At 50.1% G+C, this 57,671-nt stretch carries 39 protein-coding genes (2 of these 39 running past the window's edge); 26 read left to right on the top strand and 13 right to left on the bottom strand.

The window, feature by feature from the left end:
* From A0W33_RS12850 to A0W33_RS12885, 8 genes are all read left to right on the top strand, one after another.
* Positions 1-959 carry the 3' portion of an anhydro-N-acetylmuramic acid kinase gene (locus A0W33_RS12850; RefSeq protein WP_068838537.1) on the top strand. Its footprint begins 241 nt before the window's first position, so the window shows 959 of its 1,200 coding nt (coding positions 242-1,200); its start codon lies beyond the left edge, outside the window; the stop codon is at positions 957-959.
* Between the two features lie 64 nt (positions 960-1,023).
* Positions 1,024-4,035 (top strand): SusC/RagA family TonB-linked outer membrane protein, encoded by a 3,012-nt coding sequence (locus tag A0W33_RS12855; protein WP_068838539.1) that lies wholly within the window; start codon positions 1,024-1,026, stop codon positions 4,033-4,035.
* Positions 4,036-4,062: 27 nt separating this feature from the next.
* Positions 4,063-5,379 (top strand): RagB/SusD family nutrient uptake outer membrane protein, encoded by a 1,317-nt coding sequence (locus A0W33_RS12860; protein ID WP_068838540.1) that lies wholly within the window; start codon positions 4,063-4,065, stop codon positions 5,377-5,379.
* Between the two features lie 104 nt (positions 5,380-5,483).
* Entirely contained in the window at positions 5,484-6,080 is a 597-nt protein-coding gene (locus tag A0W33_RS12865; RefSeq protein ID WP_068838542.1) for an LURP-one-related/scramblase family protein, read from the top strand.
* A 107-nt stretch (positions 6,081-6,187) separates the two neighbouring features.
* Positions 6,188-6,760 (top strand): pentapeptide repeat-containing protein, encoded by a 573-nt coding sequence (locus A0W33_RS12870; protein WP_068838543.1) that lies wholly within the window; start codon positions 6,188-6,190, stop codon positions 6,758-6,760.
* A gap of 741 nt (positions 6,761-7,501) precedes the next feature.
* Positions 7,502-8,533, top strand: a complete 1,032-nt coding sequence (locus tag A0W33_RS12875) for a quinone-dependent dihydroorotate dehydrogenase (protein ID WP_068838545.1) — start codon at positions 7,502-7,504, stop codon at positions 8,531-8,533.
* Positions 8,534-8,607: 74 nt separating this feature from the next.
* On the top strand, positions 8,608-11,226 hold the full coding sequence (locus A0W33_RS12880; protein WP_068838547.1) for an FtsK/SpoIIIE family DNA translocase: 2,619 nt from the start codon (positions 8,608-8,610) through the stop codon (positions 11,224-11,226).
* Positions 11,227-11,252: 26 nt separating this feature from the next.
* Entirely contained in the window at positions 11,253-11,897 is a 645-nt protein-coding gene (locus tag A0W33_RS12885) for a LolA family protein (RefSeq protein WP_068838549.1), read from the top strand.
* 84 nt (positions 11,898-11,981) lie between these two features.
* Here A0W33_RS12885 and A0W33_RS12890 read toward each other — a convergent pair whose 3' ends face one another.
* Both A0W33_RS12890 and A0W33_RS12895 read right to left on the bottom strand, forming a co-directional pair.
* Positions 11,982-12,386 carry a hypothetical protein gene (locus A0W33_RS12890; RefSeq protein WP_068838550.1) on the bottom strand — a complete coding sequence of 135 codons (405 nt, stop codon included), beginning with the start codon at positions 12,384-12,386 and terminating at the stop codon, positions 11,982-11,984.
* A 71-nt stretch (positions 12,387-12,457) separates the two neighbouring features.
* A complete protein-coding gene (locus A0W33_RS12895) occupies positions 12,458-12,973 on the bottom strand; it encodes a hypothetical protein (RefSeq protein WP_082815229.1) in 516 nt (171 codons plus the stop codon).
* A 125-nt stretch (positions 12,974-13,098) separates the two neighbouring features.
* Here A0W33_RS12895 and pyrF point away from each other — a divergent pair, with 125 nt between their 5' ends.
* The 7 genes from pyrF to trhO all read left to right on the top strand — a co-directional run bounded on the left by pyrF (position 13,099) and on the right by trhO (position 19,968).
* Positions 13,099-13,926 carry an orotidine-5'-phosphate decarboxylase gene (gene pyrF / locus A0W33_RS12900; RefSeq protein WP_068838552.1) on the top strand — a complete coding sequence of 276 codons (828 nt, stop codon included), beginning with the start codon at positions 13,099-13,101 and terminating at the stop codon, positions 13,924-13,926.
* Between the two features lie 115 nt (positions 13,927-14,041).
* A complete protein-coding gene (locus A0W33_RS12905; RefSeq protein ID WP_068838554.1) occupies positions 14,042-14,929 on the top strand; it encodes a DUF6414 family protein in 888 nt (295 codons plus the stop codon).
* Between the two features lie 75 nt (positions 14,930-15,004).
* Entirely contained in the window at positions 15,005-15,472 is a 468-nt protein-coding gene (locus tag A0W33_RS12910) for a YehS family protein (RefSeq protein WP_068838556.1), read from the top strand.
* A gap of 43 nt (positions 15,473-15,515) precedes the next feature.
* Positions 15,516-16,805, top strand: a complete 1,290-nt coding sequence (locus A0W33_RS12915) for a DUF2851 family protein (protein ID WP_068838558.1) — start codon at positions 15,516-15,518, stop codon at positions 16,803-16,805.
* Between the two features lie 2 nt (positions 16,806-16,807).
* Positions 16,808-18,100: a hypothetical protein gene (locus A0W33_RS12920; protein ID WP_068838560.1), complete on the top strand. Its 1,293-nt coding sequence runs from the start codon at positions 16,808-16,810 to the stop codon at positions 18,098-18,100.
* A 57-nt stretch (positions 18,101-18,157) separates the two neighbouring features.
* A complete protein-coding gene (locus tag A0W33_RS12925) occupies positions 18,158-18,793 on the top strand; it encodes a NeuD/PglB/VioB family sugar acetyltransferase (protein ID WP_068838562.1) in 636 nt (211 codons plus the stop codon).
* A gap of 206 nt (positions 18,794-18,999) precedes the next feature.
* The gene (trhO, locus tag A0W33_RS12930; protein WP_068838564.1) at positions 19,000-19,968 is read left to right on the top strand and encodes an oxygen-dependent tRNA uridine(34) hydroxylase TrhO; all 969 of its coding nucleotides are present in this window, start codon (positions 19,000-19,002) and stop codon (positions 19,966-19,968) included.
* Positions 19,969-20,032: 64 nt separating this feature from the next.
* Here the strand turns inward: trhO and A0W33_RS12935 are convergent, their stop codons facing one another.
* Positions 20,033-20,884 (bottom strand): aminotransferase class IV, encoded by an 852-nt coding sequence (locus A0W33_RS12935; protein WP_068838565.1) that lies wholly within the window; start codon positions 20,882-20,884, stop codon positions 20,033-20,035.
* On the bottom strand, positions 20,868-22,004 hold the full coding sequence (locus A0W33_RS12940) for a DmpA family aminopeptidase (protein ID WP_068840117.1): 1,137 nt from the start codon (positions 22,002-22,004) through the stop codon (positions 20,868-20,870). The genes A0W33_RS12935 and A0W33_RS12940 overlap by 17 nt, the downstream gene beginning before the upstream one ends.
* A 290-nt stretch (positions 22,005-22,294) precedes the next feature.
* On the opposite strand from A0W33_RS12940, the gene A0W33_RS12945 reads away from it, so the two are divergent.
* Positions 22,295-23,149 (top strand): nucleoside phosphorylase, encoded by an 855-nt coding sequence (locus A0W33_RS12945; protein WP_068838567.1) that lies wholly within the window; start codon positions 22,295-22,297, stop codon positions 23,147-23,149.
* Positions 23,150-23,273: 124 nt separating this feature from the next.
* Here the strand turns inward: A0W33_RS12945 and A0W33_RS12950 are convergent, their stop codons facing one another.
* Positions 23,274-24,284: an acyl-CoA reductase gene (locus tag A0W33_RS12950; protein WP_068838569.1), complete on the bottom strand. Its 1,011-nt coding sequence runs from the start codon at positions 24,282-24,284 to the stop codon at positions 23,274-23,276.
* Between the two features lie 114 nt (positions 24,285-24,398).
* On the opposite strand from A0W33_RS12950, the gene A0W33_RS12955 reads away from it, so the two are divergent.
* A complete protein-coding gene (locus A0W33_RS12955; protein WP_068838571.1) occupies positions 24,399-24,749 on the top strand; it encodes a 4Fe-4S dicluster domain-containing protein in 351 nt (116 codons plus the stop codon).
* A 55-nt stretch (positions 24,750-24,804) separates the two neighbouring features.
* Here the strand turns inward: A0W33_RS12955 and A0W33_RS12960 are convergent, their stop codons facing one another.
* Positions 24,805-25,428: a hypothetical protein gene (locus A0W33_RS12960; protein WP_068838573.1), complete on the bottom strand. Its 624-nt coding sequence runs from the start codon at positions 25,426-25,428 to the stop codon at positions 24,805-24,807.
* Positions 25,429-25,654: 226 nt separating this feature from the next.
* On the opposite strand from A0W33_RS12960, the gene A0W33_RS12965 reads away from it, so the two are divergent.
* Positions 25,655-28,288 carry a valine--tRNA ligase gene (locus A0W33_RS12965; protein WP_068838575.1) on the top strand — a complete coding sequence of 878 codons (2,634 nt, stop codon included), beginning with the start codon at positions 25,655-25,657 and terminating at the stop codon, positions 28,286-28,288.
* A 91-nt stretch (positions 28,289-28,379) separates the two neighbouring features.
* Here A0W33_RS12965 and A0W33_RS12970 read toward each other — a convergent pair whose 3' ends face one another.
* On the bottom strand, positions 28,380-31,112 hold the full coding sequence (locus A0W33_RS12970; RefSeq protein WP_068838577.1) for a S8/S53 family peptidase: 2,733 nt from the start codon (positions 31,110-31,112) through the stop codon (positions 28,380-28,382).
* 470 nt (positions 31,113-31,582) lie between these two features.
* Positions 31,583-34,510, bottom strand: coding sequence for a WD40/YVTN/BNR-like repeat-containing protein (locus A0W33_RS12975; RefSeq protein WP_068838579.1), 2,928 nt, complete (start codon positions 34,508-34,510; stop codon positions 31,583-31,585).
* Positions 34,511-34,938: 428 nt separating this feature from the next.
* Between A0W33_RS12975 and A0W33_RS12980 the strand changes: the two genes are divergently transcribed.
* The 3 genes from A0W33_RS12980 to A0W33_RS12990 all read left to right on the top strand — a co-directional run bounded on the left by A0W33_RS12980 (position 34,939) and on the right by A0W33_RS12990 (position 41,223).
* Positions 34,939-38,043: a SusC/RagA family TonB-linked outer membrane protein gene (locus A0W33_RS12980; RefSeq protein WP_068838581.1), complete on the top strand. Its 3,105-nt coding sequence runs from the start codon at positions 34,939-34,941 to the stop codon at positions 38,041-38,043.
* 26 nt (positions 38,044-38,069) lie between these two features.
* Positions 38,070-39,587 carry a SusD/RagB family nutrient-binding outer membrane lipoprotein gene (locus tag A0W33_RS12985; protein WP_068838583.1) on the top strand — a complete coding sequence of 506 codons (1,518 nt, stop codon included), beginning with the start codon at positions 38,070-38,072 and terminating at the stop codon, positions 39,585-39,587.
* Between the two features lie 106 nt (positions 39,588-39,693).
* On the top strand, positions 39,694-41,223 hold the full coding sequence (locus tag A0W33_RS12990) for a S10 family peptidase (protein WP_068838585.1): 1,530 nt from the start codon (positions 39,694-39,696) through the stop codon (positions 41,221-41,223).
* A 75-nt stretch (positions 41,224-41,298) separates the two neighbouring features.
* On the opposite strand, the gene A0W33_RS12995 is transcribed toward A0W33_RS12990, so the two are convergent.
* The gene (locus A0W33_RS12995; RefSeq protein WP_068838587.1) at positions 41,299-42,294 is read right to left on the bottom strand and encodes an AraC family transcriptional regulator; all 996 of its coding nucleotides are present in this window, start codon (positions 42,292-42,294) and stop codon (positions 41,299-41,301) included.
* 311 nt (positions 42,295-42,605) lie between these two features.
* Here A0W33_RS12995 and A0W33_RS13000 point away from each other — a divergent pair, with 311 nt between their 5' ends.
* Positions 42,606-43,301 (top strand): SGNH/GDSL hydrolase family protein, encoded by a 696-nt coding sequence (locus tag A0W33_RS13000; protein ID WP_068838589.1) that lies wholly within the window; start codon positions 42,606-42,608, stop codon positions 43,299-43,301.
* 77 nt (positions 43,302-43,378) lie between these two features.
* Positions 43,379-44,134 (top strand): ThuA domain-containing protein, encoded by a 756-nt coding sequence (locus A0W33_RS13005; protein WP_071890051.1) that lies wholly within the window; start codon positions 43,379-43,381, stop codon positions 44,132-44,134.
* Between the two features lie 67 nt (positions 44,135-44,201).
* Here A0W33_RS13005 and A0W33_RS13010 read toward each other — a convergent pair whose 3' ends face one another.
* From A0W33_RS13010 to A0W33_RS13025, 4 genes are all read right to left on the bottom strand, one after another.
* Positions 44,202-46,607, bottom strand: coding sequence for a TonB-dependent receptor (locus A0W33_RS13010; protein WP_068838591.1), 2,406 nt, complete (start codon positions 46,605-46,607; stop codon positions 44,202-44,204).
* Positions 46,608-46,841: 234 nt separating this feature from the next.
* Positions 46,842-49,217: a LamG-like jellyroll fold domain-containing protein gene (locus A0W33_RS13015; RefSeq protein ID WP_068838593.1), complete on the bottom strand. Its 2,376-nt coding sequence runs from the start codon at positions 49,215-49,217 to the stop codon at positions 46,842-46,844.
* A 532-nt stretch (positions 49,218-49,749) separates the two neighbouring features.
* Positions 49,750-50,541 (bottom strand): hypothetical protein, encoded by a 792-nt coding sequence (locus A0W33_RS13020; protein WP_068838595.1) that lies wholly within the window; start codon positions 50,539-50,541, stop codon positions 49,750-49,752.
* A gap of 72 nt (positions 50,542-50,613) precedes the next feature.
* Entirely contained in the window at positions 50,614-52,041 is a 1,428-nt protein-coding gene (locus A0W33_RS13025; RefSeq protein ID WP_068838597.1) for a T9SS type A sorting domain-containing protein, read from the bottom strand.
* A 1,347-nt stretch (positions 52,042-53,388) separates the two neighbouring features.
* On the opposite strand from A0W33_RS13025, the gene A0W33_RS13030 reads away from it, so the two are divergent.
* The 3 genes from A0W33_RS13030 to A0W33_RS13040 form a co-directional block, all read left to right on the top strand.
* Positions 53,389-54,672, top strand: coding sequence for a polysaccharide lyase (locus A0W33_RS13030; RefSeq protein ID WP_068838599.1), 1,284 nt, complete (start codon positions 53,389-53,391; stop codon positions 54,670-54,672).
* A gap of 784 nt (positions 54,673-55,456) precedes the next feature.
* Positions 55,457-56,830: an exopolysaccharide biosynthesis polyprenyl glycosylphosphotransferase gene (locus A0W33_RS13035; RefSeq protein ID WP_068838602.1), complete on the top strand. Its 1,374-nt coding sequence runs from the start codon at positions 55,457-55,459 to the stop codon at positions 56,828-56,830.
* Between the two features lie 20 nt (positions 56,831-56,850).
* Positions 56,851-57,671: the 5' portion of a hypothetical protein gene (locus A0W33_RS13040; protein ID WP_068838604.1), read on the top strand. It continues 811 nt past the right edge of the window; 821 of the gene's 1,632 nt are visible here — the first part of the coding sequence; it begins with the start codon at positions 56,851-56,853; the stop codon falls past the right edge of the window.

Below are 57,671 nucleotides of genomic sequence, written 5' to 3' on the forward strand. Positions count from 1 at the left end.
TTCTGAATGCTTTCATCGGAAGTTATCATGCCGACCTTATCCTGAATTGTTTACAAAAGTGGGGAATAGCCCCAAGCGAGGTAGATGCTATTGCGAGCCATGGGCAAACCATTTACCATGCCCCGCTTTCGTTGCACCAGCAGCATAACATGCCTAACGCTACGCTGCAAATAGGAGATGGCGATCGTATAGCAGTAAAAACTGGCATACTTACTTTAAGCGATTTCAGACAAAAGCATGTTGCTGCCGGAGGCGAAGGCGCTCCTTTGGCCGTGTATGGGGATTACCTGTTATTTTCAGAAAAAGGGCAGGACCGAATCATGCTAAACATAGGCGGAATTGCCAATTTTACCTTTCTGCCCGGCGACCTTAACACAGACAGAATTTTTTCTACGGATGTTGGGCCCGGCAATACCTTGATGGATGCTTATGTGCAGGCGAATTTACCTGGAAAATATTATGACGCTAACTCAGAGATTGCCCTAGCCGGCACTTGTAGCAAACCTTTGTTAGCCGCACTGCTGGACCATTCTTTTTTTGCACAAGGGTTCCCTAAGACCACGGGCCCAGAACTGTTCAACCTGTCATACTTAGCGAATGCGCAAAAGACTTCTAATACAAAGGGTATCTCGGTACAGGATGTTTTAGCTACCCTTAACCGATTTTCTGCCATTGGCATTTGTGATGCCATCGAGAGAACCGTGCAGAAAGACAGCTATAAAATATTTGTGAGTGGAGGCGGTATGCACAACCCCCTATTGCTTTCGAGTATAAAAGAAATTCTAGGACAAGATACCATAAGCGACACAGCAGAACTAGGCGTTTTACCCGATGCCAAAGAAGCCGTGCTGTTTGCCACACTCGCTAATGAAACGCTAGTAGGCAATGGTCTCAGCTTTGGTCAGAACCAAACCCGCTTACCTTCTGTGCACATGGGTAAAATAAGCTTTCCTGAATAAATTAAATAGCCTGGATATCTTTAATTTTTAATACATTAGGTGTTGGTTTTAAAGCAATTGTACTATGAAGAAAACTTACTTCAAAAGGGCTGCCAGCTTAAGGGCAGCGTTGCTATGGACGTTCCTGCTAGCCTTGGTTCAGCAGGTTGTGTTTGCACAGGCAACAAACAACTATACCCTTACCGGTACAGTGGTAGATGAGCGAACAAAAGCGCCGCTTATTGGCGTGATTGTAAAGCTGGGAAATAGTAACACGGCCACTGCCACAAACGTGGATGGCAACTATAGTCTGGTCCTGAATGTACCTGCCGGCACATACCCTGTAACATATTCCTATTTGGGCTATCAACCTACCACGAGGTCAGTAGTGCTTGGTACTTCACCGGCTGTAACGCAGGATGTAACGCTAAAAGAGGACATTGTGGGTTTGGATGAAGTAATCGTAACGGGTACCTCAGTGGCAACGAGTAAAAAGCAACTGGGGAATTCCATTTCAACGGTATCCGGAGAGGTTCTTGAGAATAGTATAGCCACTTCCGTAGATCAGGCCCTGGCCGGTAAAGTGGCCGGTGCCCAAATTACCCAGAACTCTGGCAACCCTGCCGGAGGTATAAGTGTGCGCCTCAGGGGAACTAGTACGGTAGTAGGATCCGGAGATCCGCTTTACATTGTAGATGGCGTTATCATCAACAACTCCTCTGCTGAATTGATTGACTTAGGAGGGTACGCCCAAAACCGTTTGGTAGATATTAATCCGAACGATATTGAGCGTATGGAAATCATTAAAGGAGCTGCAGCGGCGGCCATTTATGGCTCAAGAGCCAGCAATGGGGTGGTGCAGATCTTCACCAAGCGCGGTAAAGAGGGGAAACCCAAAATAAATGTTTCCTCCCAATTTAGGGTGAACGAGGTGCGGAAAACACTGGATTATAATGATCATCCGTTCCGTTTTGTTAATAACCTCGCCTCTGATCTAACGCAGGAGCCAGTACAACGCTACGATTTTCAGGATAAGATTTTCCGTACGGCCTATGGTTCTGAGAATAACGTATCCGTATCGGGTGGCAGTCAGAATACGCAGTATTTCATGAGTGGAAATTACCTGATCAACCAAGGGATTATCGACAATACAGATTTTGAAAGAGCTGGAGTCCGTCTTCGCGTTGATCAGACCCTGAATAGTTGGATTTCGATTTCAGTGGGTGCCAACTATGTACTAAGCACTAGTTCTGAGATTCCGAATGGCGGTTTAAGTGAGGCTTATGGTGCGTTAACCGGTTTTATCTTCAGTAATAATTTTATTAATCCTGATCCGGTAAATGGTGTTTTTCCATCAACGGCCCCATCCTTTATTAGAAGGACCAATCCGCTGGAGGCAATCGAGCGATTTGATTTCAGACAAAGAACAAACCGTTTTATTGGTGATTTTCAGGTGAACATGACACCGCTCAAGGGCATGAACATCAATTATACTTTGGGATATGATAATGCTACCCAAATAGCTACTGGTTTTATTCCTGTTCGCAATACCACGCCTTCTTACGATGCCGGCTACTCACGCCGGGCCGACAGAACTTCGTATTTCCTGAACAACGATTTAAACATCTCCTATCAGACAAAACTGGCAGACTGGTTAGAGTCGACTACGGGAGTTGGTGCAACTGCCCAAGTAGAGAAAGCCTTTACTACTGGTATTACGGGAACACAGCTAGGCCCGATTGCACAGGTTTCTACTAGCGGCGCGACGATTGTTTCCGGGGAAAGTAGGAGTGACATTAGCATACTTGGCTTTTTTGCGCAACAAACCTTTGGCTTTGGCGATCGCCTGTTCCTAACCGGTGCTGGTAGGTACGATGTGTCTTCTGTTTTCGGGGTAGAAAACAGGTGGCAATTTTACCCGAAAGTGAGTGGCTCTTACCTCATCTCTAATGAAAGGTTCTGGAAAAGTCTAGAAGACGTTGTCCCTATCTTAAAGCTTAGGGCCTCTTATGGTCAGGCAGGTAATTTAACGGCTATTGGCGCTTTTGACCGATATACCAACTATACACCAGTTGCTTTGCCAGGTTTACCGGGAGTAATCTCATCTACCCTGCTGGGCAATGCCGGCATCAAACCAGAGCGACAGGTTGAAACAGAGATTGGGGCAGACGCCAGCTTCTTTAATGGCAGGCTGGGCTTTGAATTCACAGTCTATCAAAAAGATGTAGAGGACTTGCTTCTGTTTGTGGGTTTAGCGCCTTCCAGTGGCTTCGTTAACCAATATGCCAATATCGGAACAATGACAAATAAAGGCTTTGAATTGTTGTTGACGGGAGCGCCAGTTCAGAGTGAAAATTTCAAGTGGACTTCCACTGTCATTTATTCCCGAAACGAAAACGAGGTGAACAATATTCCGGGCGGTGTGCTCACTTTCCCGGGTGGTTTCGGGCAGGTGGCTGCTGTAAACGGGTACCCGATCGGGGCGTTTTACAGTACTTATTTCGCCCGCAATGAAGATGGTTCGCTACTGTTAAACGCGGCTGGTTTGCCTCAGGCAGAACGCGTAGGCCGCAATCCGGAGACGGGACAGCCAGCAGGTGCTACCAAGCCGAAAGTAATTGGCGACCCCAACCCGGATTGGACAGGTTCTTGGATAAATGAATTGTCAGTAGGAAAAGGGTTGTCGTTCAGAACACAGTTTGATGCTTCCTATGGCTTTGATGTTTTCAATTTTACCCGCCGTGTGGGGGAGCGTGATTTGTATGGTGGCTTAGCTGGTTATGAGCCAGAGTTAAGAGGAGAAGTGCCCAAAGGTACCTCTGCTGCTTTGTTTGGTATATTTGAAAACTACATAGAAGACGGATCTTTCATCAAGCTAAGAGAAGTTTCTGTTGCTTACGAGTTTAGGCCAGCGTTCTTAGGAAGCTCTGTTGTGCGGTTAAACTTAGCAGGTCGTAACCTCTTTTCGATAGATGATTACAGTGGCTACGACCCGGAAGTAAATGCTGCTGGTCAAACTAATGCCGTGCGCGGGTTCGACTTTGTGGAGGTGCCGATACCAAGAACTTATGCCTTAGGCGTAGCAGTATCCTTCTAATCTATTTTATTTAAAACGACTAATCGTATGAAAAATATAAGTTCTTTATTTAAGGTGGGTGTCCTCTCGGCCGGGCTGCTGCTTACCAGTGGTTGCGAACTGGATATCACTAATCCCAATGCCGCCAGCGACAAGGAAGTGCTTTCATCCAGAGACGGTATTATTGCCCTGAGTGTAGGGGTAAGGCAGTTTTATTCTACCTCAGGGTTAGAGGCTGCTTATCTGTACACCGCCGTTACTGGCAGAGAACTAAAAGGCGTGGCTACGTTCACCAACATCCTGGAATTAGAAGCTGGAGGTGCTGCCTTGCCTACATTTAATGGCAACATCCTAAACCTGTGGTCCAGGATGCAGCGCACAATGAGCATGAGCGAGCAGATTCTGGAAAACGCACCTAACATTCCTACTTTAACGGGAGGCACCCTTAGTGGTGTTCTGGCGCAAGCTCACTTTTTTAAGGCGGTGGCGTTAGGTACGTTGGCCTCTTCTTTTGAACAGGCAAATACCGAAACAAGCGCTACCGGAAACGTAACCTTCAAGCCTAGAGCAGCAGTACTGGCGGAGGCTATCTCTCACTTGGAACAGGGAATAGCCTTACTCGATGCAAATCCAGTTTCTCCCGAGTTTACTGCGCTGGTGTCAGGCCCGGCCTTTAACTTAAAGAACTCCCTGTACGCCATGAACGCCAGGTATAATTTATATGCAGGTAACTATGCCGCAGCCATCACAAATGCAAACCTGGTTGATCTGTCCGTAAGGTCTGAATATGTGTATAGTACCTTAAGCGTAAACCCTATCTATAATACCATTTTTGTGCTGGCTTATTACAGCCCACGCGATAAGTTTGGCCTGCCGGCAGAATTGTTTGAGGCAGGGGATGAACGCTATAACTTTTACTTCTCTGAGCCAAATGCCGTTGTGAACGGAGACCCTGTAAAAACATTGAAGGGGTTCTTCAATACCCAGACGTCAAGCATACCTGTTTACTTACCAGACGAAATTAAATTAGTGAAGGCAGAGGCCATTTTACGTAGTAATGGTTCTTTAACAGAAGCGCTTGGTTTAATAAACGAGGTGAGAACTCAGGCATCCGGGGATATTTTTAGCGTAAATGCTGCTTTGCCAGCTTACAGTGGGCCGGTTACGGTCGAAGCACTGTTGTTGGAGGTATACAAGCAGCGGTCTGCAGAGCTCTACCTATCCGGGCAGCGGTGGGAAGACAACCGCAGGTTCAACCGACCAGGCCCCCTGGACCCCATGCCGGAGCGAAACAGGAATTTTTACCCCTATCCGGATCAGGAACGTATAAATAATCCAAATACGCCAGCAGATCCAGCTATTTAACAGTAGGAAAGGCAACCTGTATAGGTTGCCTTTCCTACTGTTACCGGACTCAAGCAGTACAACAGGACAACAGCAACTCACACTTTTTGACATACACGCGCTACATGCAAAACATTCAGTTCCCGCTCACCTTTACCTTTAAAATTTCCACCTTTTCCAACGACTTTGTCATACAGGATGCCAGCGGCGACACGATCAGTTTTGTGCGGCAGAAGCTTTTCAAATTTATTGAGGAAGTGAACGTGTACAGCGATGAATCCAAGTCGGAGGAACTGTACAGCATCCGGGCAAACAAGTGGCTGGACTTCTCAGCGGCCTATGCCTTTACCGACTCCTCGGGCAGGGAAGTGGGCAGCGTAGCCCGAAAAGGGTGGGCGTCGCTGTGGAAAGCCCGCTATGAAATTTACGACGCGCACAAGAACCAGGACCTGCTCATTCAGGAAGAAAATGGATGGATAAAAGTAGCTGACGGTATATTGGGGGAGATTCCTATACTTGGGTTTTTCACCGGCTACCTGTTCAACCCGTCTTACCTGATTACCCGCCCCAATGGCGATGCGGTGGCAAGGCTGGAGAAGAAGCCTTCCCTCTTTGGGCGCCGCTTTACCGTTACCAAGATCGGCGAGTTTGAGGAGGGCGAGGAGGAGCGCGCCATACTTAGTTTGATGATGATGATTTTGCTGGAGAGACGCAGGGGCTAAGTATAAACTCCCTATACTCGGCCTGGCAAAGTATAGTCAGCCAGAAGGCATAAGCACGGTAGAATGGAGGTTAATTAAAGTATAAAAAGGAGTAAAGTATAAAAATTATGGAGGCACTCCTGCACGAGGGGAAGACGTTCGAAAAGATCAGCTATTCGGGAAAGGAGGTAAAGGGCCGGGAGTTTGAAGGCTGTACCTTCAGGCAGTGTGACTTCTCGAACAGCAATTTCTCGCATAACCGTTTTGTGGATTGCCAGTTTATTGGTTGCAACCTCGCCATGATGAAGCTGAACGGTACTTCGCTGCGGGATGCAATTTTTGAAGACTGTAAACTGACAGGAATCAACTTCCATGAGTGCGAGGATTTCCTGTTTTCCGTTCAGTTTGAGGGCTGCATTCTGGACTATGCTTCTTTTATGAAGAAGAAAATGCCGAAAACGAAGTTCAGCCATACTTCCCTGAAAAACGTGGACTTCTCAAACGCTAACCTCGCCGGAGCGATGTTCGACAACACGAACCTGGAGGGCGCTGTTTTCAGCCGGACAGAATTGAAAGAAGCCAACTTTCTCACCGCTTACAATTTCAACATCGATCCGGAGATCAACAGCCTCACCAAAGCCAGGTTCTCGCTGCACGGTATCCCCGGCTTGTTGACAAAGTATAAAATCAGAGTGGAGTAAGTATAGGTTGGTAGCAGGCTTAGTGTACGATTAATTGCCTTCAATGGAATTTGCCACCCCTAGCCCCTCCTAGGAGGGGAATTTCTGAAACTGCTGTTTCTCAAGTATGAGTTTAATAGCTGACGGTATGGCGCGGACAGGTCGCGACCTGTCCCTACAAGTTCTATAATGGAAGGGAGCGTAAGCAGTAGCTACCTGAACCGATTCCAGTCGTTGGGTTGAGCGCCTTGTAATTGATGCGGTGCCCGCTAGGGCAGCCCGCAGCGGAGCGAGGAGCAGCTTCAATTGCGCAGCGCGATGCCCGAGGACGAGGCCTCGCGGCCGTGAGCGCTCCAAAGTATAAAGCGAAGCGTTTGGTGTTTGGGAGCTGGAGGATGAACAGCGGCTAGATAAGATAGCTTGAATGAAGTTACAAGGAGCAGCGGCTATGGAAGTATAAACTGCAGTAAGCAAAGGCAGCTAAAGGCACAAGCGGACGCTTGCGCCAGGTAAGTAATCCAAGAGGATCAGCATAAGAAAAGTACTTTTAAGTATAAATGCTACAGCTTCTCAGGTCCCCTCTCCCTAACCCTCTCCCCAAGGGGCGAGGGGATTCTTTAAGATAACCTTCGTCGAATAATCTATGAGTGAGGTCGTTGTATCAAGATAAAGTTGTTCTGAGCAAAACTTTATCCTTCATCACCTTCTATCCTAACCCCGGCATCTTATCTTTGCAGGCAAGTATAACTAACCGCCAACGCCGTGTATAAAAGCCTGCTGCGCCCGCTGCTCTTCCAACTCGATCCCGAGAAAGTCCATTACCTCACCACCGATGCCCTGCGTGCTTCCATGAAGCTGCCGCTGGCCCGTAACATCAGCCAAAAAATGTTCAAGGTGGAGAATGCACGGCTGGAGCGGGAACTGTTTGGGCTGAAGTTTCCGAACCCGGTTGGCCTGGCCGCGGGCTTCGATAAAGACGCCAAACTGGTGGATGAATTGGCAGAGTTGGGGTTTGGCTTTGTCGAGATCGGAACATTGACTCCGAAGCCACAGTCAGGCAACGACAGGCCGCGCCTGTTCCGCTTGCCACAGGACCAGGCCATCATCAACCGCATGGGCTTCAACAACGAGGGAGTGGATGCGGCTGTGAGGCGCTTGGAGAAGCGCAAAAGCAATGTGATTGTGGGCGGCAACATCGGTAAAAACAAAGTAACGCCAAACGAGGAGGCCCTTAGCGACTACATGTACTGCTTTAAGGCGCTGTTTGATGTGGTGGACTATTTTGTGGTGAATGTCAGTTCGCCTAACACGCCTGACCTCCGAGCCCTGCAGGACAAGGAGCCGTTGCAGCGGCTGCTGGTAGCGCTGCAGGAGCAGAACCAGAAAATGCGTAAGCCAAAGCCGCTGCTGCTCAAAATAGCCCCCGACCTGAACCTCGAGCAGCTCAACGACATCATCGAGATCGCCACGGAGGCCAGGCTGAGCGGCATCATCGGCACCAACACCACCGTCAGCCGTAAGGGCCTGCTGACACCGGAAGCGCGGGTGCAGGAAATTGGCATGGGTGGCCTGAGCGGGAAACCACTGACCATACACTCCACGCAGATCATCCGCCACCTGCGCACGTTTCTGCCGCCGGAAATTCGCCTGATCGGCGTAGGCGGCATTATGACGGGAGCGGACGGCGTAGAGAAAATCCATGCCGGTGCCGACCTGGTGCAGCTTTATACAGGCTTTATCTATGAAGGGCCATCTCTGATCAGCCAGATCAATAAAAAATTACTTTCCAGATAAGCCAGATTAAGACACTTTGGGCAAGGCAATGCCACTAAAAAGTGTAAATTTGAGATTCTAAAGTAGCAGATAGTATGGCTAAGAACACTTACAGAAACGACACAGTGCAGGCAGGGCGGAGAAACGAGGCGCGTAGTAAGAACGAGCCACGCATGACCAACGTGCCCAAGGGGGAGAAGCCGAAAAAGGCGAAGAAAAAATGGTCTTTCCGTATTCCCACGCCCAAACTGAACCTGACACCCGCCTTTTTCAAGGACCGCCGCTTCAGATTATCGATTGGGTTCACGTTTCTGCTGTTATCCCTTTTCCTGACCATCGCCTTCGTATCGTACCTGTTCACCGGCCATGCCGATCAGAGTGTGGTGGAGACCGTGAGCGGAACCGGGCTGAAAGAGTCGGGCAAAGAGGCGGAGAACTGGCTAGGGCTTTTTGGAGCCTGGCTGTCGCACATCTTTATAAACGACCTGGTGGGCATTGGCGCCTTTTTCTGTATCCCGGTTTTCTTCTTTACAGGGGCTAAAATCGTTTTTAAGCGCGTAAACGTGTCGTTGAGTTATGTGCTGGGGCTGTGCAGCTTCTGTATGCTGTGGTTAAGCCTGGCCCTGGGCTACGCGGTGTTTGCCTCACAGGCCATCGACAAGTATGGCTTTCTGGGCGGCTCCATCGGGATCGAAACGGCCATCTGGCTTAACAGCCTGATTGGCTGGGGCTCCTGGTTGCTGTTGGGCTTTTTGCTGCTGGTTTTTGTAGTAAGCTACTTCAACGTGACAAGTATAAGCTGGGGATCATCTGCTGCGCCAGCCACTCTGGCTATGGAGGGTGCCGGTGCCGATAAAAACTACGCCGATAACCTGGGCGACGTGCTGGGTGGCCGGGCAAACAGTGTAAACCACAATGCTGACCCAACTGCTTCTCTGGAGTATGAGGAGGAAGAATACGAAGATGAGCTGTTTGATGAGGAGGAGGACGAGGAGATAAACCGTGCCCTGGAGATGGAACTCAGTACGCTTGCCGCAAAGGAAGAAACTCCTGTTGCGCCTGTGAAGCCTGCTGCACCTGCCCTGGAATTAGATATAGAGCTGCCGGAAGACCTGGAACTGGAAGAGGAGTACTACGAGGAAGAACCAGAAATGGAACTGGAGGTAGAGGCGGTAGAGGAAGAGGAGAGTGGCTCCGGCGCAATGGAGAACTACGACCCCACACTTGACCTGGCCAGCTACAAATACCCTACCCTCGACTTGCTGACCGACTACGGCGCCAGCAAAATACAGGTAACCAAAGAGGAACTGGAGGCAAACAAGAATAAGATTGTGGATACGCTGGGCCACTACAACATCAGTATTGCCAGCATCAAAGCCACCATCGGCCCAACCGTTACGCTGTACGAAATTGTGCCGGACGCCGGGGTGCGTATATCCAAGATCAAGAACCTGGAGGACGATATCGCGCTTAGCCTGGCAGCGCTCGGTATTCGTATCATCGCTCCGATTCCGGGCAAAGGAACGATCGGTATTGAGGTGCCGAACACCAAGAAAGAGATGGTTTCCATTAAGTCAATCCTTTCTACCGAGAAGTTCATGAAGAGCGATATGGACCTGCCGATCGCTTTCGGTAAGACCATCACCAACGAAGTGTTCATCACGGACCTGGCCAAAATGCCGCACTTGCTCATGGCGGGTGCCACGGGACAGGGTAAGTCCGTTGGATTAAATGCTATACTTACTTCGCTGCTGTACAAGCGCCACCCATCGCAGCTTAAGTTTGTGCTTGTCGATCCGAAGAAGGTGGAATTGTCACTGTTCAACAAGATTGAGCGCCACTTCCTGGCCAAGCTGCCGGATACAGACGAGGCCATCATCACCGACACGAAGAAAGTGGTGAACACGCTCAACTCGCTGTGTATGGAGATGGACATGCGCTACGATTTGCTGAAGGATGCCGGTTGCCGTAACCTGAAGGAGTATAACCGCAAGTTTGTGGAGCGCAAGCTGAACCCGAAAAAGGGCCACCGCTTTATGCCCTTCATCGTGCTGGTAATTGACGAGTTGGCTGACTTGATGATGACCGCCGGCAAAGAAGTGGAAACGCCGATTGCGCGTTTGGCACAGCTGGCACGTGCCATTGGAATTCACCTGGTGGTGGCTACGCAGCGTCCTTCTGTGAACGTGATCACGGGTATTATCAAGGCCAACTTCCCGGCGCGTATCTCCTTTAAAGTAACTTCAAAGATTGACTCCCGCACGATTCTGGATGCCGGTGGTGCCGACCAGTTGATTGGCCAGGGGGATATGCTCTTCTCCATTGGCTCAGACATGATTCGTATCCAGTGTGCGTTTGTGGATACGCCGGAAGTAGACCGCATCTGTGAGCATATCGGCAACCAGCAGGGTTACAGTGATGCCTACCTGCTGCCTGAGTTTGTGGGCGACGAAAGCGGCAACGAGAAAGCCGACTTCGATCCAAGCAACCGCGATCCGTTGTTTGAGGAGGCAGCCCGCATTATTGTGCAGCACCAGCAGGGCAGTACCTCGCTGCTGCAGCGCCGCCTGAAGTTGGGCTACAACCGCGCCGGCCGCCTGATCGACCAGTTGGAGTCTGCCGGTGTGGTGGGCGCCTTTGAGGGCAGCAAGGCGCGCGAAGTTTTAATTCCGGACGAATACAGTTTGGAACAGTTATTGAATACCCTTGGGTAGAACTATAACAGGTACCTAAAAACGATATGAAAAAGTTATTCTCTCTATTGCTGGTTGTGCTTTTATTCGCTTCGGTGGCAAGTGCACAACAGGACCCTCAGGCAACAAAAGTACTGAATGCCATGAGCCAGAAGTATAAGTCGATGAAGGCTTTCAAGGCCGACTTCGCTCAGACGCTGGAAAATACTTCGGCCAATGTAAAGGAAACTATGAAGGGCAGCGTTACGGTTAGCGGCGACAAGTACCGTTTGGGCGTGAGTGGCCAGGAGATTATCAGCGATGGCAAGACCATGTACACGTACCTGAAGGATGCCAACGAAGTGACGATTACCGAATCTGATCCTGAGGCAGAGGCCATGGCGCCGAGCCGCATTTTCGACATGTACAAGAAGGGCTACAAGTATAGCTATGTTGGCCCGGAGACGAAGGATGGCGTGAAGTATGATGTAATTGAGTTGGCGCCGGAAGACCGTAAAAACCCGATTTACAAGGTGCGTCTCTACATCAGCCAGAAAGACAAGACCTTGAAGAGCTGGCAGATGTTCCGTAGCAACGGCAACCGCTATACTTATACTATCAGCAACTTCCAACCCAACCCAACCCTTGCCTCGGATGCTTTCTCCTTTAACAAGGCCAAGTATAAAGGCGTAACGGTGGTTGATTTAAGATAATCAGGTATAAAAATACCTAAAACAGAAAAGGCTGCTCCGGTTGGGGCAGCCTTTTCTGTTTTAGGTTGGGGTGTGAAGCGCGTTTTAAGCGCCTGCACCAGATACAACAATGGTTTTGGTGATAAACTTGTCTTCCCCAGCCCAGAATTTTAAGGTATAGGTGCCGGGCTTTTCAGGCGTGAAGCGGTAGGAAACCTCGCGGGTGGGCAGGTACATGGCGCAGGCCTCGCCCACATAAACAGGGTATACCTTGATAGTGTAAACCAGTTGATCCATACTTACCGCAAACTCACCGAACTGCCCACAGCTGTTGTTCACTACAAAGTATACCGTGGCGGTCACGGGCTCTCCGACCACCGCCGTTTCAGGTACGTCTACTTTAGAAACCATTGCCGGATATTCGTTTCGTGGCTTTACCTCCTCATTATCGTTGGAGCAGCTAAAGCCGCAGAGCAGGAATAAGGCGAAGAGTGACAGGATGCGTATCATGAGTTTATACTTTAAGAGTATGCCTTTAAGTGAGTTGATGAAATATAGGTTCGTTCAGAGAAATTTAAGCACTAATAAGCAGCATAATTTAGAATGAGATTCATACGGCTCACCTGGCTCTGCTGCACCTGAACTGGATTAATGCCGCCCTGCCCATCAAAACCGTTGGCATACAGCTTTCCTTCTTCTACGATGAAAACAGAGTACTTACCCGGTGCCAGTTTTGCCTGGTAAAATCCTTCTTCGTCTGCTTCCACGGAAAGTATAGGCGAGCCCTGCGGATTGAAATAAGTCGGCTCCTGTGTTTTTGCCTCCTGCAGCGTGGTGTAGGAATAAATCCTGATTGTTCGTTTTACGGGATACTCTTTGCATGTGGTACTGGCGGGGACCATAGGCATACAATTGCCTTCGATTAAAGTAAGTGTTCCGGCAATTCCCTCCTCAATGGTTATTTTGTCGCTGTTTAATTCATAAAGAGCCTCGGAATCGTTGAGCCACTCATCCGCGACAGCAGCCTCCTCTTTGCTGCACGAAGAAGCAAAGAGTGCCATGCATATTCCTACAAGTATAAAGTATGCTGCTTTCATAGTATCCTGTTTATCTATACGACCCCGCTGCCGGGCAAAAGGTTGCAAGTACGGAAAGGCGGATTTAAGTTTCTCCCTTGGCTTCAAATTTATACTTTTGTACAAACCATACAGCCGGCACACCCATGACAAGAGCGCAGCTTTTTGAGCAAATCCTGAAAAAGAAATCTTACCTGTGCGTCGGCCTCGACACGGATCCGCTGAAACTGCCGGAGCACCTGATGGACACCGAAGATCCCGTTTTCGAGTTTAACCGCCAGATTGTAGAGGCCACTGCCGATCTGTGTGTGGCATACAAGCCCAACATCGCTTTTTATGAGGCACAGGGGCCACAGGGCTGGGTAAGCCTGCAGAAAACACTGGAGGTAATTCCGCCTGATATTTTCACCATTGCCGATGCCAAGCGCGGTGATATCGGCAACACCTCGGAGCTCTACGCCCGCGCCTTTTTCCAGCAGATGGCTTTTGACTCCATCACAGTTGCCCCTTACATGGGAGCCGATTCCGTGAAACCGTTCCTGAAGCAGGAGGGGAAATGGGTGATACTGCTGGCCCTTACCTCCAACGCCGGCAGCCAGGATTTCCAGATGCTGCGCCTGCACGACGGCCACGAAGAATACCTGTTTGAGCAGGTTCTCAGAACCAGCTCCGACTGGGCCACCGCCGACCAGATGATGTATGTGGTAGGAGCCACCCGGGCAGACTATGTGCAGCGCGTACGCCAGCTAATTCCGAATCATTTCCTGCTGGTGCCCGGCGTAGGCGCACAAGGCGGCAGCCTGGCAGAAATCTCCCGGTTAGGCATGAACCAACAATGCGGGTTGCTGGTAAACTCCACCCGCGCCATCATCTACGCCTCCTCAGGCAAAGACTTCGCAGAAAAGGCCCGCGCGGCAGCGCTGGAAGTGCAACGGGAGATGGAGGCGTTGCTGGAGGAGTTGCTGGTGAGGTAACGTTCGATTTTCTAAAGATTTATAAGCTTTTGATATATAGTATATTAGTTAGTCCGGTTTCGTTTAGCTGCTTATATTAGGTGGCTAAACGGAATACTCCGTTTATACTCTAGTTATGCAAAATAGACTTATGAATAAATATCCAATCCCTTTCTATCTTAATCAGAAGTTTGTCTTTGATATAATTGCAATTGCTGAAGATGGGTTTTCATCTATACAAACTATAAAGTCTTCCGATACAGCAGAAAACTCAAAGGAAAATCGCATAAAAGGCGAAGTAGGTTTAAATAATGTTTTTGCTTTTTTAGGAGTCTCTATCGGTGGTGATAATGCTAATAAAAGGGTACAAGGCAATTCCCGAGAATTAGAATTTCAAAAAGTACACACGCCTAATTCTTTGTTTGCGAAAATGAGAGCATCATTAACTGAAACGGGAATAATAAGAAAAGAGAATTTCATGCAAAGTTCTTCAGGTGAGTTTGTCGAATTCAAAGCGATATTAAGGAAAAATCCCATTATTGATAACTTAGAAAGTTACTTTTCAATATTTAGAATGGCTTTGAGTTTTGATGATAAACCACAAGGTAAACCTCAAAAACAAGAGCAGCAGAACAACAGAAAAATGCTTGAGCAGTTTGAAGGTTTGGTTAATCAACTCAAAACGGAAGGCAGTCTAGATCTAGTAGGTGAACATTTGGGGGAAGAAGCCTTCAGCACAGTATTAACAATTGATAGAGATTATCTAAATGACCCCTCACTAAGCGACATTGCAGATGGTGAGTTTACAATTCTAGGGAAAGTGATAAAGGTAATCAATCAAGAATCTGGCGGCTCTATCAATCTTCTAAGAAAGACAAGTCTAAGTAAAGTAAATGATGTGTTGTTAAGTCAAATGTTTTCTGGGTTCCAAAATCTTGACCAGCACGGATTGAAAAATGCGGATTTCAAAAGAGAAGTAGAAGCTCCAGTAATTCAGGTAGTACCCATAGCAATATTTACATAAACTAATTAAGCATAACCACATCTTTACGGTAGCTACGCCACCGCAAAGTCAAGTACCGTTAAAATCCTTTAAACCATGAACAATAACGATATACTACGCCGCATCCGGTACACTTTTGACTTCAGCGATTCTAAAATGATAGAGTTGTTTGGCTTGGCGGGCCGTGAGGTAACGCGGGCGCAGGTCAGCGATTGGCTCAAGAAAGACGAAGACCCGGAAGTGAAGGAACTGGACGACGAGCACCTGGCTGTTTTCCTGAACGGGCTCATCAACGACAGGCGCGGCAAGAAAGAGGGGCCGCAGCCGGAGCCGGAGAAGCGCCTGAACAACAACATCATCTTCCGGAAACTGAAGATCGCCCTCGATCTGAAAGACGAGGATATTCTGCATATTTTGGAACTGGCAAATTTCCGCCTGGGCAGGCACGAGCTGAGTGCGTTCTTCCGCAACCCAAGCCAGTCCCAGTACCGCGATTGCAAGGACCAGGTGCTGCGCAATTTTCTGCACGGCATGCAAATTAAATACCACGACGGCACCAACTAAACGATAGCGCCTTAAGCAAGCCCATCAGCCATACTTTTGAAATGTGAAAGAGGACTTCCTGCACTATATCTGGCAGCATCAGTACTTTGCTAAAGCGGACCTGGCCACCACAGATGGCCAGGCGCTGCAGGTGCTGCGTGTGGGGTTCTACAACACCGATGCCGGGCCGGATTTCAGGGAGGCCTTACTTCGGGTGGGGGAGGTGGAGTGGTCGGGCAGCGTGGAGGTGCACCTGAACGCTTCGGATTGGCACCGCCACCAGCACCAGCACGACCAGAAGTACGACCAGGTGGTGCTGCACGTGGTGTGGGAGGCAGACGTGCCGGTAACGCGCACAGATGGCACACTGGTGCCGGTGCTGGAACTGCAGCAGCGCGTGGACCTGCGTCTCCTGCAGACGTACGAGATGCTGCAGCAGGCGAAGAATCCTATTCCGTGTGCCGCTTTCTGGCCCGAGGTGCCGGAGATCACAAAGAAGCTAATGCTGGAGCGGGCACTGGTGGAGCGGCTGGAGGAAAAAGGGGAGCAGGTGCTGCAAAGCTACCGCAGCTACGGCAACGATTGGGAGCAGGCAACTTACGAGGCGCTTTTACGGAGCTTTGGCTTTAAGATTAACCAAGCGCCATTCGAACAATTGGCTAAAGCCCTGCCGCTACCCGTGGTGCGCAGGCACCAGCAGAATCTGCTGCAACTGGAGGCCCTTCTGCTGGGGCAGGCAGGCTTTTTAGCGGATGCCGCAGATGCGTACGCGCAGCAGTTGCAGCGGGAGTACACGTTCCTGAGCCACAAGTATAACCTGCAGCCACTAGCCCTGCAACGGCACCAGTGGAATTTCCTGCGGATGCGCCCCGCCAACTTCCCGACCGTAAGACTGGCCCAACTAGCGGCGTTGCTGCACCAACAGCAGGCGCTCTTCTCCCGCTTGCTCGAAGCGGACACCGTCAAAAAATATGAGCAGCTTTTCCAGGCGCCGGTGTCGGCTTACTGGCAGCGGCATTACCTGTTTGGCAGGGAGAACAAAGCTCCTGCTACACGCATGGGCAAAAGCAGCGCACAGAATCTCATCATCAATATTGCCGTGCCGCTATTGGCCGCCTGCGCCAATTTCAGTGGCGAGAATACCTATTTAGAGCGGGCTGTTAGCTTGCTGGAGCAGCTGCGGGAAAGCAGTAACAAGTACACACGCCTTTATGAGGCGCTTCGCTGGCACGCCAAATCAGCTGCCGATAACCAGGCAGCCCTAAGCCTGTACAAGCGCTACTGCCAGCCAGTGAACTGCATGCACTGCGCCGTCGGCAACAAAATAATGAAGCAAAACAGCTCTGCCGCGTGAGTATGCTGCTGGTTTATCTGCTGAACCTGCTCGTGCTAGGCACACTGGTGTGGAGGATGTGGCGGCAGCCGTGGGCACAGGAGCTGCGGCCATACTTCGTGCCGGCGCTGGGGCTCAAACTGCTGCTCGTTGTGGCGCTTACCTATCTCTACTACGCTGGTATACTGAGAGGGGACCGCCATACCTATCACCTGGCAGGTATAAAATTGTGGGAGTACGCACAGCAGGAGCCGCTTGCCTATATGAGGTTGCTCTTCTTCAATTCATTTGAAAATGAAGCGCTAAGAAACGCCTTACCCTTTACGCAATACCCGGACTACTCCAATTCCTTTTACTTTATAAAAGTGGTAAGCGTGCTCAACCTGCTTACCGGCGGCAGTTATCTCCTCAACAACCTGTACCTGACCATCTATGGCTTCTGGGGCAGTGCCTACCTGGTGGCGGTGCTGGCGCGGCTGTTTCCAAAGTATAGAGCAGCCGGCGCCGTGGCTTTCCTTTTCTTCCCGACGGTGCTGTACTGGAGCGTAGGCCTGATGAAAGACCCAGTAATGTATGGCAGTATGTGCTGGCTGACGGGTGCGGCTGTTTCGCTGGCGCATGGGTTTAGGTTTAGGCGCTGGCAGCTACTGCTGCTGCCCCTGCAACTCTACATCCTGCTTAAAATTAAAATGTTCTATGCTGCCCTGCTGCTGCCGCTCCTGCTGGTATATGTTCTGGTACAGCGGCTGCAGGTGCGGTTTACCTCTTTACAGACGTTACGGGCGCAGGTTATTTGTTATGGGGCAGTGGTGGCAGGTGCCTTGGTCTTAACAGCTCTTGTGTTCCGGGAGAAGCTGCTGGTAGATTACGTGCCACAGTTTATTTATGAAAGCTACACCGGAATTCTGCCGCGTGCCCAGCACCGGCCGCACGTGCTGCTGGAGGGCTTCGAGCCAAGTATAAAGAGCCTGCTGCTGCACTATCCAGAGGCGGCATTAAGCGCAGTTTACCGCCCGTTCCTAGGCGAATCGTGGGATATTCTCTTTGTTCTGAGCAGCTTGGAGAACCTGCTGTTGCTCGGCCTTACGTTACTTGCCCTGGCAGCGGCGTTCCGGAAGGGTGCCCATTTAGACATCACACTGCTGCAGGTGGTGCTGTTGGTGTTTGTGCTGGTAATGGCGGGCGTAGTGGGGCTGGCGACGCCTAACTTCGGCACGCTGAGCCGCTACCGGCTTGTGTTTCTGCCCTTTCTGGTATACCTGCTGCTGCAGAATGTGTATGCCCAGCGCCTGCTGTACTGGCTGCGTCTGCGGTAGCCTGCTTTTAAACTCCCGCACTTCTTCGTACCTTTGCGCCTTATTTAAACTGAAGTTATGCAAAATCCTGTCATCATACTTGGTGCCGATAAGTTAGGTACCACTGCGTTAGATATCTTTAACAGTAACAATGTAATCGTGTACTGCTTTCTGGATGATAACCAGAAACTGCAGCAGGAGGAAGTGAACAATGTGGCGGTAATGAGCAACACCGAGGATGGCGAATTCCTAAAGCTGATCGGGAAGAAGTGCGATGTGTTTGTGGCTGTGGAAGATACGGCTGCCCGCAAAGGCCTGATCAAAATGCTGAAGACTGAGCACGAGGTGGTGCCGGTAAACGCCATCCATAAGTTTAGCGCCGTGTCCGAAAATGCCTGGATGGGCCACGGCATTATGGTCGGAGCGGGAGCCATCATTAACAACAACGCGAAAATCGGCGATAACTGCATCATCAATTCCAGAGCTTTGGTGGACACAAAAGCGGAAGTGGGCAATTTTGTGGAGATCGGAGCAGGTGCCATTATCAACGCGGATGTGGTGATAGAGGAGGGAGCCTTCATTGGTTCGGGTGCCGTGGTGGTTTCCGGTGTAAAGATCGGTAAAAACGCCCGTGTAGGCGCTGGTTCTGTGGTGGTGGCCGATGTGGCTGCTAAAGCAACAGTTTTCGGTAATCCGGCTGCGCCCATCAAGTAAACTTTTATACTTGCCTATGCTGTTAAGGGATGATGAAAGTCATTTTACAGTTTGGCGGAAGTCTATACTTTTGTAGTACCAATTTGTAATTGGCTAAATTATTTAATTGTGGTGGTAAACTTTACTCAAGCAAATTAGCCATCAACAATTTAGCAATTCAACAATAGAACAATCAAAATCAAACACTAAGCTGAAACTTAGCAGTTATGAACAACACACACAGCATACTCCTGTACTATTGCTATTCGCCAATCGAGGACCCGGAGGCGTTTCGGGAGCAACACCACCTTCTTTGCCTGGAGCTTAACCTGCTTGGCCGCATTATCGTGTCGAAAGAAGGCTTGAACGGCACTATCTCTGGTCTGAAAGAGGACTGCGAGAAGTACATGGAGTTTATGAAGGCTGACTCTCGTTTTGCCAAAACCGACTTCAAAGTAGATTACTCAGACAAGCATGCGTTCGCGAAGCTGCATGTGCGTACCAAGTCTGAGATTGTGCATTCTGGCATGCTGCACATCGATCCGAATCAACGCACCGGCACACACCTTTCCCCGCTGGAGTTCAAGACCATGAAAGACCGCGAAGACGTGGTGGTGCTTGATGTGCGCTCAGATTACGAGCACAGCGTGGGTCGCTTTAAAAATGCCGTGACGCTGGATATCGAGAACTTCCGCGAGTTTCCGGAGAAGGTGGGCGAACTGAAAGAGAAGTATAAGGACAAGAAAATCCTGACCTATTGCACCGGCGGTATCAAGTGTGAGAAAGCCAGTGCCTTTTTGCTGGAGCAGGGCTTCGAGAATGTGTACCAGTTGCACGGCGGCATCATCAAGTATGGCATGGAGGCCGGCGGTGAGGACTTTGAGGGCAAGTGCTATGTATTTGACAACCGTGTAGCCGTGGATGTGAACAAGGTGAACCCAACGGTGGTATCAGAGTGCCACGTGTGCGGCACCAAGAGCGACCGCATGGTAAACTGTGCCAACCCGGTGTGCAACCTGCACGTGCCTATCTGCGAGAATTGCGGGTGGGAACTAGACGGCGCCTGCTCTACGGAATGCAAGGAGCATCCGGAGAAGCGTCCGTACGACGGGACCGGCTATTATCAAAAGGAAATGAACGGCTACAATCCGCTAAAAGGATTCAACCGCAAAAAGCAATCTGACGTACAAGTATAAGTATTCTCTAAAGCTTAGGAAAGCGTGTGCCCCCAAAGGCCACGCTTTCCTTTTTTGTTCCCGTTTATACTTGCAGCGCGAGTTTGTTCTCAAGCGCTATCAATTCCTGTAACAGTTCTCTTGTAACAGTCCCGGGTTTGCCATCGCTTACCGCCTGGTCATCTACCTGCACGATGGGCAGAATGCGTTTGGTGGTGCTGGTCAGGAAAGCCTCTTTTGCCTGTGCGATGTCCTCCAGCGTGACGGCGCGTTCCTCTGTTTTATACTTGTGGCGGGCTATTTCCAGTACATTCTTCCTCGTCACGCCCAGCAGCACATCTTCTGCAGGCGTTACAACCACATCATCCATGGTGACAATAAAGAAGTTACAGCGCGGAAACTCTGTCACCACGCCATTTTGATGGTACAGCACGTCCGCCGCGCCGGCCGCCTGAATCTGCTTGATCAGCCGAATGCCGGTGGAGTAGTTGATGGTTTTAGCCCTTGGTATTTCTCGCACAAACTCATGCGTGATAATCTTGATGCCCTGGTTAATCATTTCCTGTGTGGGCAGTGTAAGAGGCTGCTGCAAAATGATCAGGTTAGGCTCGCCAGGATCGTAACCATTGGCAGAATAGCCACCTGTGAGGATCATCTTCACGCCTGATAGCGGCAGGTTGTTCACCACAATCAGTTCCTGCAGCACGTCTTCAAGTTCGTTTATACTTAGTGGAACGCGTAGCTCCATCAGTTGTGCGGATTTGTAAAACCGACTAAGGTAATCAGCTAAGAAAACAGGTCTGCCCTGCTGTACCTTAAAGTAGTCGAAGATGCCGTAGCCCCGCTGTATGGACAGGTCGCTGACGTGAAGAAAAGCGCTTTCGAGCGGTTGTATTTGGCCGTGGATGTAGGCGTGGAGCTTAGCGGTTGAGGGCATGGTGTTTCTTTAGGATTTTGACAACTTTATCAATCGGAAGCGCCTCCACCACGTGCTGGTTTTGCCCCTCCATGGTTTCTGCTTTAAAAAGGGAGTTAATAATCGCTTCTTCCGTTGCCTCGATCACTGCCATAAACAGCGGCGACATCTCATCGTTGCGCAGGAAAGTGGCTGTCTGTGTTTTTTTGGAGGAAGTATAGGGAATGCGTACACTGGGATTTGAGGAGAAAGCGATGACATAGTCACCGCTGCCATTAGAGGCGATGCCACCGGTTTTAGCGAGGCCCAACATCGCACGCTTAGCCATCCGCTCCAGGTTGCGCGCATCCACGGGGGCATCGGTGGCTACCACAATCATACAGGAGCCGTCGGCGCTGTCTTTGATCTGCTGGTTCAGGTAGTACTGGTTCAGTTCTTCGCCAATCGGCACACCAGCTACCTGCAGCACACCCCCAAAGTTTGTCTGCACCAGCACACCCACTGTGTAGCCGCCCAGGTTTGCCGGCAGTTTGCGCGACGAGGTGCCGATACCGCCCTTAAAGCCGAAGCAAACGGTGCCGGTGCCAGCGCCTACATTGCCCTCAGCCACAGCGCCACTTTTTGCCTGTGCTATCGCCTCCTTCACGTGAGCCTCGGTTACGTGCCTGCCCCTGATGTCGTTCAGGTAGCCATCGTTCGTTTCGCCCACCACCGCATTCACCGACCGCACCTCTTCGTTGCCCGGCTGCGCTAAAGTATAATCCACCACCGCATTCAGGCCTGTGCCCACACTTAGCGTGTTGGTAAGTATGATGGGCGATTCCAGGTTGCCCAGTTCCTGAACCTGCGTGGTGCCTGCCAACTTGCCGAAACCATTGCCCACATACACAGCAGCCGGCACCTTCTGCTGGAATACATTACCGGAGTGCGGCAGGATGGCCGTAACACCCGTACGCACTGTATTGCCCTGGATAAGCGTAGTATGGCCTACCTGCACACCTAGCACGTCAGTTATCGCGTTTAGCTGGCCCGTGGGCAGCACGCCAATTTTAAGGCCATACGCCCGGGCATGCTTGCGCTCCTGGCCCTGTGCCTGCGACATTATACTTACCATCAGTAAAACTATCCAGATTACCCTCATGCTGTAGTAACTCTCATACAGCATAAAAATAGCAGAAATATCACAGCTATTTCACCCTAGTTATACTTATTCCTGTTCCGTTTGATCGGCGCGAATTTAAGCTGTTATCCATACTTGCTTTGCCGCTAATCTAGCAGGGCAGGAAGAAAACATACGAAGAAGTGTCATCCTACGTGTAGGCTTCCTACTTTTGCCTGCTTTGCCGCCGCACCTGAGCTAACCCTGTGGCTGCTTACAAGTATAAATCAGGATATTGTTATCCGCATCAACACAAAATAAAACTACTACCCATGGCTATAGCTGAATCAGAACTGATCATCAACCCCAATGGCACGGTGTACCACCTCAACCTGCTGCCCGAGCATATTTCCGATACCATCATCACAGTGGGCGACCCCGAGCGTGTGGCGAAAGTAAGCCGGCATTTTGATGAGATGGATGTGCAGGTGGCCAAGCGTGAGTTTGTGACGCACACGGGTTACTACAGAGGCAAGCGCCTGACAGTGATCTCCACGGGGATGGGCACCGATAATATCGACATTCTGATGAACGAGCTGGACGCCCTGGTGAACATCGATTTCCAGAGCCGCGAGGAGAATGAGGATAAAATTACGTTGAACCTCGTGCGCATTGGTACCTCCGGTTCGCTGCAGAACTCGGTGCCCCTGGGCAGCCATTTGGCGTCACACACAAGTATAGGCCTGGATTCGCTGATGGAGTTTTATCCGCTGGCACAATCGGAGGAGGAGACAAGTATAGCCACGGCCCTGCAGCGGGAACTGGGCCTTGGTTTCCGGCCATATTGCGTAACGGGTTCCCAGAAGCTGATCCAGAAAATAGCGCACGACATGCTTCCGGGCAATACCCTGACCTGCCCGGGCTTTTATGCACCGCAGGGACGCACGCTGCGCGGTGGCCTGCGTAACCCCAACCTGCTGAAGACCTACAACAGCTTCCGCCACAACGAGTACATGCTTACCAACTTTGAGATGGAGACAGCCGGTTACTATAGCATGGGCCGCATCCTGGGGCACGAAGTACTGTCGCTGAACGCCATCGTAGCCGACCGCGTGAACCATAAATTCGCTGAAAATGCCGAGCAGGTGATTGACGACCTGATCCTGAAAGTGCTGGACCGGATTTAATCACAATAGCATCCCAAGTTTGTGAATAGCAGGCGTTGGGGATGTAACTGCTAAAAGCAGAAGCGCCAGTTGTATAAGTACATCTGGCGCTTCTGCTTTATAGCGCTTGCTGTATTGAAAAAATCTACAACTGCTGCAGAAAGGCCATCGTATCTACCCCATCCGCATAGTCCCACACCATAGGGCGCTGTGCCTCGCCAAACGGAATGCTTCCTTCCAGCCAACCGTGCGCCGACACCACCACCTGTGTCTTATCCTTCACCGAGGCTAGCTTCTGGCGCAGGTCAGTTAGCGAGCTGAAGGTGTCGTAGAACAGCACTGAGATAGGGGATACCAGGTTTTGACTCTGCTGCACCAGCATAAAGCCGTTGTCGAAGTGGGGCACCTGGTTTACCAGCAGTATGGATTTGTTGTAGTCGTAGTTGTTCTGGTACTTGTGGTGGTCCAGTATGTTGGAGCGAACTTCGTTTGCCTCGAAAAACTTATCAAACGTGTAGCCTTCCGGTACATATACTTTAGACACGTTGCGGCAGCCCAGGCCGTAATAGCGGAAGAAATCCTCTCCGAGCGCTTTCAGGTCGTCGGCCTCTTCATGGCCGGTCAGTACACCCAGGCTGGTACGGTTTTTCCGGATGATGTGTGGGCGGCTGGCAAAGTAGTATTCAAAGTAGCGGGCCGTGTTGTCGGAGCCGGTGGCGATGATGGCATCGGCCTCTTTCAGCAGGTGTACGTACTCGATGTGGTTGGCAAAGGCCGGCTCAATGGAGATCAGCATGTTGGCCAGGCGCTTGATCAGCGCCTCGTCGGAGGAACTTAGCTTGGCCAGCAGGTAGTGCCCACTCATCAGCACCGACAGGAAATCATGAAAACCCACCATCGGAATATTGCCCGCCATCACCACGCCAACCTTCTTTGGTGTAACCTGTTTGAGGTGGTACGGGTAAAGCCATTCACGGAGGTACTGCTCATCGAGCAGCAGGATGAGGCCGTCAATCGCAAAAGACACGTTCTCCTCTGTGAACCAGTTATTGCCCGAGCCGGCTACAAAAGCCCACTCCTGGCGTTGTTCAGGGGTAAGTTGTTGCAGTTGCTGTCCGAGTTTTACGAAGGCTTCGATCCTGTTCTCAAGTGTCATGGCAGTGCGGTGCGTGGTAAAAATTTATTTGATAGGGATACTGATTGTTTCTAATTTTGTTCATTGATAGAAACATGATTACAAAAGTATAAAAAATATACAGGAGATACGACTATGGCTATAATGATAACCGATGAATGTATAAACTGCGGAGCTTGTGAGCCAGAGTGCCCGAACACTGCAATATACGAAGGCGGTATGGATTGGACCTGGGGCGGTGGTACTGCCTTGAAAGAGGTGGAAATTGAAGATGGCGAAGTGATTCCGGGCGATGCCCCACAGCAGCCTATTTCTGACGAGTTCTATTATATCGTTTCCGACAAGTGCACCGAGTGCATGGGCTTTCACGAAGAGCCACAGTGCGCTGCCGTTTGCCCCGTGGATTGCTGCGTAGACGACCCGGACTACCGCGAAACAGAAGACGAGCTGCTGGCTAAAAAATCCTGGTTGCACCAGGAGGCCTAAGTATAAAACGCTTCAACAGAACGCCTGCTCCGGAAAGGGGGCAGGCGTTTTTTATTTACCAGGTGATAGGGTAGGTTTCAACCGTGTCTTCCTTGTTGCTTTTGTAGGTTATATGCACGGTGAACGTGCGTTCCTGCGCGTCGGCGGGTTTACCCGAAATGGCAAGGGTGCTTAGCTCGTTGCTGCCCATGAACTCATGGCCGTTTATGGAGTTGATGCGCGAAATCAGCTGATTTAAGGTAATGGGCTTGTTAAACTTATCATCAGACCTCTCAAATGCATTGATAAAGCTGTTTAGCGGCTGCCCGGCAGGTACACCCCGAAAAGGCTTGTTGCTTGTAACGGTTATACTTTCCACCTTGTCCTTTAGCTCTTTCAAAACAAGGTCATCCCCACAACTCAAAGCTAACGCTGCTGGCTGCAAAGAAAAGCTTGCGCTATGCTGGGCCAGCAAGTATTCAAAATTCATGGAAAGTATAAGCGTGTCTTCTGCATAAGCATCTCCCTCCTGGAGTAGGTTTTCAGTCGCACCTGGATAAGAACGTTGCAGGAAGCTCTCCTTTAGAAGTGTGAGTTGATACAGATTAAAATTATACGGGCCCTCAACCGGGTCGGGGCAGCAGGCAATGGGAATAACACCGGTTAGCACAAGTAGCAGTAGAATCACCTTCTTTTTCATACTTCTTAACATTAGTTTATCCGGGATGGCATAGCATTATCTAAATGTAAGGAAGTTAAGTACATATCCAAGTATAGCCTCGAGTAATGTTGTGTATCAACTCGTTTATTAAAAATGGTTTAACTTCTGAGTGGCTCCTGTCTTTCTTCCATTGGCTACTGGTCTTTTGTCTTTTATTCTCTAATTTTGCTTTTTAGCACAACACGCCGAAGATAACCTCAATACGATGTCAATTTCAACGAAATATAACCCCAGGGAAGTAGAGAAGAAGTGGTACGACAGCTGGATGCAGCGCGGCTTCTTCCATTCTGAGCCCAACCCGAACAAAGAGCCTTACACCATCGTGATTCCGCCGCCAAACGTAACGGGCGTGCTGCACATGGGCCACATGCTCAACAATACGATTCAGGACATCCTGATACGCCGTGCGCGCATGCAGGGCAAGGAAGCTTGCTGGGTGCCGGGCACCGACCACGCCTCCATTGCCACTGAGGCAAAGGTGGTGGCGATGCTGAAGGAGAAAGGCATCAACAAAAGCGACCTTACCCGCGAGGAATTCCTGAAGTATGCCTGGGAGTGGAAAGAGAAGTATGGCGGCATTATACTGGACCAGCTGAAGAAACTGGGCGCGTCCTGCGACTGGGACCGCACCCGCTTCACGATGGAGGATGACATGAGCGCCGCCGTAATCGAGGTGTTTGTGGACCTGTATCACAAAGGCAAGATTTACCGCGGCGTGCGCATGGTAAACTGGGACCCACTGGGCGGCACAGCACTGTCTGACGAAGAGGTAATCCCGAAGGATACTATGGCCAAAATGTACCACCTGAACTACGAGATCGTGGCAGATGGTGCAGCAGAGCCAGGCTATATTACCGTGGCTACCTCACGTCCGGAGACCATCATGGCCGACGTGGCTGTAGCCGTTAATCCGAACGACGAGCGCTATAAGCAGCTGCACGGTAAGAGCGTGCGCATTCCGCTGTTGGGCAAAGAAATTCCAATCATACTTGATGAGTATGTAAGTATAGATTTCGGTACCGGCGCGCTGAAAGTAACGCCGGCCCACGACCTGAACGACTATGAACTGGGCCAGAAGCACAAACTGCCTACCATCGATATCCTGAACAACGACGGCACCTTGAACGAGCAGGCGCAGCTGTATGTGGGCCAGGATCGTTTTGCCGCCCGCCGCAACATCGTGAAAGATTTGCAGGAAGCCGGTTTGCTGGTGAAGATCGAGGAGTACGCTAGTGTGCTGCAGACATCAGAGCGCACGGGTGCTGTGATTGAGCCGCGCTTGTCGATGCAGTGGTTCTGCAAGATGGACCAGATGGCGAAGCCGGCGCTGGATGCCGTGATGAACGACGAGATTCGCCTGCACCCGCCGAAGTTCAAGAACATGTACCGCGCCTGGATGGAGAACGTACGCGACTGGTGCGTTTCGCGCCAGCTGTGGTGGGGCCAGCAGATCCCCGCATATTACCTGCCGGATGGCTCTTTCGTTGTGGCTACCACTGCCGAGGAAGCATTGCGGTTAGCCCGCAAGGAAAGCGGTAACGACAGCCTGCAACTCTCGGACCTGCGTCAGGACGAAGACGTGCTGGATACTTGGTTCTCGTCGTGGCTGTGGCCGATCTCGGTGTTTGACGGTTTCAAAGACCCGGACAATAAAGACATTCTATACTACTACCCAACCAACGACCTGGTAACAGCTCCGGAGATTCTTTTCTTCTGGGTAGCGCGCATGATTATGGCGGGGTATGAATTCCGAAACGAGCTGCCGTTCAAAAACGTGTACCTGACGGGCATCGTGCGTGATACGCAGGGACGCAAAATGTCGAAGCAGCTGGGCAACTCCCCAGACCCGCTCGACCTGATCGAGCAGTACGGAGCCGACGGTGTGCGTGCCGGTATGCTGTTCAGCTCACCAGCCGGTAACGACTTGCTGTTCGACGAGAAACTGGTAGAGCAGGGACGTAACTTCAGCAACAAAATCTGGAACGCTTTCCGCCTGATAAAGGGGTGGGAGATAGACGAGAGCCTGCCGTTCCCGAACGAAACTGCTGTGGCTTGGTTTGAGTCGCGCTTTAACGAGGCATTTGTTCAGATAGAAGACCATTTCAGCAAGTTCCGTATTTCGGATGCGCTGCTGGCCGTGTATAAGCTGGTGTGGGATGATTTCTGCTCCAATTACCTGGAAATGATCAAGCCTGCCTACCAGCAACCGATCGACAAACAGACGATAGACGCTACCTCGGCTTTCCTGGAGAAGGTGCTGAAGGTGCTGCACCCGTTTATGCCGTTCATCACAGAAGAAATCTGGCACGAACTGAAGGAGCGCAAGGACAAGGAATACCTGATCATTTCTGCCTGGCCGAAGAAGGACAAATTCGATAAGGAGGTAATTGCAAAGATGGAAAGCGTGCTGAACATCGTGGGCGCTATCCGCAACGTGCGTAACTCCAAAAATATCGCCAATTCGAAGCAACTGGAGCTGTCGGTTAAAAACATGAGCGGCATTGATTACGAGCCGTTCCTGGGCATTATCCGTAAGCTGGCGGGCATTAGCGAGATCAGTTATGTGAACGATAACCTGGAAGGTGCCATCAGCTTCGTAGAGGCAGGAGACGAGTTCTTTATTCCAATGGAAGGCAACATTGATGTAGCCGCCGAGCGCGAGCGCCTGACAAAGGAGCTGGAGTACACCAAGGGCTTCCTGGCGTCGGTGGATAAGAAGCTGAGCAACGAGCGCTTCGTAAGCGGTGCCCCTGAAGCTGTGATTGCCAGCGAACGCAAGAAGAAAGCAGATGCTGAGGCCAAGATAAACGCCATTGAGCAAAGCCTCGCGGTGCTGTAACGTGTAAAGCCTTATTTAGCAAGTATAAAAAGAGCCGCTCCCTAACAGGAGCGGCTCTTTTTATACTTGCTAAATAAGGCTTCCCGGTGGCTTAGCGCACCAATACCATTCTATTGGAGTATACTTTGTCGCCAGCCTTCACGCGGTACACGTAGGTGCCTGCAGGCAAGTTGCTGCCGTCAAACTTCAGGCTGTGCTTGCCTGCCGTTTTGTTTTCGGCAACGAGCGTCTGTACTTTGTTGCCCAGCACATCAAACACCTCTACCGACACAAAGCCATCCTGCGCCAGTCCATAATTGATGGTTGCCACGCCATTAAACGGGTTAGGGTAAGAGAAGCTCTTCTCCCACAGCGCCGATGCGGCCTGCATCTCAGATGTAGTAGAAGTAGAAGCTACTGGCTGCGTGGTTGCCTCCCAGTTGGTGTGCGTGCGCGTGATAATCACAGCGAACTCGCCACGGGTTACGTTCTGCAGCGGCTTAAAGGTAGCGTGCATTTGTGGCAGCAGGTCGTACGGCCCCTGTGTTACAGAATAAAAGGCGTTGATCAGGCCCATATCCAGTGCCACGCTCACGTACCCTTCCAGGCCAGCCGGAATATCTTTGGCATCCTCAACGGCAATCTTCTTTCCATTAACAGTTACCGTTACAGCTTTGCCATTGCGCTCCAGGGCATACTCCTGCAGGCCCAGGCTCTGCACCAGCGAGTAAGCTAAATGTGCGCGGTTAACGGCGCCTTTAGGGTTGAATTTGCCTGATCCATCTTTCAGCATTACGCCATTGTAAGCGTGCATGCGGTCACGGAGCGCTGCTCCCTTTGCCGTTACCGATTCAGCCAGTAACAGCTCGTTTCCGCTTACGTCTCTGAAGGTTACCGCTCCGTCAGTTGGGAAGAACTGGCGCACGGCCTGTCCCATCATCAGGTAATCTGCTAACTGAATGCGCTTCAGCGGCTCGTCCGGCTTGTAGCCTGTTCCCACGCCATCGGCCAGACGGGCGCTTACCGCCATTTTGATTGATGCCTCTGCCGGATGCCCCACAATGTCGCTTAGGCCGGTGGTGCCCGTAAGCTGCATGCTGGTAATAGTGCCCGAGATAGCCTCTGGCAATGCGACGCCCTGCAGTCCCTCAATCTTCAGTGTCCAGGTTCCGGGCATTGGCGAAGCTACTGCCATGCCTCTATCAAACGTCTGTGCGAACAGCACCGGAATGCCGGAGCGGTACTCTTTTCCATCCGGGGAGAACAGGATCAGGTTTACTGGGTTGCCTGTCAATCCGGCCAATCCACCAGAGGTGATTTTGGCTTCGAAACCGGTTGTGCCTTCCGCCACGTTGAACGTCATCTGGTTGTTAGCCGCCAGGAGCGGGTTGTAGTCGATAGTGAAGTTCTGCACTTCCTTGGCCGTGTTGATGCTGCTGTTGAACTTTCTGTTTAGGTTGAGCGCTGTGCCAAACGGTACGCTTCTGAAGATGTAGTCGACAGCGGCATAGGCGTTCACATAACCGGCGCCAACTTCCCAGGACTCGCGATTGGGCATGTTGGTAGCAGTCTTCTGGATGATATTCTTCACCTCGGCAGGTGAAAGCGATGGATTTGCCTCCAGCATCAGCGCCACGATACCCGCTGTAAGCGGCGTAGCCATGGAAGTACCACTCATGTGCGCATAGAAAGGTACGTGTGCAGGCTCAAGTCCCTCTACGTCCTGCTGGGCGCTTAAAGACGTAACCGGAGCCACCACACGGGTAGAGATGATATCCACGCCGGGAGCTACGATGGTTGGTCTGTTCTCATACGTCCAGGTTTCGCCGTCTATCACAAACGTGCCACCTTCCCCTTTCACGCCTCTGGAAGAGAACTCAGCCAGGCGGCCATACTTATCGCCGGCACCTACAGAGATTACCCATGGCGCAATGGCGTAAGGGTTATGCGTGTCTGATCCAGGACCTTCGTTGCCAGCCGCAAATACAGAAACAATGCCGCGGTCATACGCCTTCTTTGAAGCGACGTTCACAGGGTTGGCTGGATCAAAATCACCGGAAGTACCCCAGGAGTTGCTGATCACGCGGATGCCATACTCATACTGGTGCGTCAGGGCATAATCATACCCGCCAATCGCATCAAGAATAAATAACGCGCCGCCTGAGCCGTAACCGATCAGGTCAGCGCCGGGTGCTGCACCTTCATAAAGGCCACCCGATCTGGAGCCGTTGCCGCCCACGCTGCCTGCGCAATGCGTTCCATGGCCGGAGTTGGTGTCGGTGTTCGGCACGTTCTCGAGCCAGGTTACCGGTAGCATCGCATCCAAGCTGTTCAGGTTAGTGGTGCCCATTACGTTCTGTACCAGGTGCGTGCCTAGCTTAATGTCGTCGTGCGTTCCATCCACGCCACTGTCGTTGATCATCACACCCACGCCCTTGCCCGAAACAGGCATGCCGTTGTTGCGGGCTGTCATCACTTTATCGCCTCTAAGCCGCTGCACACCCGTTAGGCTGGTGCCATTGTAGTTGAAGTAGCTAAGCTCTTTGTTCAGGTAAACGGACTTTACAGCAGGGTTATCGGCCAGGCCCTGCACCTGTGCGGCGGTAGCTAGAACACCAGCTATCGGAAGCGATTTAAAAGAGACTCCTTTGGTGATACCGAGTGAGCTTAGAACAGCCAAATTGGCTGCGCTAGGAGCCCCGTCGCCATGGAAGGTGACAATAACCTGGAGCGAGCCGGTGGTGCCTTGCAAGAGCTGCTTCAGTTCCTTGTCAACGGTTGCCTGTGCCAGCGCTGTACCTGCAAACAGGACAAGTGCCACAACGAGAGATAAGAGTTGTTTCATGGTGAGAGTGTAAAAAGTGTTACATATATAAATGGTATTTAAGAAGGTAATAGACTGTCAGGAATAGCACAGTTTTAGTTGTGGTGCATGCTCATCCCTGTTGTCATATAGTGTGTAGGTAGGAGTGGGGTCAGTAATAAAAGCTTCTACTTAAAATATTAAATTAGGTTTCCTGCTTTTAAACTAATTAGTTGCCTGCTATATAATGTGTTGCAACATCAGTTTAAGTATAAAATAAAGACTTGTTTTTGTGAACAGAAATTTTATTATAGAGAGAGCATATAGAGAATCAATAAAGTTTATAATATAAAATTTCCATGTTATTCTTTTCTGAAAGGATGCTGCTGTAGCTCCGGAGTTACCTCTGAAAATATTTTTATAGCCGATGTTTTTTATATGGAAAAGGGCAAAAAAAAAGAGCGACGACCGTAACGGTCGTCGCTCTTTGATAGAACCAAAGCAGATATGGCTTAGCCTCTTGTTCTGCGTTCCGGCGCCTTGATAACCAGCTCCTGGGTTTTGGTGGCACCATTGGCTGTCACCTCCACAGTGTACTTGCCCGGCTGCAGGTAAATTGTTTTGTCTTCTGCCGCCTTCACTTTTACGGCATCGGAGCCTTCTTTTTTCGCGCTGTTCAGCTCTGCCTCATAGGCCTTCGCGTTTGCCTCCGCTACCGACAAGTTGTAGTCCACGTAGTTGAGGCCCTTCTCGCCCTGGTCCTGCAGCTCTCTCACCACCTGCCCTTTTTCTGTTTTGATTCGGATAGTGGTGTTGTCTGCCGTGGAAGTATAATATGGGATAGTTAATTCGGGCTTGTTCGCTTCGCCCCATGTATACCCTTTGTTACCCCAGTTGCTGTTGAAGTTAACTGGCTGCAAGGCGAACAGGTGCAGTGGCTGGTTCATCAGCTCCGGCGTCAGGCTTTGCAGGTGCTCTACGTTTGCAATGTAAATGGAGCGGCCATGCGTGCCCACCACCAGGTCGTTTTCACGCGGGTGTACCACCACATCATGCACAGCCACAGCCGGCATGCCCTGCTTCATGGCCATAAAGGTTTTGCCTCTGTCCAACGAGATGTACAACCCATGGTCGGTGCCCACATACAGCAGGTTCGGGTTCTTGGGGTCTTCCTTTACCACGTTTATCGCTTCCTGCGGCAGGTTGCCGCCAATGCGCTCCCATTTCTTGCCCCTGTCTTCCGACACATAGAGGTATGGCGTAAAATCATCCCAGCGGTAGCCGTTCAGCGAGGTATAGACACGGTCCTGCTTATGCGCAGAGGCCACCACTGTAGATACCCACAGGTTCTGCGGCAGCTTGTCTGATATCCTCGTCCAATTGTAGCCACCGTCGCTGGAAGTCTGCACTACGCCATCATCCGATCCTGTGTAAAGCAGGCCGAAGCGGAGCGGCGACTCGTCTATACTTGTGAGCGTGCCGTAGCCCACATCGCCTTTTCTGCCACCGTTGGTCAGGTCGCCGGAGAGCGTCTCCATGTCCTCGCCTTTGTTCAGGGAGCGGTGGAATTTGTTGGAGCCAAAGTATAAAATGTCCTGGTTGTGGCGGCTCAGGTGAATAGGCGATTCCCAGTTAAAGCGCAGCGGCGTTTCGCCCAGTTTATGGCTTGGCTTGATGAAGGTGCGTTCCCCGGTGGCCTTGTTTAGGCGGGTGTAGTTGCCGTATTGGGAGCCAAGGTATACGATGTTATTATCGCGCCAGTCTACCTGTACCATCATGCCGTCGCCACCGCCAATGCGCTCGTACGGGTATTGGCCCCTGCTCGTCCAGGCAAGGCTGTACTTGTAATTGCTGGGGCCGTACCAGGTGCCGTTGTCCTGCAGGCCCCCGTACACGTTATAAGGCTTGGCCATGTCCACGGCTACCGCGTAAAACTGGCCCACCGCCGGCGCGTTGGCGTAATACCACGATTTGCCGTCGTCGTACGTGATATTGATACCGCCGTCGTTTCCGTTGATAAGGTAGCCGGGCTTTTCAGGGCTCACCCACAGGGCCTGGTGATCGGAGTGCACGTTGTCGCCTTCTATGTTGCGGAATGTTTTGCCACCATCTTCTGACAGCAGCAGCGGCACACCCAGTATGTAAATCTTGTTTGGATCGGTAGGAGCTACACGCACCACGCCAAAGTAGTAGCCGTAGCTCGAATACATGTCGTTGATGAAGTCGTCGTGGGTTTTCTTCCACGTTTTGCCGCCATCGTCGGTGCGGTATACTTCGGCGCCCTTCACCTCAGTCGCATAGGTCTCCACGGTAGGGTCGGTGAGGTAAGCGGTGATAGCCTCTGGCTTTAGGGTGCCGCTCTGTACCTGGGCCTTCAGGCTCTTTGCCGTGATCTCGCGCGGGAAGCGGTTCTGATCCAGAAACTCATTCAGGCTTTTGTCATCCAGCTTCAGGAACTCCTCTGCCGACATACCCTTGAACAGGTCGTTGTCGAGCATTTCCGGCTGATCTGTTTTCTGCTCGGCGGGGCGGCGGTCGTAGTTGTCTACCAGCGCGTAGAGGATGTTCGGGTTATCCGGGTAGAGGCTCAGGCCGATACGGCCCACGTTTTCTGTATCCGGAAAGCCGCTGCTCGCTGTGCTGATGTCGCTCCAGGTGTTGCCGCCATCCGTTGACTTGTGAATGCCGGATGTTTTGCCGCCCTCCACAAAATTCCAGGCACGACGCTCGCGGTGCCACAGGGCCGCATAGATGTTTTTCGGGTCTTTCGGGTCTACCTGTAAATCGATGGCGCCGGTGTTATCATCTATATAGAGTGTCTTTTTCCAGGTTTTGCCGCCATCGGTTGTTTTGTATACGCCGCGCTCTTTGTTTGGCGAGTACAGGTGGCCCAGAGCCGCTACCCAGGCTGTATTCGGGTCGTTGGGGTGCAGGACAACCTTGCCGATGTGGTGGGTATCGTCCAGGCCCATGTGCTGCCAGGTTTTGCCGCCATCCGTGCTTTTGTACACACCCACGCCAGAGTAGGAGGAGCGGCTGGAGTTGCTTTCGCCGGTGCCAATCCAGATGGTCTCGTTGTTTTTCCAGTCCACGGCAATATCGCCGATGGTCATCACGGCCTGCTCGTCAAAAAGCGGTTCGAAAGACAAACCGTTGTTGGTGGTTTTCCAGAGGCCCCCTGAGGCGAATGCCGCGTAAAAGGTCGTCGGGTCAGTTGGGGATACCTCCAGATCGGTAATGCGTCCGCTCATGATTGACGGTCCGGTGTTGCGTAGCTCTAGGTTGTTTACCAACGAGTTCTGCATTAGCTGCTGCCTTTTCTGTAAGGCATCCAGGCGCTCTTTGGCCGGGGTTGGGGCTGGTTGTTTCCCTTTCTTCTGGGCTACGGCGCAACCTGAAAGTGCTACTAGAAGCGCTACGGAAAGTATACGTTTTTGCATGTGCAATTGTGGGTTAGTTTTAATTGAAGGTGATATCTGGGTTGAATAGATTCCTGTACCATTGCCAGCTCCTACCATACAAAGGGCTGGATTTATACTTAGCACCACCTGCTGCGGTGCCAGGAATCCTTTTCCTATACAAGAAGCGATAAATTTCTTTGCCTTCCTAAAGTATGGCTTCGCTGCTGTTGCTACCGCTTTTTCCTGTTGTGTAAGCGCGTGCTTTCTAAGGAAGCTTGCCTGTCAGGTTCAAACAGTCCTAAAGGCCTGAGCTCAAACTTGAACCTGAATCAAATATAAGCCAATGTAATTAATCAATATTGTCTATTAATAAACCAAAATTAGCATAAGGCCCGTTTTGGCGTTCTGGGCGATAAATCATAACACATAAAAAACTATATTCCATTGGGAAATAAAACTTTAATGTTATGATGAAAAAGCTACTCTTATTTTTTCTCTGCCTGGGTATCTATAGTATAACCTACGCGCAGGACAAGGAAATCACGGGCAGAGTTGTGTCAGCGGCTGATAACTCGCCGATGCCAGGTGTGACCATTGTTGTGGAGGGCACAACCCGTGGAACGCAAACAGACGCTGATGGCCGCTTCAGCCTGACAGCCTCGGAAGGGGCTACGCTTATGGTGTCCTTTATCGGGTTTACCACGCAGCGGATTCCTGTAACCGGACAGAATGTCTACAACGTATCGATCGCGCAGGACTCCAAGCAGCTGCAGGAAGTAGTGGTTACCTCCTTCGGTATTGAGCGCGATAAAAAGTCGCTGGGCTATGGGGTAAGCAGCGTAAGCTCCGAAGAGATAAACAAGGCGCCTGTAACGGATGTAACGAACTCGCTGGCGGGTAAGGTGGCCGGTGTGCAGATATCCGGTACTGGCGGCGGACTTGCCAGTTCTAACATCACGATCCGCGGTTTCTCCAGTATCACCGGAAGCAACCAGCCGCTGTTCGTGATCGATGGGGTGCCGATAGACAACAGCGGTGGCAGCAACAGCGTGAATGCGGGCGTGGCCAACTCAAACAGGGCATCCGACATCAACCCGAATGACATTGCAAGTATAAGCGTGCTGAAAGGTGCTGCGGCAACGGTGCTTTACGGCTCCAGGGCGGCTTCGGGGGTTATCCTGATCACCACCAAGAAAGGGGAGTTCGGAAGCAAGAACCAAGTGAATTTCACCTCTAACTACGGTGTTGGTACCATGAATCGCTTTCCGGAGTTCCAGAACGAGTATGCACAGGGCAGCAACGGCAACTATATCAACAACGTGCCTGGCTCCTGGGGGCCGCGCATTGCCGGGCAAACGGTGACCAACTGGTTTGGCGAGGAAGAGCAACTGCAAGCCTATCCGGATAACGTGCGGGATATTCTGCAGAATTCAAAGTTTATCCAGAACAGCATCAGCTTTTCTGGGGCTACCGAAAAGTATAACTACCGCATCTCCTACGGCAACACCTACGAGACTGGCCTGGTGCCTAACAACGAGTTGCTCAGAAACTCCTTCAGCATCAACGCCGGCACCAGTGTAACCGATAAGCTGACCATCAACACCTCTATCAGTTACATCAACAACCAGTCAGAAAGAACACAGGCAGGCAACCAGGGCTCCAACCCTTTATGGAGAGGCATCTACGCCCCACGCAGCTATAACCTGTCTGGTTTGCCTTTCGAGGATGAGTTGGGGAACCAACTGTGGTTTGCCGGCGAAGATCATCCGTACTGGGCCATCAAGCATGTAAAGTATGAGGATGAAACTAACCGGATTTACGGTAACCTGCATCTGGCCTATGACTTCAGTGACTGGCTACGAGCTGATTTCAGGATTGGTGGCGACGTGTTTACCACCAACAGCAAGGGGTTTGACGAAAAGGGCATCCGAAGCAACGGTAACACCAGTTCGGCAGGCGCAGGAGGTGTACGCGATCGAGAAGTATTTTCGCGTGACCTGAACTCTTACCTGACTGTAACAGGAGACAAGCAAATAAGTGAGGACTTTAAGCTCACCGCCACATTGGGTAACGAGGTGATTGCCAACTACAGCAGCAACCTGGCCGCGGTAGGCTTGGGTATTGTGGTGCCGGGTTTTGATAACCTGAAGAACTTCCTGACTTACAACCCTTCGGCAAGCATTACGCAGCGCAGGCTGATGGGCTTCTTCGGCGACTTTATTGTAGACTACAAGGACTTCCTGACGCTGAACGTGAAAGGCAGAAATGATTTTTCGTCTACCCTTACCAAAGAGAACAGATCTATTTTCTATCCTGCAGTGGCCGTTAGCTTTGTGCCAACGTCGGCTTTCCCGGGCTTGTCCGGCGATGTGCTGACAACAGCTAAAATAAGGGCAAACGTGGGCGAGGTAGGAAAGGGCGCAGGGGTGTATAACACCACTACGTACTGGGGACAGGCAGATGCCGGCGACGGCTTTGGCTCTACGGCCGTTAACTTTCCATTCAACGGGTTGGCTGGCTTTACCTACGACAACTCCTCCGGCAACGCTGACCTGAAGCCGGAGTTTACCCGTGAAATAGAGCTGGGCACTGAATTGAGCTTCTTTGGCAACCGCCTGTATGTGGATGCCTCGGTGTACAGAAGAGACACGCGCAACCTGATCTTCGCAGTGCCGGTTCCTGCATCATCAGGGTTTACCAGCACCATCACGAATGCCGGTAAGCTCTCCACCAAAGGCCTGGAAGTGCTGGTATCCGGAAGACCTGTTGTAAACACAAACTTCACCTGGGAATCAACTGTCAACTTCACCACTTTCAAAACAATTGTGGAAGAACTGGCCCCTGGCGTGCAGCGCCTGACAATCGGTGGCTTTACCTCACCGAACACACAGGCGGTGGTAGGAGAGCAGTATGGGCTTATCTACTCTACCGACTACAGAAGAGACGAGCAGGGAAGAATGATCATCGGCACCAACGGTTTGCCGCTCACGGCTCCTGGAGTATCCGCCACAGGTAACCCGAATCCAAAATTCACCATGGGCTTCACCAACAGCTTCACCTATAAGGCTTTCAACCTGTCGTTCCTGGTTGATTGGAAGCACAAGGGAGACATTCTTTCCAGAACAGTGGGCGACCTTAGAATTCAAGGCGTTTCAGCTGAAACAGCCGAGTTCCCACGCTTCAACGAAGATGGGTCGCGCAACAAGCCATACTTGTTTGACGGCGTATTGGAAGACGGCAGACCAAACGACATTTACGTTTCGTCGCAGGATTACTGGGGCCTGCGCGGCAAGTATGTTGCCTGGGCGGGCTATGTGCGCGATGCCTCGTTTGTAAAGCTGCGCGAAGCCACGCTCAGCTATAACCTGCCTCAGGCTTTGCTTGCCAAATCCGGGTTTATTGATGCGCTGCAACTTTCCATCTACGGCCGGAACCTGCTGACGCACGCGCCAAACTATCCTGACCTTGATCCGGAGCAGAACCTGCAGGGCGTAAGTAACTCGCGCGGCCTCGAGTTTGGCATCCAGCCAATTGCCCGCACTATCGGAGCAAGCTTACGGGCTACTTTTTAATTCCTTCTACTGAAAACTCATTGGATATGAAAAATAAGAAACTTCTATATATCGCCTTAATTTGTGGTGGGCTTACCTTCCCAGCGTGCGATTTTTATGATGTAAACGAAGACCCGAATAACATCACACAGGCCCGCGTTTCTGAGATACTGCCATCCGCCACCGTAAATATCGGGTATATGGGGGCCAGCGACCTGATGCGCTACAGCAATCTGATCATGCAGCAGTTCTCGGGCCACGGCCCCGTGCTGAACAACACGTTCACAAACTACGAGCGCTACTTCATCACGGACTCGGACGTGAACAACAACTGGAACAACATTTATGCCGACATCCTTGCCGACCTGGAGCAGCTGATTGTTATCTCGACTGAGCAGGAAAGCCCGCACTACACCGGCGTTGCCAAAATTCTGAAGGCGTATACCTACCAGGTAACAGTGGATGCTTGGGGCGATGTGCCTTACTCCGAAGCTACCAAATTCGGTGAAGTGCTGTACCCGGAGTACGATGATGATGCGGCCATTTACCCGAAGCTCCTGGCGCTGCTGGATGAGGGGATCGCTGATATCAATGCGGAGTCTTCGGTGCTGGAACCTACCGCTTACTCCACCTTTTACCCGAACACAAGCTGGGAGGCCTCACGGGTGCAGTGGGAGCGGCTTGCAAACACACTGAAGCTGCGGCTACTGATTCATTACAGCGAGGTTGACCCGGGATTCGCCTCGCAGCAGATCACCGCATTGGTAAACAGCGGCGCTCAGTTTATGCAGTCTACCGACGATAACTTCGAGATGATGTTCCTGGACCAGTCCCAGCGGCAAAACCCGATTACAAGTATTGAGGGGGGACAGTTCAGAAACCAGTTTTTCCCGAACGAGTTCATCGTGGACCTGATGAATGAGCGGGAGGACCCACGGCGTGCCTCTTACTTTGTGTCCTTCCCCTTCAATTCAGGTAACTACAAGGGATCAACCATACTGGATGAGGCACCGTCAACCAAATACTCGCGGCTGCACAGCTATATCAAAGGTACTCCCTCTGCTGTAAACCAGGCAGGCGTGAACCCGGATGGAAGTATCGAGGGCAGTGCCATAACGTATGGAGGTGATGCTCCTTCTAGGCTCTTGCTTTACTCTGAGTATAACTTTATAAGAGCTGAGGCGTCGCTAAGATTTGGTGCCCCTGGCGATGCTGAAACTTTCTTCAAAGAAGGCATCAGGGCTTCGATGGAAGATGCCGGTGTACCAGAGGCAGAGGCTGCCGCCTATATTGCCAGGTATGGCACGCTCACAGGATCGCAGGAAGCGAAACTCGAGCAGATCATCAACCAGAAGTATATTGCAAACTTTGGGGTGATGATGGAGAACTGGACCGACTGGCGCAGAACAGGCTATCCAAATATAAAGCCGATCCCAGCGCCGCTGGCTATCTACAACGAAGTGCCAAGATCGCTGTTTTACCCGGTTTCGGAAGTAACCAGCAACCCTAACATCGACCAGAAAGAGTCGATGCTGGAAAGGGTGTTCTGGGATGTACGCCAGTAGAATTTACACAAGCATTACCCGCTGCGGCGGGTAATGCTTTATTTTTACACCCTTAGCGCTTGTTTAAACTTTTAAATTGAGAATTGGCCGTTAAATGATACATGAAATGAAGCAACTCTATACGTTATTGCTACTGGTTTGCGTGATAGCCCTTCCGGTCTCAGCGCAGAAACTGGAGCTCAAAACCGACTCAACCGTCACGACCAAGCATACTGTCACCATCAACGGAAAGCGTATTCCGTACACGGCCACGGCCGGTACACAACCTGTCTGGGATGAGGACGGCAAGCCTGTGGCAGGCCTCTTTTATACGTACTACGAACGGTCTGATGTGAAGGACAAGGCATCGCGGCCACTGGTGGTTTCCTTTAACGGCGGCCCTGGGTCGGCCTCTGTGTGGATGCACATTGCCTACACCGGACCAAGAATCCTGAACATCGATGACGAAGGCTATCCGTTGCAGCCCTACGGCATCAAGGAAAACCCGCATTCTATACTTGATGTGGCCGACATTGTGTTTGTGAATCCGGTTAACACGGGTTTGTCACGGGCTGTTCCTACCCTGTCCAAGGAAGATGCGCAGAAGAAGTTCTTTGGAATAAACGCGGATATCAAGTACCTGGCCAGCTGGATCAACACCTTTGTGGGGCGTAAAGGCCGCTGGGATTCGCCTAAGTACCTGATCGGCGAGAGTTACGGCACCACACGCGTGTCGGGGCTTGCGCTGGAACTGCAGAACGCGCACTGGATGTACCTGAACGGCGTTATACTTGTGTCACCCACGGAGCTGGGCATCAAGCGCGACGGCCCCGTTGCCTCGGCCAATATTCTGCCTTACTATGCCGCCACCGCCTGGTTCCATAACAAGCTAAGCCCTGAGCTGCAGAGCAAGGATTTAACCGCGATGCTGCCGGAGGTGGAGGAGTTTACCATCAACGAACTGATCCCGGCAATCGCCAAAGGATGGTCTTTAGGGGAGCTGCAGAAAAAGGCGGTAGCGGCCAGAATGGCAAAATACTCCGGTTTGTCGGAGGAGGTGATTCTACAGCATAACCTGGATGTGCCTGCTGCCTTCTTCTGGAAAGAGCTGCTGCGCGACGAGGGCTTTACCGTGGGCAGGCTGGACTCCCGCTACATTGGCATCGACAAGCAGGATGCGGGACTACGGCCTGACTATGCGCCTGAACTTACCTCGTGGCTGCATTCCTTTACGCCAGCCATAAACCTGTACATTAAAGACCACCTCAAGTATAAAACCGACATCAAGTACAACATGTTCGGGCCGGTGCGCCCCTGGGACAACAGCGACGACAATACCGGCGATAACCTGCGCCAGGCCATGGCTCAGAACCCCAACCTGCACCTGATGGTGCAATCCGGCTACTACGATGGCGCCTGCGATTACTTTAACGCCAAGTATAATATGTGGCAGATGGACCCGGGCGGCAAACTGCAGGACCGCATGCGCTTTAAGGGCTACCGAAGCGGGCACATGATGTACCTGCGCGCTGAGGACCTGGCCAACGCCAACCAGGACATCCGGCAGTTTATCCTAGAGTCGGTTCCGAAGCCGGGGCAGCCAGCAAAGTATAAAAGAGACGGCGCCAAAGACCGGGCAACTACCCGGGCCAACTAAGGCAGCATCATAACAGAGAGGCCCCCTCCACGAACCAGGTGAAGGGGGCCTCTCTGTTATGATGCTGCCATCTCTTTAGACAGGCCAAACCAGCCCTTGTGCGGCGATGGAAGATGAAGCAGGTAAGACTGACAAGGAAGAAGCGAACATAGGTATAAGGCACGCGGGCTGCCTGAGTAACTTTAGTGCGTTATCCCATTTATGCCGGTACTCTTTCATGAATTCGCTCGGAGATTTCCCAGTTGTTTTCTTGAATACCTTATTGAAGTTGATGGCACTGTTGAAGCCTGTTGCATAGGCAATGGAAGCAATGCAGGTGGCATCGCCGTTCACGATGCGCTTACAGGCTTCGTTTATTCTGATCTCGTTTAAGAAGGCATTGTATGTTTTGCGCGTGTGCTTTTTAAAATACTTGCAAAAAGCGTGCGGCGTGATGTGCACCACTGCGGCAATGCGCTCCAGTGTGATGTTCTCGGCGTAGTGCTCCAGGGTGTACTGGTATACTTCATTCAAGCGGATATCCTCCACGGCCGGAAAAGGGGCAGCTGCGAAATCCGTTGTCAGCAGCTTATACTCCTTTACGTGCCGCGACAGGTACTGAAGTAGCTTGATGGAGATAAGCAGCCTTTTAAGCCCGGATGATCGACTGGCCTTCAGGAATAGCCGGGCGGCTTCGGGAGCGTAACCCTCCGGTATCTGCAGGCCCTGTCGCGTCTTCTCCAGAAAACTTTTCGCAAACTCCATCTCCGGCAGGTTAATCAGGTGACTAAGGGTGTTTTCATGCTCAAAAAAGATGTGCACCGCATGCACACTCCCCTCCACATTATTTTGGTAATAAATAGGGTCAGACTTAAGGATATGGGGTTGGTTAGCCCCGATGATATAGAAGTCGCCAGGGGCAAACGGCTGTGTATAGTTGCCTACAATCAGCGTGCCTGTACCTTTAAGTATAAGGGTAAGCTGCATTTCCTTGTGGCGGTGCATGTGCCCATAGAAGTAAGGTAGAATATCCTCACTTACAATGATTGACTCTGCCTGTGAAGCTGCTATTTTGAACGGGATTACTTTCATACCATATCACAGTTTGAACATAGTTAAAATACCGATTTTATATTAAAAGGTATAACAGAAGACCAATATTCAGTGAAAATTGATATATCGGGCTATGAATATTGCTATATAGCGTCGCCTGTCAGTCAAAAACCAGATTTGCGGCTAATTTTAGTAGCGGGAAAACGAGGTTGGGCAGTACAGCTGGGTTCTAAGTAAGCCTATCAGCTGTGCTGAATTCGCTCCATACCAAATCGTTACGGCGACTAGAAAACAGTGTGCTGTAAATCTGTAACTCCCTGAAAAGAGTATATAAGGGAAACCAAGACATAATGAACAGACTTCTGCTACTTATACTTCTCTTTACAGCCATCCTTACCTCGTGCAGCGACGAAGAGCCTACGCCTGATCCCAGTCCATCGGGTCACGCCTACACGTATCTGGCCCTCGGCGACTCTTATACCATAGGCGAGGGGGTGCCTGCAAGTGCGCAGTGGGGCATGCAACTGGCGGAGCTGCTTCGTGCCGAAGGCGTGGATGTGGCTAATCCCGTTACGATTGCCCGCACCGGCTGGACCACTAGTGACCTGGCTTCGGCTGTTGCCGCTGCCAAGCTTAAGCCGGAGTTCGACATGGTGTCGCTGCTGATTGGCGTGAACAACCAATACCGGGGCCAGTCGCTTGCCACCTACCGATCCGAGTTACGGCAGCTGCTGCAAACAGCCATCCGACTGGCGAAGGGAGACGCCTCCAACGTGCTGGTGCTCTCTATTCCCGATTGGGGAGCCACCCCTTTTGCCCGTAACCAGAACCGCGAGCAGATTGCCGCTGAGATAGATGCATTCAATGCCGTTGCCAGGGAGGAGGCTGCTAACGCCGGCGTCACCTTTGTCAACATCACCCCACTCACCAGGGAGGCTGCAAGCGATTTGTCTTATGTTGCGAGCGATGGCCTGCACTACTCGGGCAAGATGTACCGGGAGTGGGCCTTGCTGGCCTTGCCCGAGGCGAAGGAGATACTGAAGTAGCAGTTTATTCTGGCTGTTTTTCGACTCCCTAAAGATTAGTGTTATCTTGGATGGCATTAATTTGAACTATTCAACGCATGAAAAACCGCCTGTTGCTACCTTTCCTTGCCCTGCTCCTTTGCCTTGGCTTTGCCGGCTGTACCTCTTCCAAACCAGATGCCCCAGTTGTATCAGAAAGTATACCGCGCATCCTTGTCTTCTCTAAAACGAGCGGTTACCGGCATGCGTCTATCCCGGCAGGTGTGGCAGTACTGCAACAACTGGGGCAGGAGCATCAGGTAAAGGTAGATACAACAGAGAACGCTGCTTTCTTCGTGCCTGATTCGCTGCTGCAGTACAATGCGGTTGTTTTTCTAAGTACGACGAAGGATGTGTTGGATGCAGCACAACAGCAGGCTTTTGAATTGTATATCAGGAGCGGCGGAGGCTATGTGGGGATTCATGCGGCTGCCGATACGGAGTACGATTGGCCCTGGTACAACAAACTGGTTGGGGCCTATTTCTCAAGCCATCCGGAGGTACAAAAAGCAGAGATCAGGGTGCTGGACAAAAGCCATCCTGCCACTACGCATTTGCCTGACGTGTGGGAGCGGGAAGATGAGTGGTACAATTTCAAAAGTATGAACCCGGATGTATACGTGCTGGCCAACCTGGATGAGAAAAGCTACAGCGGAGGCGAGAACGGCGCAAATCATCCCATTGCCTGGTACCACGCCTACGACGGCGGTCGCGCCTTCTACACCGCCCTCGGCCACACCAACGAAAGCTACAGTGACTCGCTTTTCCTGAAGCATGTGTGGGGCGGGGTTAAGTATGCGATGGGAGAGAAGTAATAGGAAAAATCACCATGCAAGGCAGGAGCAGGTTATAGCCTGCTCCTGCCTTGCATGGTGATACAGCTTAAAATTCTCCTCTGAGGGTTAGCACCACATTTCTGCCGGGTGCACTGATGCCGGAGGCAAACACGCGGTAATACCTGTCGGAGATGTTCTCCAGCGCCGCCTGGAACTGCAGATTTGGGGTGATCTGATAGGCTGCGCGCAGATTGAGGGTGTGCCAGGCCGGCATGCCCTGCGGCGTGGCGTACTGCAGGTTATCTTCGCCGCTGGGGCTGTAATCTTCCAGTGCTTTTACGCCGTGGTACAGCACAAAGAACTCGCCCCGCAGGCGCTTGAGCTGCAGGTTTATACTTGAGCGTCCAAAAAGGGGCGGCACGTGGTCCAGCGGAATCTCTCCTGTCTCATTTTTGATGCGGCCGTAGGTGTAGTTGAGCGAAGAACTTAGGCTGAGGTAGTTGGTTAGGTCAGCTTGCAGGTTAGCGCTGTAGCCGTAGAGATAGGCTTTTCCTGCGTTTACGTTCGCTGTTACGCGGCTCTGTTCCCCGTTGTAAAGTATAGAATCCTGTCCGTTCAAGCTGAAGTTCTGCACCGTAATGGCGTCGCGATACCAGGTGCGGTAACCGACTACCTCCAGGTGCAGGCGCTCGGCTATACTTTTAGAGGCACTCACTTCAAAATTATAGGTGTACTCAGGGCCCAAGCCTGGGTTGGGAACAATCACGTTGCCCGGAGACGAATCAAACACCTTACTGAGGTCGTCGATGTTGGGAGCGCGGAAACCGGTGGAGGCAAGTGCGGCAAAGCGCCATCCGTTGCCCGGCAGCACCACGGCCCCCAGGTTGCCGGATAAGGCATGGTGGCGCTGCTGCACCTTATCCTCCAGAAACGGGAAGAAGGTCTTGTCCTCGAACCGGGCATCCAGCCCCACATAGCTGTAGCGAATTCCCTGACTCAGCACCAGCCACGGCCGCACATCCCAGGTGTTGGTGAGGTAGCCCGCGGCGCTGTGCATGCTCGAGCCCTCATCGGGGTAGCGGGTACTTTGCAGTCGGCGCTCGCTGCTCATAATGTTCTGCTCATCCGCCTCCGATTGCACGGAATTATAATTTGCCTCCAAGCCATACTGCAGGCGGTGCGTGCGCAGCTTCTTTGAGAAATCAGCATTCAAGCTATACACCCATACTTGCTCGGTTTGGTGTGACAGCCAGTTGTTGCCAAATCGCCTGTTGTGGCGGCTCTCCTCCAGGCGCTGCACGGCGGCAATGGCACGGGCTTCGTCATACAAGCTGGCCGGCGCTTTTTGTTCTAAAGTATAGGCGGCCAGCAAGCGCTCCTGCGGCCCATAGTACCACGCGCCATACTTTAGCCTGTCGCTCGAAAACTCCGTGAGGCGGTCGTAGCGGGGCACATCGGTGCTGGTGCTTAACTGTAGATTCAGTGTGTGGCTGAGGCTGGATGTGGGCTGAAACCTTATTTTCTGCAGCAGGTCGTATTGAGTGTACCCGGTTGGGCGCTGCACGTGCGGCTCCGGGTTCAGCAGCATTGTATCGCGGCCAGCGGCGGTGCGCGCGGCGTAAAAGTTGCGGATGCCCAAGTCGCCGTACGTGCTGCTGCGGTACCTGCCCTGGCGAAGGTTGCCGAAATCAGATACGGTGATGCTGGTGAGGCTGGCCCATTTCTGGCGGCCGTAGTTCAGTTGCACATGCCCGGTTTTCTCGTTTGGGGCGGAGGCGTAGCGGGTAAACGCACTGCCGCTAATGCTGCGGGCCAGCGTGTCGGGTGCCAACTGCGGCTGCAGTGTGTGGAAGTGCAGCACGCCACCCAACGCATCAGAGCCATAGATTACGGAGCTTGGGCCAAAAATCACCTCGGCACGCTCCAGCATGCTGTTGTCCAAGGTGATCACGTTTTGCAGGTGCCCTCCCCGATAGATGGCGTTATTCATCCGCACTCCATCCACCACCAGCAACACCTTGTTTGCCTCAAAACCCCGTAAGATCGGGCTACCGCCGCCCATCTGGCTTTTCTGCACCAGCACTTTTCCGGTTTGCTGCAGCACCTCGGCCGTGGTGGGCTGGCTCATGAACTCCAACTCGCGCTGACTTATAAGTGCCACCTGCTGCGGTACAAAGTTCCGCTCCTGGGCAAACTTGCCTGCTGATACCACCACCTCCTGCAGGCCATGGCTTTGCTGTGTTAAGCTAACCTCATACTGCTGTTGCTGTAGCTGAGCCGCCGTGAAACTTTTTGATTGGTAGCCAATATAATGAAACCTGAGTTTAGCCTTAGGAGAAAGCAGTGCGCGTAGCTCGGCCTGTCCACTGGCATCGGTCTGGGCCGAGCTATTCTCTGAGCTGATGGTGACGCCAGGTAGCGGCTCGAGTGTCGTTCTATCCCGCACTGTTACCCGTTGCGCCATACTTAAGTGGCACACTAGAAGTAGGAGCGGGAGTAAAAGCTTTATCATGTTGTTTAAACGTGAATTACCGCAAGATACAAGACGAACAGCTAAAATACTTGCCGTTATAAGGCAAAGTGCTCTGGGTACATACATTGCAACCCTACTTGAAATGCCTTTCCAGCATGCACTTTCGAACAGAAATCCCTAAACGGGTCCGGGCTTCCTCGTCATCTGAGGAAGCCCGGACCCATTATGCTAAGAAATGACTTTTCGCTCTTTAATTAAGTATAGTTTAATGCTTTATCTTTCATGCATCAGCTTTAGCGATTGAACTGAGCCCGCTGCCTGTAATCTCACAATGTAGAGGCCTTTGGCCAGGTTAGAGCCATCTATCTCAACTGTATTAATTTTTCCAGCTACAGCGTTGCCTGCCTTTAGGGTGAGGCTTTTGGCACTTCTGATGTCATACAATACAACAGAATATTCTCCATCTTGCGGCATGGTGAACCTTACTGTCGCATTAGCAGCAAAGGGGTTCGGGTACACTTGTAGGCCATCCTCAGGATGGATTACGCTCACCTTTTGCTTAGCTGCAAAGGTGGAAGAGAACCGGTTGCTCAACTCGCTTATTTCGGCAGCACTTAAAGCAGTAGTATAGAGGCGTACATCGTCTATTCCTCCTTTCAAACTTCTGTAGCCATCGCTTTGTGCCCCTATTGCCAGTATTAGATTGTTTGTGTTGATAGGCGGAGGAGAATTAAAGGTTTTGGAGCTGTTTTCAACACCGTTTATATATATCTTCATAACTGAACCATTATAGGTGGCTGCAATGTGCATCCAGGTAGCCCCATCAGTAGGGTAGGTGGCTGTGGAATTAAGTCTATAAGCGTCGTCTGCAGAGGCCTGGTTAAAGCGGAAGAAAACTTGGCCGTTACCGGAGAGGGAAAGTTCATACCCATCGGTTACATTGTTAATCCCTTTCCTGATCACATACATTGTTCCAATTTTCTCTGGCCTGATCCATGCTGCCAATGTAACGGAACCAGTGATGTCCAACGAGCTATGATCGGATACTGTAGCATACTGAGAAGAGCCATTAAGCCTAATTGCCGCTCCGGATACGCCTGCTATCCAGGTAGGGCTGCTTTGCAGGGTAGCATTATTCCCACGGCCAGAAGCATCAGCCAAACTCGAGCCGCTACCTTCGTCAATCTTCCAGTGCCCGGCCAGTGTGGTGGTTTCTACTGGCGCTGGCGCTGTGGTAAAACTCCATGTGGCAGACCAGCTGCTGGTTCCAGCCGCATTAGACGCTCTTACTCGCCAGTAGTAGGTGGTATTTGCCGACAGGTCACTGACGTAGGCAGATGTAGACGAAAGGTTGGCCTGATCAAAGGCTAAAGAAGAGAAACCTGAGCTAGTGGATACTTGTGCCTGGTAAGAGGCAGCACCATCCGCTGCGTTCCACATCAGAGTAGGAGAGAGTGCTACTCCTGTAGATGCATGCTGTGGCGAAGCCAACAGCGGTGCCTGCGGAGCCGTAATTTCTGTAGCGGCATCGGATGCCAGCACTCCAACTGCATGGGTGCTGTTGGAGGCTAGTACCACGATGTCTGATGTGTAGTTGTCTTTGCTACTGGTTGTGTTATTGTATGTTCCCCTAATTAAAACATTCTCAGAACCCATCGAAATTCTTTGAACGGAGGACTCCCGGTACAGAATATTGCCACCACTGTTGGAAGCGGTATAAATAACCTTTAGCTTGCCTGCCGTCTCATTCAGAATGACTATAGGTCTTGTGCCTTTAGTTGCAACCGGATAAAGATTATCCCAACTGCCTGAAGGCCGACGCACTAAAAGGGCAAGCTCTGGATATTGGGTGTTGCTATATTCTGTTTTGACGGCACAGTATAAGGTGCCGTCACTTGCGACTGCCATGTTCAGGTGATCGTCAGCCATGCCATTGCCAACATCCGCCGCTGACTGTGACGCCGGCACTTCATCAGATGTCCAGAGGGATGGATCCGTACCATCGGCATGGGTTTTGAAGCCGAACCTTTTGGTGTTTTGGTTCGACCAGAGTACGCCTATTTTGCCGGGTAAGGCGATAACTGCGCAAATATCATCGTCACTGATTCCCGTTGCCACAATTACCGGAGCACTCCAGCTATGGTAGGGGGCATCACTCCAGCGTACTTTCACGTCACTAACCCCTGCCGAGGCCAGCCACATCCTGCCTGTTCCATCTATGTCGATCGTGGCGGTTTCAACGCCTTTGTCAAGCGTCAGGCCAACGGTTGATGTCCTTTTAGACCAGAGCTGGTAGGTTCCTGATGCCGGAACATATTCCAGAGACACAATGGAAGAAGATGATCCAGTGTAAAGCAGCACATGTGTAATGTTTCCCATCACCTTACAGTCAGCCTTGGAATTTGTCTTGGGTGATATCCTTAGCATATGTGTCCAAGAGGTGCCATCCAGGCGCCAAAGGTGTGTGCCCGAAGAATTCGGTAAAACAACCCACCACTTGCCATTGTATATCCAGGGCTTTGACTGTGGTTTCTCCCCTGTATTAGTGGATACAGCCACAGGAGCAAGATTTGTTACGGACGTAAACTGAGCTGCTAAGTTAAATGCAAAAAGCATAGTGCAAGCCAACAGTAGTATGTGTTTTTTCATAAGCTATAGTAACAATGGAGAAGTAAATCTTGTGTATGAGCAGTAAAGCAATGTGCAGCGAAGGGATGGCCTGTAAGTAGTACACATGAACTATCTTACCTGGCTTGGCTGAACTACACATAAATGTAAGCATAGCCAAATGAGGAGAACACTGATGTATAGAAGTGGTAATTTATACTTATTTTAACAATATTTTGCGATAATATGATACTATTTTGGGAGTAGTTGCTTTTGACGGGTATACAGATTGATATTTAAAGCTAAACGTTGATCCAGAACTACAAATTTACAATTGTGCTAAAACACTCTTATATATGGCTTATAGCTAAAGGAAGAAGTACGCTTTAAACATGCCTGAGCCATTAGCTTATAAGGGTAGTTTATATATTGCCAAGGATGCAAGTTCACGAGGAAAGAAAGAGTGCCTGAAAGAAAAACCCTAAAGTGTAGCATATAAATTACTAAACCAGTGTAAAGCCCGCGTAACTTCGCCTTCTGTATGTAATATATGGAGCTGCTGCCCTAGCGATGTTTATAAAGGAATGTTCATGTATGGCGAGAACTTTTCATTTGCAACTTTGCTCTCAAGCGACGCAGGAGGCGCTGGTTTCCTGAACTTCCTGGAAAGCAGTAGCACATAGGCAAACGCCGTAAATCCTATCATCATCTCATTTACCTCCGATAGCCTGCGGAGAAAGTACCCTACTTCAGGCTCAAAAGGAACAAAGTCATTATACAGGTCAACGGCTGAAACCGCCACAATTGTGAGAAACCAGGTTGATAGTATTAACGGCACCCGTACTTTATTCAGAATGAATAGATTCAGCCAAACACCGATAGCGCCAGCCAACCCGAAGAACAGGTGGAAGTACTCGGAGTTGCCCTGAAGCCCCTTAATGTTGTGCAGGTTTGTTTCATTCTGTTCGTTTATCAAATTCAAGGAGTCGGGAGTTAAAAAGCCCAGGAACTGCTGCCCCCAGGAAATCTCCTCCATCGCAATTACAAACAGACCAAACGAGAACAGGAACAGAAATAGCCCAATGATCGGCGCTTCTCTCTTTTCGGATTTAATCCAGTAGGCTAAGTATGCACCCAGAATACTGCCAACCATCAGGAAAATGAATGTGAGCATTTCCACAGGATGATTTTCCTTTACCAGCCATTGCACATACTTGGTGGTGATTGGGCTAAACCATGCCAAAGTAAATAACAGCACACCAAGCATCGGCGTGAGCAGTAATACAGACACAGCTTTGTTTGACACGCGGAAATTCTTCTTTTCAGAACGTATTGCAGAGGAAGTACTTGCAATTATTTGTTTCATAGGAGTAAAGATGAAAGGGTCTTACAGAAGGTGCTTAACCATCATATTTTATACTTTGTGCCAGAGATGGCATCAGGGAACGTACACTAGTTTTAGTGATCTTGTGCTATAACTTGTCTTAAGCCGAGCTATATACAGACCGGCTGGAAGTTCTCTGGCATCCAGAGGAATTGCATTCAACACTCCCTCTTCTGCTGTGCCCTCCAATATGGTCATGATGTAAGCACCTTTCCCATCAAAAAGCTGAAGCAAAAATTTGCCTCCCTCCGGAACACTGAAAAAGATTGTCGTTTGTGTCAGGAAGGGGTTAGGAGCTGCTATAAGCTTATTCAACATCCTGCAGCTAGCAGGCGCAGCACCAACTGTAGCGTGCACACCGACAACATGTGTTTTGTTTGAGGCCAAAATCACCGCATCATAGGTATAGTTATCTTTGCTACTGGTAGCGTCATTGTAATTTCCCTCTATGAGTAAAGTTTCGGGGCCGAACGAGATATTAGCTGTTGAGGACTCTTTATAGAGAATGTTACCCCCTTCATCTGCTGCAGTATAGACAATTTTGAGCATGCCCACTTCCTCATTCAAAAGCACTATTGGTCTGGATCCGGTTCCTGATACCTCATACAGGTCGTCCCATTTTCCGGATGAGCGGCGAATCAGGAGGGCTACACTTGGGAGACCGGGAGCTTCGTAATTCGTTTTGACGGCCACATACAAGGTGCCGTCACGCGCTACGGCCATGTTCAGGTGGTCATCAGCCATACCCTTACGCAACGGAAGTCCTGATTGGAAAGCCGGAACTTCGTCGGCAGACCAGGCAGTAGGTGCTGCCCCGTCTGCATGTGCCCTGTAGCCAAACCTCTTTCCGTCCTTGTTCGACCACATTACGCCAATCTGCTTCGGAAGGGCCACTACTGCGGCAATATCATCTTCTTCAATGCCTGTGGCAACAGTAATAGGAGCACTCCAGTCAGTATAGGGGACATCGCTCCAGCGTACACGTACTTCAGGCGTTGCATCAGACGCTAGCCACATCCTGCCGGTTCCATCTATATCTATTGTGGCCGTTTCGGCTTCTTTTTCGAGGTTAATGTCTACGGCATCGGGCCGCTCTTTCCACAACTGGTAGGTATTGGAACCGGGCATATATTCAACAGAAAGCAACTGCGTAGTGGATCCTTGGGCAAACAGGAGGATATGGGTGACCTTGCCTACAACTTTGCAATCAGCTTTCGTGGTCTGCTTCCCTGACAGCTTTAGTACCTTTGTCCAGGTTGTACCGTCAAGGCGCCAAACATGTGTGCCTTCTGCATCTGGAAAAACAGCCCATTGTGAGCAGGCAAAAGACCAAACCTTCGACTGCGGTTTATCTCCTGTGTCCTCTGTGGTGGCCAGTGGCGTTAAAGGGGTGTGGGTGGTAATGATTTGCCCGTCCTGTGCTATGGCGTAGAGGCTTGTAAAGAACGCGCATGCGATGAAAAGAGTAGACTGTTTAATCATGTTAATCAGGTTCTAGCAATAACTTCATAAGATATAGTAGAGTGTAGTTTTCCTGGACCTGCTTAAAACTTTTAGATGCTTTTATCAGGTACATGCTTCGCCGGCTAAATAGCCCCCGCCCTTCGTAGTTGGAGAGGTTATAAGAGGTAAACGAGTAGTGTAAGAATTATATGTTAATTATAATAAAAAGTTGCATTAATTCACAGTAAATATGGAAAATTATTTATCCTGGAATTTGAGAATATTCTTCAGAAGATTATTAAAATGTGGGGAGGGTTACAAATGCTTGTTATTAAGGTTCTGGAGAAGATTATGATGTGAACCTTCTTCATGTAGAAGTAAACAGAAACGCTTTAAGCTGATAGCTGCTGCTCTTGCTCATGCATTTCAAAGAAGCCACACTTAGATGTGAATAGAACTTTTACTATGCTCATTTACCACTGCTGTTACCGCTGAACAAGAACGCATAATCCAGACTTGTTGCTTTGATTGTTCTTCTGTTGTAACCTATGTACAGCATTACAGAATTAACGGCTAATAAGTCTTAAGTATATAAATAATTATTATAATTATTTATATATTAGAATAAGTCAAATAGGTGAATATGGACAAAGAAAGCCAGTAGCCACTGTATAGGTCCTTATAATTCTCATTAAAATATTTTAATGTTTTGATTTTTAACTAGTTATGCTTTGTCCCGCCATTACTTCCAGCACACTCAGAAAATAAATTTCCAAGGTGCTGTCGGTTTCACTATAGATCATTTCAAGAATAACCAAAATACAAGTAACGGTACCTTGATATAAATTAGTTTTTTTATAACTATAATCAGAGTAAACATTTCAGTGCAATCTACACTGTGCGCCGAATATCTACATACTGTAGAAAACATACACATTATGTAACTTATTCAGAGAAATTAGGAATTTATGGATTGTGGTATAAGTGGTTGTGCACTAGACTGTTGTAAAATTTGGCAGTATTTGGCACGGTTCTTCTATACCGCACTCCCAAATTGCAGCGGTGCGAGGACATTTGAAGTAGTACTTTTATACGAAAGTACTTAGGAGAAGGATTCAGTATCGCCTAAAATTTTACAACTCCACTGTTGATTAGCATGCGAAGGTAGCTACCGTAATTGCTGATTTTTTTTGATGAAGTTACTCTTAAGAGAGGAGTAGAGATGGGTCCGCGAAGAGTGAGCTGGTTTACAGCAAGTATAGACATACAATTCTGTAGTTCACTTTAAAGAAAGGTTTAGTACCTCTTTTGTAGAAAATGTTCTTTAATTAAATCAAGTAATTATCCTATTTATTAACAGCTTTTTTAGCCAAATTACCCTTATCAATGAACTTTAAATTCCGTAACCTAATTGCCCCTGTACTGCTAGGTGTAATAGCAGTATCATGTGACCAAAAAGAAGTTGAAGAAGTAAACCCAGACGGATTAGCTAAAACATCAGTAGTTAGTGCCGCCACATCTGCCAACCTCTTATTCAATGAGACTTTCGAGGGAAGCTCTGCATTCTCAACAGTACACAAACAATTCGGCCCCTCCCACGCCTTCAACCTGGCAACTAGCCCTGTATTTGAAGGGTCAAAATCAGGACGCTTCGAGCTAAGAGATTCAGATCCGCTGACAAGTGGCGGTACGCGATCGGAAGTTCTTTTCCCTGCCCAAGATAACAGAGAGAGATGGTACTCGTTTTCTGCCTATTTCCCTGCGGACACTTATGCAAAAGACGGCAATAATGATATTATCAACCAGTGGCACCAAGGCACCAGCCCAGCCATGTCACTGCGAACCGAGGATGATAGGTTTCACCTTAAGGTAGGTAACACGAAAGATAACAGACAAGACATTGACCTGGGTGTTGTAACAAAAGGTGTATGGCATACTTTCGTATTTCACGTAATTCACTCTGCCAAGAGCGACGGACTGGTAGAAGTATGGATCAACGGAAACAAGAAACTTACTCGCTCTGGTGGCAACATGTATGATTCGTTCCTGCCAAGATGGAAAGTGGGTATCTATAAGTCAAGCTGGAACGATAGCGGTACAACAGATACGAAAGTAAGGGCTTTCTATTTCGACAATGTTAGAATGGGAAATGAGAAAGCCACCTATGCGGAGATGGTATCAAATACCGGAACAACTGCTCCGGCACCGGCTCCGACACCTGAGCCTGAGCCTGCACCAGCCCCTGCACCTGCTCCAGCCCCTGCACCTGCTCCAGCACCTACACCTGCTCTGGATGTACCTAATACAACAGCGCATGGCTTTACGCTGATAGATGCTGGAAGAGAAATTGGCATCATGCCTTTAACCAATGGCGCTACCATTAGCTTAAGTTCTTTGAACACCACAAGGCTTAATTTCCGTGCTGACATAGAGCAGACAGCTTCTGTTGGCAGTGTTAAGTTTGTTCTAAGTGGCACGCAAAGCCATACGTATGCTGATAATGCTGCGCCATATGCTATTTTCGGTGACAGTGGGGACGGTAATTACTATCATGGTGGCTGGGTGCCTAAAGTTGGTAACTACACACTAACGGCGACTCCTTATTCAGAAGCCAAAGGAAGAGGTACTGCTGGTACACCAATCACTATTAACTTCACCATCAAAAATTAAATTAGTTAATCATCAGTTTAAAAAGCAGAGTATTGCCACTTAGCATAGTAAAGAAGCTTTAGGCATTATTTAACAAAATAAAAAAGCAGCTGGATCTCCAGCTGCTTTTTTTATGCGCGCTCAAGTTGAGCATTAAATCAGTATCAGGCAAACAGAAAAGTTATGCACCTTACCGGTGGCAGCCAGGAAGTAGTCATTGCACGACGCACAGTTGTAATGTAATAGTATCGCCCTTTGCCTTGATAAGTCTCAGCAGCTCCATAGATGCCGCTCTCTATACATCGTAATATAAGACTGGTATTTTCACCTTATCCAAGCAATACCCCCGCCATATTTATCTCCTCACAGCTTACTCAAGCACCTCTTATAGAGGGAAACTGGCTGTTTTGGTTCTATATTCCAATAGCTGATGAGTGTACCTTCAGTAGCTGACGATAGTATAACTATTCATTCACCTCCTAAATTACTCCTTTGCCTAACTTTAGCCTCTTTAGTAAATTTAAATACATATTTAATTAAAAAAAATATTAAATTAGTTAAATAAAATCTCGCGAGTAATATTCTTAGTTACTAACTGAATTTTCAGGGAACCGGCTATTCAGCAACATAATATATAGATATTTAAGTGTTGAGACAGCGGTTAGTGATATCCAATGCATGTAAATACATTGGATAGGGAGGATGTGCTTTGCTTTAGTTTAAGCGCGCTAGTAAAATTTATAACTAAAGCTATAACGACTTTGTGACGACGCAATTTGAGTAAACGTTTATCAGGTAAAAAGTTATGATTAAATTAAGACACAGAATTCCTGTCCTGTACTTGGGAGGGGATGTGCTAACTCTATTCATGACGTTCATTTTCTCCTTCTATCTATTTGAAGACAAAAATTTTCAGGGCCTGAAATGGAGCATACTGCTGGCCCTGGTCCTCCTTTGGTTTTTCATCGGGTATTGGAGAAAACTCTACGAGATAAATAACTCAGCCAACTTACGTATTCTTAACTACTTCAGGACCTATCCCATACTTATAGCCATTGTTCTTGTGCTGTACTCAGTGGTCCCATTTGAGTTGCCTAACGTCAACGTAGTCATTGCCTTTATACTAGGCTTTCCGGTGGTGGCTATCCCCATAAATCTTCTTATGGCAAACATCGACAATCAGATTGTTCCTCACAACAGTACTAAACGAACGCTCATAGCAGGTATAGGGCGCTTAGCCGGCGATGTTGAGAAACGTTTGAACAGTAGGCTGAAACCCGGCTATGAGATAGCCGGTTACATTAAGTGTAAAAAAGAGGACTGTGTAGTTGGGCAGGACAAGGTTGTAGGTGATTTGAAGCACATCCACGACTACCTGAAGAACAACCAGGTTGATGAAATTGTGATAGCGCTACCTGTTAAGGTATCAAAAAAAGTCAGGAACATACTTAGCGCTGCAGACTACCATGGAGTAAGGGTTAAATACATTCCGGATTACCAGAATTTGCTCGGGACCCAGTATAAAGTAACCAGGTTCGGGCACTTAGACGCTGTAAATGTACGGCAGTTGCCCTTAGATGAAACAAGCGCATTTTTGTTTAAAGGCAGCTTTGATAAAATCTTCTCATTTGTTGCCATTGTGCTCCTGTTGCCTATATTCCTTATCCTTAGCGTTCTGGTGAAACTGGACTCACCCGGACCGATCTTTTATTGCCCGATCAGGATAGGAAAGGGGGGAAGACCTTTCAGGGTATACAAGTTCAGAAGCATGAGGGAAAATGACGCGGCATCAGGAGGGTATTTATCCACGCAAGTGAATGATATTAGAATAACCAGGTTAGGGAAGTTTATGCGAAAGTACAGCCTCGACGAGCTCCCACAGTTTCTGAATGTGCTTCTTGGTGATATGAGTGTGGTTGGCCCAAGGCCGCATAGAAGTTACCTGAATCAGCAACTGCAGGAAAGCGTGGACAAGTACATGCTCAGGCACTACTTTAAACCTGGAATTACAGGCTGGGCACAGGTAAACGGCTGGAGAGGTCCGACAGAAACCCAAGAACAGCGCGCACAGCGCACGCTGCATGACCTATGGTACATGGAAAACTGGACACCATGGCTTGACTTAAAAATTGTTTACCTTACAATTTTCAGCCGCAAGGCGTACAAAAGCGCTTATTGATAAAGGTTAAGACCTAGCTCATGGGAAACTTGTGGAGCAGCGATAGCATGAAAAAAGTGTCTGTTTCGCTCTTTACCGGCGTGTTGTTATTTGTCATTCTAAACCATGAAGAGCAAAGCCATACTTATCTACCGGATCAGATATATCAAAAGCCGAAAACAAGGCTTGTGACACTGACTTCGGACGGTGGCATCTCTTACGGACATTATGCGAATGAGGGCGAGACAGACGCCATCCATACTTTACCTGATTTTTCGTTTGCCGGATACATGGGAGGCGGTGTTGCATTGCCCAATCTTCCAGTAAAGGTAACGCTTAAACCACAAGAAGGAGATTGCAGGCCTCTGATCCAAAATGCTATAGACAAGGTAAGCAGCATGCCTGCAGATTCAAACGGATTCAGGGGAAAGGTGCTGCTGAAGGCTGGCACATATGCAGTAGCGGGCACACTAGAGATTAAAGCAGGCGGGGTGGTGTTGGCCGGGGAAGGTCAGGATGAGGGAGGTACTATTCTAAAGGCTGTAAAAGAGGCACAGCATACGTTTATTATAATTGGGGATGACCGTTCTAGCTATAATAAAGAAGAGGAGACTGCTATCCGAATCACTTCTGAATATGTTCCTACCGGCGCCACTTCTTTTAAAGTTCAAGATGCTTCAGACTATCAGGTAGGAGATACCATTCTGGTGCAAAGAACACCTAATATGACCTGGATAATCATGCTTGACATGCACCAGTACGGGTGGACGACCAAGAAGTATGCTGTTCCCCACGAGAGAGTGATAACGGATATAGACCACAACAACATCAGCGTTAACATCCCGGTTGTAGACCCTGTCAA

The organism is Pontibacter akesuensis (assembly GCF_001611675.1).
Classification (GTDB): Bacteria; Bacteroidota; Bacteroidia; order Cytophagales; family Hymenobacteraceae; genus Pontibacter; species Pontibacter akesuensis.

Bases quoted from the DNA above. Each gene is read 5' to 3' on its own strand.
- A0W33_RS12920 (WP_068838560.1), top strand. From the start codon at position 16,808: ATGCTGCTGGTTTATCTGCTGAACCTGCTCGTGCTAGGCACACTGGTG.
- A0W33_RS12925 (WP_068838562.1), top strand. From the start codon at position 18,158: ATGCAAAATCCTGTCATCATACTTGGTGCCGATAAGTTAGGTACCACT.
- A0W33_RS12970 (WP_068838577.1), bottom strand. From the start codon at position 31,112: ATGAAACAACTCTTATCTCTCGTTGTGGCACTTGTCCTGTTTGCAGGT.
- A0W33_RS12895 (WP_082815229.1), bottom strand. From the start codon at position 12,973: ATGAAAGCAGCATACTTTATACTTGTAGGAATATGCATGGCACTCTTT.
- A0W33_RS12965 (WP_068838575.1), top strand. From the start codon at position 25,655: ATGTCAATTTCAACGAAATATAACCCCAGGGAAGTAGAGAAGAAGTGG.
- A0W33_RS12860 (WP_068838540.1), top strand. From the start codon at position 4,063: ATGAAAAATATAAGTTCTTTATTTAAGGTGGGTGTCCTCTCGGCCGGG.
- A0W33_RS13025 (WP_068838597.1), bottom strand. From the start codon at position 52,041: ATGATTAAACAGTCTACTCTTTTCATCGCATGCGCGTTCTTTACAAGC.
- A0W33_RS12960 (WP_068838573.1), bottom strand. From the start codon at position 25,428: ATGAAAAAGAAGGTGATTCTACTGCTACTTGTGCTAACCGGTGTTATT.
- A0W33_RS12980 (WP_068838581.1), top strand. From the start codon at position 34,939: ATGATGAAAAAGCTACTCTTATTTTTTCTCTGCCTGGGTATCTATAGT.
- A0W33_RS12945 (WP_068838567.1), top strand. From the start codon at position 22,295: ATGGCTATAGCTGAATCAGAACTGATCATCAACCCCAATGGCACGGTG.
- A0W33_RS12865 (WP_068838542.1), top strand. From the start codon at position 5,484: ATGCAAAACATTCAGTTCCCGCTCACCTTTACCTTTAAAATTTCCACC.
- A0W33_RS13000 (WP_068838589.1), top strand. From the start codon at position 42,606: ATGAACAGACTTCTGCTACTTATACTTCTCTTTACAGCCATCCTTACC.
- A0W33_RS12955 (WP_068838571.1), top strand. From the start codon at position 24,399: ATGGCTATAATGATAACCGATGAATGTATAAACTGCGGAGCTTGTGAG.
- A0W33_RS12870 (WP_068838543.1), top strand. From the start codon at position 6,188: ATGGAGGCACTCCTGCACGAGGGGAAGACGTTCGAAAAGATCAGCTAT.
- A0W33_RS12885 (WP_068838549.1), top strand. From the start codon at position 11,253: ATGAAAAAGTTATTCTCTCTATTGCTGGTTGTGCTTTTATTCGCTTCG.
- A0W33_RS12990 (WP_068838585.1), top strand. From the start codon at position 39,694: ATGAAGCAACTCTATACGTTATTGCTACTGGTTTGCGTGATAGCCCTT.
- A0W33_RS12880 (WP_068838547.1), top strand. From the start codon at position 8,608: ATGGCTAAGAACACTTACAGAAACGACACAGTGCAGGCAGGGCGGAGA.
- A0W33_RS12910 (WP_068838556.1), top strand. From the start codon at position 15,005: ATGAACAATAACGATATACTACGCCGCATCCGGTACACTTTTGACTTC.
- A0W33_RS12950 (WP_068838569.1), bottom strand. From the start codon at position 24,284: ATGACACTTGAGAACAGGATCGAAGCCTTCGTAAAACTCGGACAGCAA.
- A0W33_RS13005 (WP_071890051.1), top strand. From the start codon at position 43,379: ATGAAAAACCGCCTGTTGCTACCTTTCCTTGCCCTGCTCCTTTGCCTT.
- trhO (WP_068838564.1), top strand. From the start codon at position 19,000: ATGAACAACACACACAGCATACTCCTGTACTATTGCTATTCGCCAATC.
- A0W33_RS12890 (WP_068838550.1), bottom strand. From the start codon at position 12,386: ATGATACGCATCCTGTCACTCTTCGCCTTATTCCTGCTCTGCGGCTTT.
- A0W33_RS13015 (WP_068838593.1), bottom strand. From the start codon at position 49,217: ATGAAAAAACACATACTACTGTTGGCTTGCACTATGCTTTTTGCATTT.
- pyrF (WP_068838552.1), top strand. From the start codon at position 13,099: ATGACAAGAGCGCAGCTTTTTGAGCAAATCCTGAAAAAGAAATCTTAC.
- A0W33_RS13030 (WP_068838599.1), top strand. From the start codon at position 53,389: ATGAACTTTAAATTCCGTAACCTAATTGCCCCTGTACTGCTAGGTGTA.
- A0W33_RS12940 (WP_068840117.1), bottom strand. From the start codon at position 22,004: ATGAGGGTAATCTGGATAGTTTTACTGATGGTAAGTATAATGTCGCAG.
- A0W33_RS13035 (WP_068838602.1), top strand. From the start codon at position 55,457: ATGATTAAATTAAGACACAGAATTCCTGTCCTGTACTTGGGAGGGGAT.
- A0W33_RS12985 (WP_068838583.1), top strand. From the start codon at position 38,070: ATGAAAAATAAGAAACTTCTATATATCGCCTTAATTTGTGGTGGGCTT.
- A0W33_RS12905 (WP_068838554.1), top strand. From the start codon at position 14,042: ATGCAAAATAGACTTATGAATAAATATCCAATCCCTTTCTATCTTAAT.
- A0W33_RS13010 (WP_068838591.1), bottom strand. From the start codon at position 46,607: ATGATAAAGCTTTTACTCCCGCTCCTACTTCTAGTGTGCCACTTAAGT.
- A0W33_RS12975 (WP_068838579.1), bottom strand. From the start codon at position 34,510: ATGCAAAAACGTATACTTTCCGTAGCGCTTCTAGTAGCACTTTCAGGT.
- A0W33_RS12855 (WP_068838539.1), top strand. From the start codon at position 1,024: ATGAAGAAAACTTACTTCAAAAGGGCTGCCAGCTTAAGGGCAGCGTTG.
- A0W33_RS13020 (WP_068838595.1), bottom strand. From the start codon at position 50,541: ATGAAACAAATAATTGCAAGTACTTCCTCTGCAATACGTTCTGAAAAG.
- A0W33_RS12935 (WP_068838565.1), bottom strand. From the start codon at position 20,884: ATGCCCTCAACCGCTAAGCTCCACGCCTACATCCACGGCCAAATACAA.
- A0W33_RS12995 (WP_068838587.1), bottom strand. From the start codon at position 42,294: ATGAAAGTAATCCCGTTCAAAATAGCAGCTTCACAGGCAGAGTCAATC.